Source organism: Kribbia dieselivorans NBRC 106261, from assembly GCF_001552435.1.
Classification (GTDB): Bacteria; Actinomycetota; Actinomycetes; order Actinomycetales; family Dermatophilaceae; genus Kribbia; species Kribbia dieselivorans.
Map to the genome: position 1 here is coordinate 1 of NZ_BCRE01000071.1, position 42,675 is coordinate 42,675.

Consider the following 42,675-nt stretch of genomic DNA (forward strand, 5'->3'; position numbering starts at 1 on the left):
GGTAATACCTCGAACCAGGGGAGACCAACGCTCCCCCGGCCGGGACGTCAAGGGAGGAACGTCCGGCCGAGGGAGCGTCAGCAGCCCGGGGGTGGGGGCTGCCCTGCACCGCGGTCAGGTCAGCGAGCGGCGAGGGTGGCTGTGATGTCCTGCGTCTTGCCGTTGCGCACGACGGTCAGGGTGACCTTTGAGCCGACGGCCTGCTCACGCACGTGCGCGATCAGGGACGTGGAGTCCTCGACGGACTGGCCGTCGAAGGCGATGACCAGGTCCCCGGTCTTGATGCCGGCATCGGCGGCCGGCGTGTTGTCGACGACCTTGGCGACCTTGGCGCCGGTGCGGTACGCGCCGTCGACCTGCTCGGTGCCGTCGGTGAGGTTGATCCCGAGGTAGGAGTGCTTGGCCGATCCGTTGGCGATGAGCTGGTCGGCGATCATCTTCGCGGAGTTCGCCGGGATGGCGAAGCCGATGCCGATGTTGCCGGACTGGCTGCCGCCGCTTGAACCGAGGGAGGCGATCGAGGAGTTGATGCCGATGAGGCGACCCTGGCTGTCGACGAGCGCACCGCCGGAGTTGCCGGGGTTGATCGCCGCGCTGGTCTGGATCGCGTTGGTGACGACCGCGTCGGACTGCACCTGCGGCCCGAACGGGTTCTGGTTGTTGGACTCCTGCGTGGTCACCGGCCGGTCGAGCGCACTGACGATGCCGGTGGTCACGGTGCCGGCCAGTCCGAGCGGGTTGCCGACGGCCATGGTCGGATCGCCGACGGCGATCTTGTCGGAGTCGCCGATGGTGATGGGCGTCAGGTCCTTGGGCGGGTTCTTCAGGGTCAGCACCGCGAGGTCGGTCGCCGGGTCGGTGCCCTCGATGCTGGCCTCATACCCACGACCATCGGACAGCGTCACGATGATCCGGCCATTCTGACCTCCGTCGACGACGTGGTTGTTCGTCAGCACGTGGCCGTCCTTGTCGATGATGACGCCCGAGCCCTGACCGCCACCCTGGTTGGTGTTGACGGTGATGGCCACGACGCTGGGCGTGACCTTCTTCGCGGTCGCGTTCCAGTTGACCGTGGAGTCGGAGGAGCCGGTGGAGATGGCCTGGTCGGTGGCCGCTGACGTCGTCGTCGCGGTGACCGACGTGTTCGTACTGGTGTCGTTGGAGTCGGTGGCCGAGACCACGGCCAGTGTGCCGCCGGTGCCGATGAGGCCGGCGATGACCCCGACCGTCACGAGCTCGGCCAGGCTGCGGCGCCCGGTCTTCTTCTCCTTGGCGGGCTCCTGGGTGGCGTTGTACAGCGGGGGCTGCGGCGGCGGGGTCTGCCCCGTGCCGGCGGTCGGGGCTCCGGCGGCCGGCGTGGTGGGCATCGACTGGGTCTCGTGCGGGTGGGATTGCGGCAGTGGCCGGGTCTCGTCGCTCATCGTGGGCTCCTTTGGTGGCGTGACATTGAGTTGACCACGTCAGCCTCGGTGGGGGCTGTGGGGATTCTGTGAATCTGCTGTAGGCAGCGCCACCCGGAAGGTCGCGCCACCGCCTGGCGTCTGGTCGACGCGCACCGTGCCGCCGTGTTGGGCGACGATCGTCGCGACGATGGCGAGCCCGAGTCCGCTGCCGCCCTTCTGCCGGGAGCGGGCCTTGTCCTCGCGGTAGAAGCGTTCGAAGACCCGCGCGGCCTGCTCGGGCGGAATACCGTGGCCGTGGTCGCGGACCTCGACGATCGCGTGCCGGGGGGTCGACCCGCGGTGGGCCGCGTTCAGGGGCGCGTGCGACGCTCCGTCGAGGTCGTGCGACAGCCCGACGGCCACCTCGACCGGCGTGCCCGCGGGCGTGTGCATCAGGGCGTTGTTGACGAGGTTGACGACGACTTGGCGGAGCCGCGAATCGTCACCCGTGACGGGTGTGGTCACCAGATCTTCATCCAGGGGCACGAGACTGATGTGCCGATCCCGGTCGCGGGCGCGGGCGTCCTGGACGGCGTCGCCGGCGATGACAACGAGATCGACCTCGGACTTCTCCATGGGGCGTTGACTGTCGAGGCGCGCGAGGAGCAGCAGGTCGTCAACGAGGCTGGTCATGCGGGCCGACTCGCTCTCGATGCGTGACATCGCGCTGTCCAGGTCGGCCTTCGTCGACACCGCGCCCTGCCGGTACAGCTCGGAGTAGCCGCGCACCGTGGCCAGCGGGGTGCGCAGTTCGTGGCTGGCGTCGGCGACGAACTGGCGCATGTGCATCTCGCTGGCCTCGCTGCGCGCGAACGATCCCTCGATCTGGCTGAGCATGACGTTGAGGGATTCGGCCAACGAGGCGACCTCATCGCCGGAGTCCCGATGGGGGATTCGGCGGGACAGGTCACCTCCGGCGATCGCGGCGGCGGTGTCCTCGATCTGCCGCAGCGGCCGGAACGCGCGCTGGATGGCGAAGACGCCGATGATGACCGAGGCCAGGGCGATGACCATGCCGATCAGGCCGGTGACGATGAAGAGGCGTTTGACTGTGTCCTCGGTGGGCTCCAGGGGCACCCCGACGATGAAGATGCCCGGCCCGCCGGAGATAGTGCCGGCGATCATGCGCCACTCGCCGTGACCGTCCTCCGCGGGGACGGTGAACGGTTGTGACCCCTGCAACCGCACGTCGTTGGCCGTGATGCTCGGCAGGGCCGGTTTGGAGGCCATGCCCTCGGGCCACCAGGCGCGGGTGGTGCCGTCGCCGGGCTGGAAGATCACCGCGTACGCCGACGGGACGCGTTGCCCGGCGTCGGGCTGGAGATCCTCGAGGCCCTGGCGCGCGACGGGAGCGGCGGCCGCACGAAGCTCCGCGTCGACGCGGTTGTGCAGGTCGCGGCTGAGCAGCCCCGCCGAGATGGTCGAGGTGAGCAGCATCGCGATCGTCAGCAGGACGAAGATGATCGCCAGCAGCCGCGAGCGCAGCGGCATGCGTTCGAGCGCACCGATGATGCGCCGCAACGGGGCCGGTGCGGTTTCGGAGGTCACCGTGGGGTGATCAGTTGTTGAAGTCGGGTGGCAGGCGCAGCACGTACCCGATGCCGCGCTTGGTGTGGATCAGCGGCGGGCGGCCCTCGGTGTCGATCTTGCGGCGCAGGTAGGAGATGTAGGACTCGACGATGCCCGGTTCGCCGCGGAAGTCGTAGTCCCACACGTGGTCGAGGATCTGCGCCTTGGACAGCACCCGGTTGGGGTTGAGCAGCAGGTAGCGCAGCAGCTTGAACTCGGTGGGGGAGACGTCGACGACGCGGCCGCCGACGCGCACCTCGTGGGCCTCCTCGTCGAGTTCGACATCGTGGAAGCGCAGCTTGGCGGAGTCGTCGACGTCGCCGCGGGTGCGGCGCAGGACGGCGCGGATGCGCGCGACGACCTCTTCGAGGGAGAACGGTTTGGTGATGTAGTCGTCGCCGCCGACCGTGAGACCCTTGACCTTGTCATCGAGGGAGTCTCGTGCGGTCAGGAAGACGATCGGCGCGGTGACGCCTTCGTTGCGAAGGGTCGAGGTAACGGAGAACCCGTCGGTGTCGGGGAGCATGATGTCGAGCACGACCAGGTCGACGGGTTCGTGCCGGGCTACGTCCAAGGCCTTTTCGCCATCTTCGGCGGTGCTGACCTCGAACCCGGCAAAGCGCAGGGACGTGGCCAGTAGGTCACGGATGCTCGGCTCGTCCTCGACGATCAGGAGCTTGGCTTCGGGAGTGGTTGTGACGCCCATTGCTCAAGTGTGCGCGTGTTGGCTGGGGATTGGCTGGATGCGTCCGGAGGAGTGTGGCCAGATTTGCCCGATGGGGCGTGGTGGTGCGGTGGATGTGCGTGGCGGTGCTCCTCACGGTCCTTGCGAACGCGCGGATATCGCCGCGTTCGCCAGGACGCGGGCGAGCGGTCACTGAGGCGACCCGCCTGATTCACGGCGAACATCCAGCTATCGGGCGCACGATGTTCAGGTGAACGCCGCCATCAACTCGGTTCTCGGCGCTCCGGCCTGGATGGTTCTGCTCGTGGTCGGGCTCATCGTCTTCGCCGAGGACGCCCTTTTCGTCGGTTTCGTCATCCCCGGTGAGACCGCGGCGATCCTCGGTGGTGTCGCCGCGCACCTCGGCCACGTGCCCCTGCCGGCGGTCATCGTGGTCGTTATCCTTGCGGCGATCCTCGGCGACAGCGTCGGGTATGAGGTGGGGCGGCACTTCGGGCCCCGGTTGTTGCAGTCGCGGCGGTTGGATCGCCATCGCGCGCGACTGGAGGATGCCCAGGACTTCCTCGCCCGACGCGGGGGGAGCGCGGTGCTGCTGGGTCGGTGGGTGGCGTTCTTCCGGGCGGTCATGCCGGCCCTGGCCGGGATCGCGCGCATGCCCTACCCGAAGTTCCTCGCGTACAACGCCGTCGGTGGGGCGATCTGGGGCAGCGTCGTCGTGGTCGCGGGCTACCTGGCCGGAGCGTCGTACGCGCACGTGGAGAAGATCATCGGCCGCGACGCCGCGATCGCCGTGCTGGTCATCGTGCTGCTCGCGCTGGTGGCTTGGGGCATCCGGCGCGCCGTACGTTCGCGTGCTGCCTGAACACCCGCCGAGTGATGGTTTCGCGTGCCCTATAACCCCTCATAGGGCACGCGAAACCATCACTCGGCGGGGCATCGCACACCCCCACGCCATACAAAGGAGTTCCCTTGACGCCCCATGACGTCGAATCCCCCGCCGCGGCGGATGCCCATCAGGTCTCCCGCCGTCACCTCCTCGCCGGAACCGCCGCGGGCGCCGCCCTCGCCCTGCTGCCGGGTGAGATCGCGCACGCCGACGCCCCCGGAACGTTCGGCGGCCACCCGTTCACCCTCGGTATCGCCTCCGGCGACCCGGACGCCACCTCCGTCGTGCTCTGGACACGGTTGGCCGTGCGACCGCTGGAGATCGGCGGCGGTCTGGCCCCGCGGAAGTTTCCGGTCCACTGGCAGGTCGCCCACGATGAGCAGTTCGCCCAGATCGTGCGTGAGGGCACGACCTTCGCCCTCCCCGAGCAGAACCACTCCGTGCATGTGACCGTGGACGGGCTGGAGCCGGACCGCTGGTATTTCTATCGATTCCGGGCAGGGTCGGAGCTCAGCGGAGTGGGTCGTACGCGGACCCTCCCGGCTCCGGGCGCGCCGACCGCCTCGTTCGCCGTGGCCCAGGTGTCCTGCCAGAACTGGGTCACCGGCTGGTTCACGCCGTATCGCGATCTCGCTCGTGAGGACCTCGACGTGGCGATCCACCTCGGGGACTACATCTACGAGGGCGCCATCACTGCCGTAGCCCCGCGTCAAGGCACCATCGACCTGCCCGCGGAGATCCGCCAGCCGGCGAACACCTTGGAGCGGTACCGCCTGCGCTACGCCCTGTACAAGACCGACCCCGATCTGCAGGCCGCCCACGCTGCGGTGCCCTTCATCAGCGTCTGGGACGATCACGAGGTCGTCAACGACTACCGCGGCGCCGTCGACCTCGGCACGGCACAACTGGCCCGCCGGGCTGCCGGCTACCGGGCCTGGTGGGAGAACATGCCCACCCGAATGCCCGCGCCGACCGGTCCGGACATGCGGATCTACCAGCGCTTCGTCGTCGGTGACCTGCTTCAACTGGACATGCTCGACGGGCGTCAGTACCGGATCGCCGACAACCACCCGACCGTCTCGCGCTTGGGCGACGAGCAGGAGGCCTGGCTCGTCGACGGGATTCGCGGCCACGACACACGCTGGAACGTCGTCGCGCTCGGACAGCAGTTGGGCGGGGTGCCGACCAACAGTCCGACACGCAATCGGATTCACCGGGCGTACCAAGACCGCGGTATCCAGCCGGTGTTCCTCGTCGGCGATATGCACTGGACGATCGTGCAGGACCTGCTCCTGGAGGTGCCCAACGCGGACAGCCCGGTGATCGGCTCGCAGTTCATGGTCACCTCCATCACCTCCACCGGTGACGGCCCGGGCAACCCGGCCACGAAGGCGGGCTGGCTCAAGAACCCGTGGATCAAGTACGTCGACGGCTACCGGGGATACATCTCGCTGCGCTACACCCACGCAGGCGTCGACGCGGCTCAGCACAACGTCGACTTCATCACCCGCCCCGATGCGCCGGGCTGGGTGGCCCAGCGGTTCCACATCGAGGCCGGCCGGCCCGGAGTGCAGTTGGTGTGAGCCACCCCGCACCCCTGCGCGAGTGATGGTTTCGGGCCGCCTCCGGAGTCCGGAAGCGGCCCGAAACCATCACTCGGCGGGTGGGTCAGCCCGCGTTCACGGGCGTCGCCGCCGTGATGAGTTCACGCACATCGCTCGCTCGAGTCACCGAGCTCCGCGCACTCGAGCCGGACGAGGTCGCGCCCGCCGATGCGCCGGCGACCGGCGTCGCGTCCGGCGGCGGCACGGGCTCGCACTGCACGTCGGAGGTGTTGCCGCTCAGGCGAGCGGGCAGCGCTCCGGTCAGCAGGTAGGCCGCGATCCGGTCGTCCGTGCACGAGACTCCGGACAGCGACCCGGAGTGCGTGGTGCCCCCGACACCCTCGATGAGCACCGACTTCGGGTACCGGCTACGCACCTCGAGCGCACCCGAGTACGGCGTCGCAGCGTCGTTGGTCTCGGCGATGAGCAGCAGACCGGGGACCTCGGCTCCGTCGACGTTGACCGGCGTGCTCGCCGGGGCCGGCCAGTAGCGACACGGCGCGTTGAACCACACGTTGTTCCAGGTCAGGAACGGGTACTGCGCGTGCAGGGCCCAGTTGTCCTTCTTCCAGGTACCCCAGCCCTGCGGCCACTGCACGTCGGTGCATTGGACGGCGAGGTACATTGCGTACCCGTTGTCCGCACCCGGGCCGGTCGGATCGCCGTACCACTCCTTGGCCGGGGTGAAGTCGCCTCCCACGGCGGCCGCGAAGACGTGGGCGAGCGCATCCCAGTCGTAGACGTAGTAGCCCGCGCCGACGAAGACGTCATTCCATTCCGCCGCGCCGAAGTTGCCCTCCGGCCGGTCGGTCAACTGCGCCAGGATCGCGTAGTACTTGGCCGTGAGCGCGGCTCCGTTCGTGCCGAGCCCGTAGGCCGCATCGTTGTCGGCGATCCAGTTGAAGTACGTGCGGATGTTTCTGTCGAACTGCACGTCCTGGTCGAGGTTGGCGTCGTACCAGACGCGTTCGGGGTTGACGACCCCGTCCCAGACCATGCGCCGCACCCGGTTCGGGAACATCGTCGAGTAGACCTGCCCGAGATAGGTGCCGTACGAGAATCCGTAGTAGTTGATCTTCTCGGCGCCCAAGGCGGTGCGGATCATGTCCATGTCCATCGCCGCGTCACGCGTGGTCGTGTGCGTCAGGAGCGCCGAAGCCTGGGCCGAGCGGCAGTCCTGCGCGTAGGTGCGGGTCTTGGCGAACCAGGCCCGCTCGATCGCCGGAGTGTCGGGCACGTAGGGCGGGCGGCCGGCAGCGGAGTAGTCACCGTCGCAGGTCAGGCTGGGCACGCTGCGGCCGACACCGCGAGGGTCGAAGCCGATCCAGTCGTACGGTGCCGCGGCCCCGTGGGGCACGATCGAGCCCAGGCGGGACAGACCCAGACCGGAGCCACCCGGTCCGCCGGGGTTGACGAGCATGATGCCCTGGGCGTCGCTGTCGGGGGTCGTGTGCCGGATGCGCGAGACGGCGAGTTGGATCGTCGTGCCGTTCGGTTTCGCATAGTCCAGCGGCACCGTGACCATGCCGCACTGCGCTCCGGCCCGGCGCAACGATGCCGTCGGACACTCGCCCCATTGGATGTCTGGTGGAGTGAACGTGCTGGTCGTGGCGGCCGTGCTGGTGGCCGCCGCCACGGTGGGGACGGCTGCGGCGATACCGGGTGTCAGCATGCCTGCACCCAGTAATGCCGCCGAGGCCACCGCGGTGATGAGTCGCTTCATTGGGATCTCCCTTGTGGTGGGGCGCAGATGCGCGCCACTACCCCTTGTACTCCTCTTCTGCCGCCGGCGGGCAGTTCTGGGCCCAGAGCCACTTGTACTCGGCGGTAACAAATTGCCTCAGAACTCTGGTGCACGTGACCGTCTCGTTACACAATGCTGCCTGCCGCCGTTACGGCCGGCCGCGCACGGACCCCCCACCGTGCGCGACATCGAGGGAGCAACGACGCTCCCGACCTGGAGGTGACATGTCGACCCTTTCGATGATGCGTGGTCGTGTTCGTATGACCACCGTCGCCCTCGCAGCCGCGGCGACCGCGCTGCTTCCCATTGCCATCAATGCCCCGGCCGCCCATGCCGACGGCCCCGATGTCGGAACGCCCACGGTGGTCACGCTCGGAGATTCGTACATCTCCGGCGAGGCGGGACGGTGGGCCGGTTCGTCCAACGCCAGCACGAAGTACGCCGACGCGCTGGGGTCAACTGCCTATTACGACAACGCCACTCGCACGGGCGAGGTCATCAAGAACTGCCACCGCAGCGCCGCGTCCGAGGCGTACATCGGTGGTGGCGTCAACGGGTACAACCTCGCGTGCTCGGGCGCGGAGACCAGCACGTACACGGACCCGCTCGGCAACTTCAAGCCGGGAATCGACTTCTACGACAACGGATTCGGCAAGCAGGGCCAGGCGAAGATGCTCCAGCAGTTCGCCGCCACCCGCAATGTCGACATGGTCGTGCTCTCCATCGGCGGCAATGACTTCAACTTCGCCAGCATCGTTTCGACGTGTGTGACGAACTTCCTGTCGAGTTCGTCGCTGTGGCCGAACTACTGCAACGACGACGCCAGCGTGAAGGCGAACTTCACCTCGTCGAACGTCGCGGCGGTGCGGGCGCGCATTTCGGCCTCGCTGGCGAACATCCGCACGGCGATGCGCAATGCCGGGTACGCCGATTCGCAATGGACGCTGCTCGTGCAGAATTACCCCTCGCCGGTTCCGAGCTCGACCGGATTCCGGTACAGCCAGTCCGGCTACACCCGCCAGAGCGTCGGTGGGTGTGGCCTGTGGAATGCCGATGCGAACTGGGCCAACTCGACGGCACTGGCGACCATCAATGCGACGGTGGCCGGGGCGGTGACCGATTCGGGGCTGAGCAACGTCAAGACGCTCAACCTGACGAACGCCTTCAATGGTCGGCGCCTGTGCGAGAAGACCGTCGGGCTGTACGAGGAGGTCGGCTTGACGTCGTGGACCCAGCCGGGCGCGGTCGACGCAACCGAGTGGGTCAACCAGATCCGCACGGTGAGCACGGCGGGTACCCCGTACTACATCCAAGAGTCGCTGCACCCGAACTACTGGGCGCAGATGGCGACGCGGAGCTGCGTGCGGCAGGCCTATGCCGGCGGCACGCCCCGTAGCGGCACCTGCACGATCGCCGGCAACGGCCTGGTCAACGGCGAGCCGCGGATGCAGTTGCAGTAGTCGTGCGCTGTGGTGCGGTCCGGCGGAAGGTGCGGTATTCCGCGCACCTCGCCGGACCGCGCTCCGGCAATTCGGCCTTAGATACCCCAGGGGGTATAGTTCGGGCCATGCGAACCATCATCATCGGCGGCGTCGCAGGCGGGATGAGCGCGGCAACGCGTCTTCGGCGCCTGGACGAGTCCGCAGAAATCATCGTCCTCGAGCGCAGCGGCTACGTGTCGTTCGCCAACTGCGGCCTGCCGTACCACGTGGGTGGTGTCATCGAACAGCGCGACGCCCTGCTGCTGCAGACCCCCGAATCGCTCGGAGCGCGGTTCCGGATCGACGTGCGCGTGTCGACCGAGGTCACCGGGATCGACCGCGATCGGCGCGTCGTCACGGTGCGCACCGCCACCGGCGAGACCGAGGAACTCCAGTACGACCACGTCGTGCTCTCGCCCGGCGCGCGCCCGGTGCGCCCGCCGATCCCGGGCATCGAGCGCACCCTGTCGCTGCGCGATGTCGAGGACACCGACGCCCTCGTCGCGGCCACGGCAGGGTCGACAACCGCGGTCGTCATCGGCGGTGGCTTCATCGGCGTCGAGATGACCGAGAACCTGCTGCACCGCGGGCTGTCGGTGGCACTCGTCGAGGCGACGCCGCAGATCATGGCGCCGATCGACCCGGAGATGATCGAGCCGGTGCATGACGCCCTGCGGGAGGCGGGTGTCGACCTGCGACTGGGCACGTCGGTGACGGCGATCGGTGCGCACGACGTGACGCTGTCGACCGGTGAGACGCTGCCGGCGGACGTCGTCGTCGCGGCCATCGGCGTGCGGCCCGACGTCACGTTGGCGGCGGCTGCCGGTCTGAAGATCGGGGAGCGCGGCGGGATTGCGGTCGATCAGCACAACCGCACGAGCGACCCGGCGATCTACGCCATCGGAGACGTGGCCGAGAAGGTCGACGCGCTCGACGGCAGCGACGTGCTCGTGCCGCTGGCGAACACCGCGAACCTGCAGGGGCGCCGCGTCGCCGACCACATCGGTGGGCAGGCGGGGAAGGCGCGCCCGGTGCTCGGGACTGCGATCGTCGGCGTGCTCGGTATCCAGGTGGCCTCGACCGGGTGGAACGAGAAGCGGCTCATCGCGGCTGGGCGGCCATACCGTGCCATCCACACTCACCCGGCCTCGCACGCGACGTACTACCCGGGCGCGGAGGGCATGTCGCTCAAGCTGCTCGTCGACCCCGAGACCGACGCGATTCTGGGGGCCCAGGGCGTGGGGCGGTCGGGTGCCGACAAGCGGATCGACGTGATCGCGACCGCCATGACCGGTGGCCTGACCGCGTCCGACCTGGCCGAGCTCGAACTCGCCTACGCGCCGCAGTTCTCATCGGCCAAGGACCCGGTCAACATGCTCGGGCACGTCGCCGACAACCTGCGCACGGGGACGTCGCGGTCGATCCAGTGGCACGAGCTCGACGCGGCGTTGACTGACGGAGCGCAGTTGCTGGACGTGCGTACGCCGGGCGAGTTCGACGCCGGTGCGATCCCCGGAGCGGTGCTGATCCCGCTCGACGAGTTGCGGGAGCGTCTGGCCGAGGTGCCCGACGGGCCGCTCGTGGTGCACTGTGCGGTCGGGATCCGTGGGCACGCGGCGGCGCGCATCCTGGCGCAGGCCGGGCGCGACGTGCGCAACCTCGACGGCGGGTACCGGACCTGGCGCGCGGGGGTTGCGGCGCGCGAGCTGGTGTCGGCGTAGTTGGTTGATGAGCGGCCCGGCTTAAGGTCATGCAGAACGCGGCCTATTTCACGCGTTCTGCATGACCGGAGCGCCGTCCTGCCGAGCGTGCGCCATCTGGCGCGCTTTGCATGACGCGCGGTGGCGTCAGTTCAGATCAGCATGGCGATGGCAGCGCGCACGAGATCGGCGTTGCCGGTCGCGGTGGCACCGTCCGGCAGATGCAGGGTGTCCTCGAGTCCGATGCGGGCGTCCAGTCCCATCGCGGCGGCCAGGTCGACGCCAGGCCAGGCGCTGACGCCATGGCCGTGCATCAGGATCGGCATGGCCGGGTCGGTTCCACGGATGCCGTCGGCGAGGATCCTGGCCAGACGGTTGAGCTGTTCCAGGTCGTCGGTGTCGGGCAACTCCACGAGACCCCGAAGGCAGCGGTTGCGGAGCGCCGATCGGCGCCACGCGTGGAGTCCGTCGAGATGCCAGATGCCGGCTTCGACGCCGATGCCCAACGTCAGCAACGCTGCGGCCACCTCGTCCGCGCCGTCCTCGTGCCAGTTCACCGAGGCGAAGTCCGGGAGAACCCGCCACAAGGCGATCGCTGAGATCCGTGACTCCGGATCGGGCTCGGCCCACGCGCCGGTCGTGACGCCGATCGGGATCCCCGGGCAGAGTCTGCGGGCCGCCTCGACGAACCGGGCGACATCGGCTGGCGCCAGGCTGTCGCGTCCGTGGCGGTCCTTGGGGTGGAGGTGAATGGCTGCCGCGCCTGCCTCGACCGCAGCGGCGGCCTCCTCGGCGACACGCAGCGGATCTGCGGACAGGCGCGGGTGATCGGTGACGGGGCGAGCCCCGTTCACGCAGGCCTTCAGCAGCATGAGGTCACTGTGTCAGCCAGCTGACGTCTCGTGAACATCGGCCGCTCAAGGTCATGCAGAACGCGGCGTATTCCACGCGTTCCGCATGACCGAAGCTCCGTCCTGCGGAGCGCGGTATCTCATGCGCTCCGCAGGACTACGATGCGTTTACGCCGGTTCCAGGCGGCCTGTCAGGACCACCAGCAGACGAAGATGAAAGCCGGCTTCGTTGGGGTTCAATCGCTCGACCCGTAACTCGTGGGCGCCCGACATGATGCGGTGGATGTCCTCAACGAGGGGATCTGGCACCCAACCGAGCCGTACTCCGTCGTCACTGACCAAGAGGGCTCGGGAGTTGACGGGGTTCGTCGGTTCCGGCCGTAGCTGTAGGCGCTGGCCAGCCTCCAGCCCATCGACTCGGGCGCGCTCGGCCTCGGTCAGGTGGCGGATACCGTGCACAAGGAAAGGCAGCGTGACGTCACCCGGCACTGGCAGGGGTGTCACCTCGTAGGTGTCACCGGTGCGACGCCCACCCGACACGGCCAACACCTCGAAGGGGCTGGCATCCGGCGGCAACCCCAGTTGGTCCATCGCGACCGGGTAGTCGGAGCGCTGTGGTGACATGACCCGTTCGGCGAAGATCGGGAAGAGGTGTGAGCTGTGGTGCTGTTGACCCAGCCGAAGGCCGGGCAGCGCATGCTGCACCCCAACGTCGTAGGAGAAGCCGTAGCCCCCGTCCTCGCGCCACAGCTCGCCCACTCGCTGGTAGCGCCGAGTGATCGGGTCCTGCCTGCTGACGAGCAGGCGTTCAGTCTTGATCGCGGTCAACATGACGTAGCCTCCTCTGGTTCTCGATCAGAACGCTTTCCATGAATGTAGACGCAGCCTCTGACAACCTTCCACCTGGGACTTCGAGAGCCCCACGGATGACCGAGGTGGCGAGTGCGTCCACACGGTCAAGCCAGCGGGTGGCCCCGGACATCGAGACGGCCCGCGCTGCCAGTTGCACCAAACTCTCTGGTGGGGTGAAGGTCCGTGCTCTCCCTTTCCGACAGAAGGCGCTGACATCTCGAGTCGCTCTCCTGGAGTCATCCAGTCCCGATCCGAGTGCGGTGCCGTGATCGAAGGTAGGCGCAAGCAGTCGGCGTCCATCGCTTTCCCGTGACAACAGCGCCCAGTTTCTCGGGTGGCGATCGGTGTTGGCGATCAGCGCGTCCAGAACCAAGTAGCCAGCGAACACGGCGAGTCCGGGGCTGTCCTCGTATCCAGGGGGCCCGTAGGTGCCGTCCAGCACCTGCTGAACGGCTTCTAGTGTGTAGCCCTCGTCGATGTTCTGACGACCGCGGACCCGACCTTCCTTATCCGGCGCCAGGGCGTGGCGCTTGTATCCGTCGACCTCTTCAAGGAATGTGCCGCCGTCGTGAAGGGCGTAGCCCGCTGGCGTGACGTTCTTGGAGATCACGCCGACTTCGGCCCCGCGGATGGCGTATCGACACTCCGCTGCAGGCAGACCCAGAGTTGCTGCCAGCCGAGACGCGACGACCTCGGCTACGTCGTTCAGATGCGGGTGGCGCCCATGGACCTTGCGAGGCTTCCACAGCCACTGTTCGTGGCGCGGGGTCTGCAGGTCTGGACCCAGCCAGTACTTGTTCTCGTCGGCGCCGCCCACTTCTCGATCGATGGCGGCCCAGCCAGTCACATCCTCTTGCACCAGCCCTCCGTCCTGCTTCGCCGAGACTGCCGTGGAGGTCATTCTGCCCAGCACCACACTGGCTCCTACCCGTGCTCCGCCGCAAACCGCGGCGCCATCGCCTCCATCTGATCCATCACGAGCTTGATCGCCCCCGGCTGTTGGTCCGGCGGATACCCGTGCTTGACGAGCAGTCGCCGTATCGACGTCCGCGGCTTCGCCCGCACATCCTCCCGCACCGTCCAGTCCGTGCGGATGTCCCGCCGCATGATCGCCACGAGCTCACGCGCGATGTTCGCCAACACACCCTCGCCCATGACGTCCACAGCCGATTGATTCGTCGTCACCGCATCGAAGTACGCCAACTCATCCTGATCGAGCGGTGGCTCGAAACGCTCACCACGCCCGGCCTCGGCCACCACGTCCTTGGCGAGCTCGATCAGCTCCGCGATCACCTCGGCCGACGTCAGTTGCTGGTTCGTGTACTTGCGCATCAACTCGGCGATCCGATCAGAGAACGCCTGTTGCCGCAGCGTGTTCGTCCCCGTCGCCTTGACCGACTCCTTCGCGACCAGGTCACGCAACGCTTCGATTGCCAGGTGCGGGTTCGTCGCCGCCTGCGCCTGCTTCACGAAGTCCGGGCCGAGGTCCATCAGACTCGGCTTCGGCATCCCCGCGGCCTCGTAGATGTCGAGCACATCGCCGGTCTCGGTGCTCTCGGCGATCAACGCCCCGAGCAGCCGTTGGATGTCCTCTGGGATTGGTTCACCCCGCGATTCACGGTCGGCGGCGTCGAGCTTGGCCATCCACACGCGCACCTCCTCGTAGAACCGAGCGGTCGGGCGTAGATCGTGCAGCTCCGCCGACGTGGCATACAGCGCCCATGCCCGCGAGAGCTGACTCGACAGTCGGCAGAACGAGGCTCCGAGCGTCTCTGCCGTTTCGCCATCGGAGCCCGGTGACGGCGAATTCCCCGGCGTGCGCGGGTCGCGTAGGTGATTGACCGCATGACGCACCACGAACGCGTACGCCGCCGCATCACCACGGGAGCGTCGATCGCTGTAGTCCCGCCGCCAGTCATACCCGGCGAGCAGCTCATCCAGGCGAGCGGTCAGCTCCTTCGTCAGCACGACGGCATCGGCGACATTGCGGCCCAGCGGCTTGCCCGTCTGATCGTCCGACGAGTACTCCGCCAACGCCTTCTGCGGTGATCGGGCTGATCGGCTCGATTGCTCTGGCAATTGGCGCGGTCGCAGTCATGTTCGGCATGACTCCGGTGAGCACCGTGAGCGGCCAGACCGTCACCTCCGTCATGGCTGACGACCTGATGAACCAATCAAGTGCAGACAGCGCACTCAAGCAGACGGTGGTCAACGGCTGGGTCGCACGAGACCTGCTGGAGATCCTCGCGACGGACGCCGTGGAAGGGCGAGACGAGCGCCCCGCGCTGCTCCTCATGTTGGGGGTCTTGGGCCTCTGCCTGCACATCTCGACCAGTTCGCAGTCGCAGTTGCTCGTCGCAGTCAGCAGCCGGGGTGGCGCACCTGAAGCCTCGGACATTTCATCGAAGGAGAACCAATGAGCACCATCCTGAAGGTGGCCGCGGGCATCATCGTGGCCTTCGTCGCCCTGGCCGTCGGGGCAGTCTTGGTGATCGGCGGCGCCGCGAACGAGGTCAGCAAGGAGATGGAGAAGCAGCAGTCGAGCAACTCGATCACCCAGGCGGAGTTCCGTTCGCTCAAGGACGGTGCCTCCCTCACGGCCGTCCGGAAGAAGTTCGGCAAGCCCGACAACGAGCAGACGCAGCAGATCGACGGACTGGGTCGGCAGACGCACCTCTACTACAACGTCGAGGGCGGGGAGATCGGAGACAGTTACCAGTTGGTCTTCGACGACGGCAAGCTGACGAGCAAGAACAAGTACTGACTCAGTGTTGGGTGGGGCGAGTTGCGCCGGTCCTCACGAACGTGCAGAAATCGCCACATTCGCGAGGACCTGCGCTGTGCGTCAGGCCCGCGTCAGCCCTTGGCTCAGCCGAGCACCTCGTGCAGCACGCGGCCCCGGGCTCCGGACGGTCGCGGAACACCGAGGAGAGCCGCGATCGTCGGTGCGACATCGACATGGCGAACGTGCTGCGACACCCGGCCCGGCACGACTCCGCAGCCACCCATCATGAAGAACGCCTCCTGCTCGGTGGTGGCACCGTGTCGACCGGACGGACCGGACTGCGTGCCCACGGAGATCGACCAGCCGGGCTCGGGCTCGACGATGAGCTCGCCGTGCAGCGGGCTCATGCGCCGCTGCCGCTGCCACACCTTGTCGTACACGCCGATGATGTGGTCCACCTCGGACAGCGCGGCCTGGATGCGACGCTCGTCGTTCACCGCCCCGCCGAGCAGGTGAACGCTCGCGACGCCGCCGACGACCATCACGACGTCGGTGTCGGCGGCCGGGGTCTGGCCGCTACCGACGAACTGACCCTTGTGGCCGGTGGCCGCAATGGCGTCCAGCACCTCTTGGCCGTTGCGCTGGGTGAAGGTGGTCATGCCGTGGTCGCCCTGCAGGATCCACGCGGTGCGCTCGAAGATCCCCGCCTTCTTCGTGGCTTCGATCAGGCGCCCGAGGTTGGCATCCAGCATCGCCAGTGCGGCGGGAATGTTCGGGTTGATGTCACCTCCGGCGTGCCCGAGGGCGTCCAGGTCGTCGCAGTACACCGCCATGAAATCGGGAATGCGCGGGGCGGTGACGTACGGCCCGCCGGAGCGAACGGGACGGCCTTCGATGACGTCGATCATGTCGCTGAACCGGCGGGCAGCCCCACCGTTCTGCATGTACAGGCCCTCGGCGTCGCCGTAGGCGGTGCCGTAGTTCTGCAGGATGAACCACTGCGCGGAAGCGACGGTACCGCCCGCCTCGCGGACCGACTGCGCGATCGTCGGCACGGCAAGGTCACGCATCTGACCGCGGCCGGTGCCCACGCGGGGGTCGTAGAACCACGCGGTGTTGAGCGTGCGCTCCGGCCATGCGCCGGTGGCGACCGACGCCCACGACGGGTTGGTGATCGAGGTCATGACGCCCTGCGTCGTCGACCGGAAGCCGGTGGCAGCCAGCGCGTCGAGGTTCGGCGTCGGGCGGCGCCGTAATAAGCCGGATCGAAGCCGTCCCAGCCCACGAAGATGACGTGGTCAGCCCGTGCGCGCAGGTCGCGTCCAGTGGTGCGAACGGCGGCGTTCGGGTGAACATCGGCTGCACAAGGTCATGCAGAACGCGGCCTATTCGACGCGTTCTGCATGACCGGAGCGCGGTCCGGCGACGCGCCTGGTGTCGTGGGCCCACATCGCAATCTCGACGCGATTGCGGGCCCCGAGCTTGGTCATCAATGCCGCGACGTGCGTCTTGACCGTGCTCAGGCCGACGAAGAGTTCGGTGGCGATCTCGGCGTTGGTCCGGCCGCGCGCCACCAGCGCGAGCACCTCCTCCTCGCGCGGCGTGAGCGGGTCAAGTGGCTGGACCGGTACCGCTGGTGCCTGGTCGGCGAAGGTCGTCAACAGTCGGCGGGTGACGTTGGGGGCGATCAGTGCGTCCCCGTTGGCCGCCGCGTGAACGGCCTGCGCGAGGAGCTCTGGCCCGGCGTCCTTGAGGAGAAAACCACGGGCACCGGCGCGCAGGGCGCCAAGGATGTACTCGTCCAGGTCGAACGTGGTGATGACGACGACCGCCATCGGGTCGGACACGTCCGGCCCGGCCAGACGCCTCGTCACCTCGACACCGTCCAGCCCGGGCATGCGGATGTCGACGAGCAGAACATCGGGCCGAAGCCGGGCCGCCAGATCGAGGGCCGCGATCCCGTCTGCGGCTTCGCCCACGACCTCGATACCGGGTTGCGCGCCGAGAATCATCACCAGCCCGGTTCGGACGAGGTCCTGGTCGTCGGCGACGATCACGCGGATGCTCATGCCGGCGTCTCCACCGGTAGCACGGCCTCGACCACCCATCCGCCCCCGGAGCGCGGCCCAGCGGTGAGTGACCCGCCGAGGAGATGGGCGCGTTCGGTCATGCCCAGCAGGCCGAACCCGGGCTCCGGCACCAGTCCCGGGGCGGTCCGTCCGTCGTCGCTGACCCGTAACCGGACCGCGTCACCGTCGCGGCGAACGTCGATGCCGACCCTGGTTGCGCTGCGGGCGTGCCGCACGGCGTTGGTCAGCGACTCCTGCGCGAGCCGGTAGAGCGCAGCGTCGACCGGTCGGGCGAGTCGGGGCAACGACGCCTCCAGCGAGACCTCGACGCGGGGCGTCGTGTCGGCGCGGGCCAGGGCCGGCAGATCCGCCAGACCCAGCGGCGGTGAGTAGGCATCGGCGGCATCCTCTGCACGCAGCACCCGCACCATGGTTCTCATCTCCGCCAGGGTGCGGGATGCCTCGGACTCGATGGCCGCCAGGACTCCGGCTGCCCTCTCGGGCTCGATGCCGACAACCGCGCGACCGGCCTGCGCCTGCACGGCAATGGCGGAGACGTGATGGGCCACGGTGTCGTGCAACTCACGGGCCAGCCCGACGCGCTCGTCGTTGCGGATCTCACGCTGTCGGCGATGCCAGAGATCGGCGCGGGATCGGAACACCACCGCGAGGGCGATGATCAGCAGCACCAGGACGGTGCCACCGAAGAGGTCAGTCCAGCCCGCGGCGGAGGCGTACATCCCCAGCGCGACGACGACAGTCACGTATGCCGTACCCGCGATGATCTCCCGGCCCGAGCCCCAGCGCACCAAGGAGTAGAGTAGGATCAGGACGGCCATCATGGAGTAGAGCCCAAGGTCCCCGGCATGCGTCGTCAACTGGAGGATCGAGAGCAGCCCGGCGATGCCCCACCCGATCAGGGCAGCCACGAGTGGGTGCGCACGTCGCTGGAGCAGGGCAGGAACCAGCGCCAGGGCCAGCACGGTCACCACGGGCCGCCACGCTAGGCCCGGCCGCGCGATGCCCTCGACCACGACGGTGCCCGCGAACACGCCGGCCAGCAGCCAGTCGAGACGACCGACGGCTGGGGCGTCAGCGGGCCGCGGCTCGTGCCAGATCGAGGGCCGGAGGGTCACGGATCAAGCCTAGGGATCGGCGCTCCGTCGCGCACCAGCCGAAAGTACGAGCGCGGGACCATGCCATCGGCCGGCGAACCCGAGCCTGCGGACCGAGGTGACCGATGCCGGGCCCAGCAATCGTGGAGGTACCGATCCTCACTACATCACCGGAGGCCCATGATGAGTACACGTCACCACACCACCATGCTGGACGACCAGCCGCTCTCGGTGCGAGCGAAGCTCGCCGCCGGGTGGACCAGTTTCATGCTGCTGTACATCTACGTCGACATTCTCGCGTTCTACAAGCCCGGTGTCGTCGATGACATCCTGGCCGGCAAGGTCTGGGAGTTCGACATCACCCAAACGTGGGCGATCACGGCGCTGAGCCTCCTGGCGATCCCGATCCTCATGGTCGTCCTGTCGACGACACTGCCTGCGCGAGCCAGTCGCATCACGAACCTCATCGTGGCCTCGATCCAGGTGCCCTTCGCAGCGTTCAACGCGGTGGGCGAGTTGGGTGAGCCTTGGATGTACTTCTACCTTCTGGGCGTCGCCCTTGAACTGATCGTTCTCGCGATCATCGTGCGGAACGCCTGGGCGTGGCCCCGCACGGTGCGCTGAAACGCGCACTTCGCCGGACCGCGCTCCGTCAGGCGGTCATCGCGGCGCGCGACAGGTGCAGGTACGCGTCAACCTTGAGCGTCAGTACCTGCTTGCCCTCGGCGTTGGAGAGCTGGCCAGCAGTGACCACGAGCGCGCGGTTGCGCTCGGGCTCGGGCGTGATTTGCTCGACGAGCAAGGAGCCGGTGAGCTGGTCGCCGGGCCGCACCGGGCGGAGGAAGTGGATGTCACGAATCGAGCGACCCGCGATGGCCGCCCACTTGACCGCCAGGATGTTGAGGCGCTGGTAGATGGCGAGGGTCTGCAGACCGCTGGCGATGAGCCCGCCGTAGGGCCCGGCAGCCGCGGCCTCGACGTCGACGTGGAACCACTGCGGGTCCCACTGTTCGGCGAAGGCGAGTACCTCCGCCTCGGTCACGTCGTACGTGCCGAACTCGACCACTTGGTCGACGTGGAAGTCCTCTGCGAAGCGCAAGTCATCAAGGTTCACGCGGCTCACATTAGCGATCGTTCAGGCGACAGGTCGGTGGCGGGACTGCGATGGTCCGCGATGCGGATTCGTGACCTCATGGTCGGGTGGGCGTCATCTGGCGGCCATACGGTGCACGGAACCCTCCCCGCCACAAAGGAACCCCATGAGCCACCACCCGCACGCTCATCCTCACCACGACCACGCGCACCCCCACGCCGCTGATGCCGGCCGCAACCTGACCCGACGCTCGATCCTGGCCGGCGGTGCCGCGGCCGCCGCGATCGCCGCGCTCCCAAGCCGCGCGCTCGCCCGCCCGTTGGATCAGGACGTGCGCACCAGCCGCGTCTCCCGACTGGAGAAGGGCATCTGGGCGGCACATTCCGATCTGCACAACCACAGCCAACTCTCCGACGCCGTCGGCGACCCAGGCGCGGCGCACCGCTCCATGCGCGCCGCCGGCCTGGACATCGCCGCGCTCACCGATCACACCGTGGCCGCCGCGCACAATCCCGCGTTCAACGTGTGCCGCTTCGTGCCGGCGCCGCCGTTCGGCGACGAGAACGCCTGCACCTCCGCACTCGGCATGTCGGAGCACGGTTTTGAGGTCACCGGGCAGCACGCCGACGCCGTGGACGCGCCGGGCAGCTTCACCGCCCTGCGTGGCTTCGAGTGGTCCAGTCCCTACCTCGGCCACATCAACGTCTGGTTCACCAGTCAGGTCACCGACCCGTTGGCCACCGGCGGCCTGACCGCCGCCGGGCTGGCCCGCAACGGCGTCTCCATGGACGCGCTGCGCGCCCTGCTGCGGCCGTTGCTGCCGCTCCCCGGAGCCGAGCAACTCCTGACGGCCATTCAAGATGCGGGCCCCGACGGCATGGCCGGTTTCTACACGTGGCTGAGCACGTCTCCGGAGGCGCAGCTGGCCGGGGGCTCCGACGGCATCGCCGGGTTCAATCACCCCAACCGTGAGCCGGAGACCTTCGACGCCTTCGCCTTCGACCCCCGGGTCCGTCAGCGGATGGTGTCGATGGAGATCCTCAACCGCCGCGAGGACTACCTCTTCAAGAACCATTCACGCGGCATGCACTCGCCGCTGACCGCCTGCCTCGACGCCGGGTGGCACGTCGGCCTCACCGGGGTGACCGACGAGCACGGCGAGGACTGGGGTGAGCCGGAGGGCAAGGGCCGTACCGGGCTCTTCCTGAAGAACCTCGATCGCGACGCGGTGAAGTCGGCGATGCTGACCCGCCGCATGTTCGCCACTCGGGAGCGCGGGTTGCGCCTGGACGTGGGCGCCAACGGCAGTACCCGGATGGGTGGGTTCGTACCCGGACGGTCGCCGTGGCTCAACCTCGACATCGACCTCGACTGGGGCACGGAGCGTGCCGGGATGCCGGTGGAGATCCAGATCCTCACCTCCGGCGGCGGCTCCGACGTGCCGGAGGTCTCGCACGTCGAGTCGGTCCGTCTACCTGACCCCCGTGATCGCAAGCCGTTGACCGTTCGGGCGCCCATCGACCGCACCAAGACGTCCTGGGCCGTCGTGCGGATCGCCGATCCGGCGCAGCTCAACGACTCGCCCGGGCCGGCCGGTCACCCCTGCAACAACCGCGCCCTCGCGTACGCGAGCCCGTTCTACCTGGCTGACGCCCGGCCACAGCGTTCCGCCGGCCCGCGCCGCGCGGCCCCGGCACTGCCGATCAGCCTGGGCGGCGGTCACTGACCAGGGGCCCCAGCTTTGGGTCATGCAGAACGCGGCGTATTCCACGCGTTCTGCATGACCGTGGCCGAAGCCTGCTCGTCGTCTGGGGTTCACCCCCGCGACACCGGCAGTTCGCCCACCGCGAACCGACGGTGCGTACGTTGCGACGAATGGAACGTCGTCGCTTTCTCACCCTGACCGCCGGCGTGGTTGCCGGCGCCGCGCTGCTCCCCGCCGTCCCGGCCCACGCCGCCCGCCCATTGCGCGTGCTCGTGGTCACCAACGAACCGTGGGGCACCTACCACATCAAGTCCATCCTCGACGAGGCCGCCGCCGCACGCCCCGCACCTCGCTGGGAGGTCGCGCTCGTCGTGCCGGATCGCAGTGGGGTCACCCCGACCGATCCGGTTCCGGTGGTCACGTTGGCCGAGGCAGCGCACTGGGGCGCCGACCTGCTCGTCGTCAACGGCGCGACCGCGTGGCCGACGCAGGTCGTGCAGACGCTGACGGGGCTGCCGGTCGTGGCCTCGTCCTTCGCCTACCTGACGCCCGTCGAGGCTGCCGGCGCCGCGTCGATCCGCCCGCGGATCGTGGCCATGACCGCAGCCTCGACCTCGGAGGCCGCCGTCTTCGCCGCGCACTTCGGCGTCTCAGCGTCGCGCGTGCGCGTCATCGGCAACATCAACCTCGATGACCTGCCGCCGTACCGGCCCACCCCGCGCACCGCGCTGATCGCCACGTCGGTGACCTACCCGTCGTCCACGGGCGGAGCCGCGCCCGGCACCCAGTTGCTCCTCGACTCCGCCGCCGCGCTCGCCGCCGCGGGCTGGCACATTCGCGTCGGCCTGCACCCGCGCGAGAACCCGGCCCTGTGGAGCCAGTACGAGCGCGCCACCGAGGGGACCCTGATGGCGTCGACCACCGCGGAGGTCACCGTCGGCATTCCCGGATCGGTGTTCCCGCAGATCGCCGCGGTCGGGTGCCCGCTGGTCGGGATCGTCGTTCCCGGGCTCACCGTCCCGGCGTACATCCTCGCCCTGTGTGCCCAGGCCGGATCCGTGTCCGAGGTGCTGACCGCGGTCGAGGCGCGGGCCCTGCCGACGTCTGAGGTCATGACCTCGTCCGTCGGCCCGGTCGGTGGCTCGGGGGACCGGCTGTGGAAGATCTGGCGCCAGTCGGCCGCCCCGTACGGCCAACGACGCTCCGCCTAACCGCACATCCTCACCTCCTCACCGCCCACCCCGGTTCGAGGTATTACGCGGCGGTTTCCCGCCGCGTAATACCTCGAACCGGGGTGGGCGGCTCGAACCGGGGGAGGGGCGGCTCGAACCCGGGGGACTCGCCTACTCGTCGTGCTCGCTGCGCTCGCGACCGAGGGTGGCGAGGAGGTCCTCGTGCAGTTCCATCCACACGTCGTGGTAGGACCCCGTGAGCGGCTTCGCCAGCGCATCTGTGTCACCGCTGCGGAACGCCGCCAACTTCGACTCGAAACGCGTGCGGTAGCTCGCGAAGCGTGGCGCGACGGGGGAGACCGCGTCGATGATGCCGAGCACCTGCGCGTGGATCTGCTCGAGACGGCCGGTGAAGTCCTGCTGCGCGCCGTCCTTGGCCAACTGCCAATCGGTGGTCAACTGCTTGAACGCGCGGTTGGGAGCCAGGAAGTCATCGTAGGCGGCCGTGATCGCGGCGACGTCGGCGCTGTCGACATTGGCGCTGCGCAGGAGGACGTGCCGGGCTCGACCTGCCGGCGTCAGGCTGTAGCCCTTGATCCGCCCGTCCCGCTTCCGGGTGTGGCCGCGCTCCGTCGTCTGCTCAAGGATGGCCTCGGCGCGTGTTCGGTCGAGGCCGGAGCTCTCGGCCACCGCGTCGGGGTCGGCGAAGCCCCGGACCCGCACGGCATGGAGAACCGCGAACTCGTCCGTGTCCGAACCGGAGTCGGTGAGGTCATCGGGCACAGGGTTGCCCCACGAGCCGGTCAGGAACAGCCGCGGAATCATCTCGGTCGCGACGCCGCTGATGATCGTGTCGTAGCAGGCCGAGACCGCCGGATGGATCGTGAGCAGGTCGTGTGACTCCACCATTTCGTCGTAGAGACCGGCGGCTCGCGCGATGGGTAGCGCGAATCCGGCGGTGTAGACCATCGCGCCGGCCTCGATCTTCTCCCGCTGGGACATGGCGGCGATCCGGGAGTACAGGGCCGCCGCCTTGTCGTCGATCGTGCTCCGCAACTCGACGAGTTCGTCGATGGAGAGCGTGCGCAACTCGGAGATCGGGCTGTCCCACGTGTCGCGCGCATAGACGGCCACACCGTTGATGAAGGGCAGGTAGTTGGCCGGGGTGGTGAAGACGGTGGACAGGTCCGTCATCTGTGTCGTCAACTCAGTGCCGCCGTCGAAGAACATGGCGATCGTGAACGAGTACGGCAGGCCCTGCGTCGCGTCCGACCACGGGAAGGCCGGCTCGTTGACGAAGAGGTCACGGACCAGGACGAAGCCGCCGTCCGGGAGGGGATAGGGGCCGGTGTCACCCAGACCGAGCCGGTTGTCGAAGTGGAGCAGGAAGCCCAGCAGTTCGGCCGACCCGTTGAACCGCTGGAACGCCGAGCGGCTGGCCTCGTCGGCCAGCGGGATCCGGTCGGCGACGAAGCGGTCGATCCACGACGACTCCAGGATGGGTGCCTTGAACTCGCGCATGGAGGACAGGAACGGGCCGTCGCCCCAGAGCCCGGCGTAGAGGCGGCGGACGATGCCGAAGGCGTCGCGGACGGTGTCGGCGCGGTAGTTTTTGTCGTGCAGGTTGAGTTCCAGTGCGATCCCACGACCGAAGCTGGTGGCCGTGGCGAGGGCCCAGAGGTGCAACATGTTGACCTTGGTGCCGACCTCACGACGCCCGATTCCGCCGATCTCGATCATGCGGTCCATGCCGACGCGGTCCTCGATGAATCGAAGCCATGTGGGGTGCATGAACCAACAGTTCATGATGCCCATCGCCTCGTACTCCTGGCGGGGGATGAGGCCGGACTCGCCCTCGGTGGCGCGGGCGGCGAGGGCGTCCCACTCGTTCCACGTGTAGTACTTGATGGCCTCGTTGACCTCCTTGACGGAGAGGTCGCGGTGCAGGTCGTCCGGGTCGGCGTACAGGACCCGTGTGGTCATGTCGGCCCGCATCACCGCGTCACCCTCGACGCCGTGGGGCACGACGCCGCCGAACTTCTCGAGCAGCAGCTGGATCTGGGCCATCTGCTCCGGGGACATGGCCGGTGCGGCGTCCTCCGGCGCTGGGGAGTCGTCGACCGGGGCCCCGACCTCGACGCTGACGGTGCCCTTCGGGCGGGCGGAGGCGTCGAGGCGCACCCGCACACCGTCGGCCGGGATGATCTCGCCGCGGCTTGAGCGAACCCCCTTGTCGAAGGTCACCGACATGATGCACGGGATGCCGTACTCGCGGCAGACGATGCCCAGGTGACTCTCGGGCGCCCCCTGTAGGGTCACGACTCCGGCCACGCCCGCGTTGAGCGCCATGGCGAGGAACGTCGTCGTTCCACCCCTGGCGACGACCACGACGTTGCTGACGTCGGCATCGCCCTCGACGAACGCGATGACGTCTTCGGGCGTCTCGAGCCACTTGACGACGCCCTCGACGATCTCGGGGGACTCGTAGACGTTCAGGCCGGTTCCGACCTGCTCGAACGGAGTCGACACATCGACGCTGGACTCACTGACGGTGGACATGAGACCTCCAGGTTGGTTCCGCAACGCGCCCGGTGCGCGGCGGGTGGGGTGGTGGTTAGGCGAATCGAGCGGCAGCGGCGCGGGCGGCGCTGACGCTCTGGTCGACGACGCCGTAGCCGACGGCGCCGTCTTCGCGAGTCATCCGGACGAACTGGATCGCCCGGTGATTGATGCGCTCCAGCAGGTCCTCGTCATTGAGGGACCAACTGTCGCGGACGACATGAGGCAAATGGGGATGGACGACGCCCGAAACCCAGGTGGGATGGCCGTACGTGATCGAACGAGGCAGGACGGCGTGCAACGACTCCAACGCCAGCCGCTCGGAGCGCTCCCCGCCGGAGCCGATCGACACGGCGGCGGAGGTGAAGTGCCAGGAGCCTGACGGGAACTCGGGCTCCACGCCCCGCACGGGGCGAGCCTGCTGCAGCGCTCCGGGGCCCGCGAGTTCGGCCCCGGCCGCGAGGGTGGGTACGACCGCGGCGTAGGCACCGTACTGCTGGCCCTCGGCGTCATGGTGGGTGACCGCCTGCACGGCCCAGTCGTCGAACGCGCCGATCAACCAGAAGAAGGAGGGGGAGGCGTCCTTGACCTCCCACGCGTGCGACTTCGGGGCGTCCCACACGCCCCAGGAGTGGTCCCGATGGCCGCGCCACCCCTCCTCGGTCACGGTCAGATCCCCGAGTGGGCCGCTGACCGTCCCCGTCACCGATCCCATCTGGGCGTACCGGGTCCGATCCTGGACGACGCGGTTGGATCTGATGCGGGTCACCCGGTCCTCCTCGATCGCCGGGGTCACCGCCTCGAAGCGGAGGTCCGCGCGGATGTCCTCGCCGTCGACTTGGATGCGCAGGACGCGCATCGGCTCGATGAAGGAGAGCATGATCGGTCCGCAGGTCAGGTGGGCGCGATCATGCCCGAGCCGGTCGCTCGCGAAGAGCGACTCGTGCCGCCCGCCGCGAGAGACGCTGAAGCCCGCGTCGATCAGCCCCTTGTTGGGGTGCAGGTTGACCACGAGCCCCACGGCGGCGTCCCCGGAGACGTCGGCGAATCCGAAGTAGTACCGCTCGTAGGCGGCGGGGTCGCTCGTGGCCGGTTGATCGAGTGTCGCGGGGGTCTGGTGCAGCGCGAGGTCGTCCCAGACGCTGATCATCGGACCGGCACCTCGAGGAACTCGTCGGCCCCCAGGTCGAGGGCCATGCGTGCACCCCGGCGGATCAGGCGCCGGAACATGGCGTCACCGCGCTCCGTGCGCTTGACGCTCCCGGTGGGCGGGACCAGCATCAGCAGCACGGCGAAGGCCGCCCGGCGATAGGCCTCCCACGCCTCATCGAACGACCAGTCGACACCGCGCGACGCCAGTTCCTCGACGTGGAGCGCGATCTCGGTGCGCTCGACCTCGCGGCGGCGTTCGGGGTCGAGCGAGGTGCCCAGGAGGTACGCGACGTCGAACATCGGGGCTCCCCATCCGACCGTCTGCCAGTCCAGCACGACCGCCCGGTGCTCGTCGAACAGCATGTTGTCGATACGGAAGTCATGGTGGGTCAGGGAGAAGGGGCCGTCGAGAGACTCCGCCCAGCGACCTGCGCCGGCCACGAACCGATCGACGAGCTCGCGCTCCTCCCGGTCGAAGTCCTCCGTGAGGTACTCGCGGGTCGTTGCCCAGGAACGCTCCATCCGCTCGAGGATGCCGGGGATGGGCACGCCGAGGCGTCGATGCAACCACGCCAGTTCGGCCGTCTTCGCGTCGTTCCAGAACGGTGCCTGGAGGGACACGAGTTCCTGACGCAGTCGCCGAACGACCTCGACGGGGGTGTTCGCGAGCTGGTCGAGGGTGGTGAGGTCGGAGAGGTCCTCGAGGAGGACTCCGGTCGGCTCGCCGTCGAAGCGCATCACCCCGAGGAACCGGGGCAGGCTGAGGCTGCTGTTCGGGGCCAACTCGGCGTAGAAACGAGCCTCGCGCTCGTAGGCGCCCAAGGACGCGGCCGTGCCGGCGGATTGCGCATCCAAGGACGGAATCTTGGCGACGAGCGTGGCCGGGCCCGATCCGGGCTCCGCCCACGTCGGGGTGAGGTGCAGCGTGTCTGCGGTGTGTCCGATGCCGATCGGACGCAGACTCAAGCCCACGAGGCGAGCCTGCGGCTGCGCCGCTCCCGAGGCCTGCAGTGCCCGGGTGAGTTCATCTCGGTCGATTCGCTCGTGACCCACTGATGACAAAGCCATGTGTTGCCCCTCCGTCGCGGCATGAGGTGCGGCTCTGCACCTCATATGGTCTACCTTAAAGACATTGGACCAAAAGATCAATGGATCTTTTCATGGTCATTCCCGAGGCGGAGCGCCGCCGGGGCGCGTTTCACTTGCCCGCGGGCTCCCAGGGGTGCGTGCGCGGGTGCGCAAGGGTGGCTCGAGGTGTCGAGTTGCGGGACTCGCCCGCACCGACCTACTCGGAGTCGGGCGAGACCGTGGCGACCTCATCGTCCAGTCGGTCCAACAGAGGCCGGTTCTGCTGCCCTGCACAGTGTCCGGCCATCAGCTCGAAGGCGGTGGTCGGTCGTTGGGCCCGGATTGCCTCGAGGATCGCCTCGTGCTCCTCGATCGAGCGCTTCCGGGCGGCCAGCGTGGAGTAGCGGCGCAGGTCCGCCACCCGCAACTGGGTGTCCCGGCCGATGTGCATCAGGGCCGCCACCAGTGAGTTGCCGCTGGCCGAGTTGACCGCGAGGTGCCACGCCTGGCTGGCACGCAGATACTCGCCCTGGTCGCGCAGCACGTCGATGGTCCGCTGGTGCCACCTCTCCATCTCGGCGAGGTCAGCCTCGGAGCGTCGTCGCGCGGCCAGGGCGGCGCACCACGGCTCGATGATCTCCCGGGTCTCGACGAAGGCGGGATCCTCCGGCCCGAAGCCGTTGCTGTGGGCGTACACGTCCAGGGCCGAGATGAGGTCCTCGGACGAGGGGCGGGAAACGATCGATCCGCCGCCGCGACCCACCCGAGTGGTGATCAGGCCCTGCTGCTTGAGCATCTGCAGGGATTCGCGGACGGTGGCGCGGCCCAGGCGGCTCTGCTCGACCAGCACGCGTTCGGGTGGTAGCGAACTGCCCGGAGGGAGCTCACCGCTGAAGATCTTGGCGCGCAGGACGTCGGCGAACACCTCGGCCGGGGACTGGACCTCGACGGGCTGGAGGTCGAAGGGCCGCGCGGCCGGGGCTCCCTCGGCGGTCGGCGCAGGTCCGGCGTTCACAACGTCCCCTTCTGGTCTGACAATTAGTCAATGGTCGATATTTGTAGACATCATACTCCAGGGACGACTACGCGGCCGCCCCCCCGGAGTGATCTGAGGTGCGGCCGCGCCCGAATCGGACCGGTCAGCGGGTGATGAGCGCGTCGAGCGCCTCGATCTCGTCGCCGGAGACCCGCAGGGGGTTGACCTCGACCGACTCGATCTCGTCGCCCAGCGCCTGGGCCAGCTCGGCCACAGCGAGGATGACCTCCACGAGCCGGTCCTCGTCCACCGGAGCGCTGCCCCGGAAACCGCCCAACAGGCGGTGGCCGCGCAGCTCCGTGAGCATCTCGCGCACGTCATCGGCGCCGACCGGCAGCACCCGCAGCGCACTGTCCTGAAGCACTTCCACGAGCGCGCCGCCGAACGCCACGGCAAGCACCTGACCCCACTCCGCATCCCGGGTGACCCCCACGAGCAACTCCAGGCCACCGCGACGCATCGGGCTGACGAGCACCCCGTCGAGGCGCACCCCGGCGGATGTCGCACGCGCAACGATCCGGTCGTAGGCCGCGCTCACCGCTTCGGGGCCCTCGAGGTCGAGCTCGACGCCGCCGAGCTCCGTCTTGTGGGCGACCTCGCCGGAGCACATCTTCAGCACCACCGACCCGCCCAGGGCCGCCGCCGCCGACACCGCCTCCGCACGACTGCCCACCAGTTCGGCGGGCACCATGGGCACTCCCGCGGCGGTCATCACCGCGCGGGCGTCCTGCTCACTCAGCGGCCCGCCCTGCCCGGGCAACCGCACGCGAGCCGGTGAGCCCAGCGCCTCGGCGCCCGCCACGCCTGCCACACCGGTCCGACCCGAACGGGCGCGCAGCCAGCCCGACCATTGGGTCAGCCCGGCCGCGGCGAGAACGAACCGCTCCACGCTCGGCATGACGTGCTGGACTCCGGAGGCCACCTTGACCTCGTTGACGTAATCGGACTGCACCTGGTCGATCTGGGGGAAGATCACGCCCGGCACCCCGGTGGCGGCGCACGTCTCACCCACCGCGCGGAACGTGTCGTCGCGCTGCGGCTCACCCGCGGTCGGGAGCGACGTGACCACCCCGATCAATCCGATCTCCGGCTCGTCGGCGAACGCCTCGATGCCCTTGCGCCACACGTCCGGGTTGGCCAAGGCGCCCCCGGTGACATCGAGCGGATTCTGCGGGTGAGCATAGGCAGGCAGGATCTCCTCTAGCCGCGCGGAGGTCCGCGCGCTCAGGGATGGGAAGGTGATGCCCAGGTCCTGACCGCGGTCGGCGAGCAGATCGCACGCTCCGCCGGAGACGGACAGGACGCCGACGCCCTCTGCCCGGAGCGGACCGATCTCGGCACACAACGCACCCGTGCAGATGAGGTCCTCCACCGACTTCACCCGGATCACCCCGTCCTGGCGCAGAACCGCATCGATGACCTTGTCGTCACCGACGAGCGCCCCGGTGTGCGCAGCGGCGGTCTGCGCGGCGAGCTCGCTGGAACCGGCCTTGAGGATGACGATGGCCTTGCCCAGTTCGGCCGCGCGACGCGCCGCCTCGCGGAACACCGCCGGCTTGCGGATGGTCTCGGCGAACACGGCGATGGCCTTGGTGTTCTCGTCCTCAGCCAGGTAACCCACGGCGTCGGCGACCGTCACCATCGCCTCGTTGCCCGTCGTGATGACGTAACTGAAGCGCACCCCTTGTCGGCTGGCATAACCGACCAGCGACGAGGCCACTGCGCCGCTCTGCGACACCAGCGCCAGGTGACCGGGTTCGACCGGAAGGTCCAGGCCCAGCCCGCAGGCCGCGATCCTCTCCCAGAGGTTGACGAAGCCGAGGTGGTTCGGGCCCAGGAGCAGCACGTCGGCTGCCCGGGCCTGATCGACCAACTCCTGTTGCCGTTTCACACCCTCGCCACCCTGCTCCGCCCAACCTTGGCTGAGCACGATCGCCGCTCGCGCACCGGCCTCGATCGCGTCGGTCAAGGCAGCGGAGGTCGCGTGTTGCGGGGTCAGCAGGTACGCGCAGTCGATGCCGCCCGTGATCGCCGTGCACGTGGGGACCGTGTCAACGCCGTGGACCTGCGCGCTGCGGTTGTTCACGAGGAACAATTCACGACCGGCCCCCACCCGCTGATACTGCTGGAAGGCGCGTCGGGAAAAGAGGTTCTTCTCACTGGCCCCGACCAGTGCCATCCGGGACGGACTGAAGAGCCGCCGCATCGATTCCGCCCGCACCGGCGTCATGGTCGGATCGTCGATCGTGCTGGTCATGCGAGAACCTCCTGGGTGGTGTGCAAACGCTGCAGCGCGTCGAGGTCGGCGCGACTGAGCCCGACGTGTTCGATGAGGTACTGCTCGGTCCCGCCGAGATCGTTCTCGAGGTGGTCGAGCACCATGTGCATGGCCAGTTCCGGAGTCTCGAACATGACCCGAACCGCCTCGGGCTCGGCTCCTGCGGCCCGAATCCGGTCGGCGAAGCGGTCGATGAGACCAGCAGCGTTGACCCCGGAGAGCACGTAATCGTCGACGATGAGCTCCCGTGGTACTCCGAGGAGGGACAGCAGAACCGCCACGCAGATGCCGGTCCGGTCCTTGCCGTTGGCGCAATGCACGAGGTTCGGCAGCGCGTCCTCCTGCGCCCAGGTGTGCAGCACATCGCCGATCGCCGCAGCCTGCCGGTGGAGCACTTCGATGTAGAAGGTGCCCAGATCCTCCGCGGAGTATTCGGTGATCCGACCGGCCTCGATGTCGCCCATGAGGTACGTTGCGCTCCCCTCGCCGCCCTCGGCGATCGGGACTCGGAGCACCGTCGCACCACTGACCGCCGACCACAGCGAGTGTCGGTTGTCGTACTCGAGGTCGCTGCGCAGGTCGACGATGGTGCGCAGACCGAGCTGTTCGAAGGCGGCCGCTTCGGTGGGGTTGAGCGACCCCGGGTCATCGCCGAGGCCGGTCAGCGCCTCGCCGCGATAGACCCGACCGGGGCGGACCCAACCGCCGTCGTGGGTGGGCAGTGGTCCCAGATCGCGGACGTTGGCAGTGCCGGCGAGGGGAATCGAGCGGGCGGCCGCGCCGGGTTGGAGCAATGGCGACGTCATGGCAGCACCACCGCTCGGACGATCTCGCCACGGGCCTGCCGTGCGGCCACATCGGCGATCTCATCGAGCCCGACCCGAGCCTCGATCATCCCTTCGATCTCGATCCGGCCGGTGCGCCACAGATCGCTCATTCGGGGCACCTCACGGCGCTGGTCGCCCGAGCCGAAATAGCTGCCGCGCATCGTCTTCTGGTCGTGAAAGAGTTCCTGGGCGCTGAACTCCACCGGTTCGTCCCGGCCGGCCCCCACGACGACCACCCGGCCGCCGCGACGGACGAGGTCCCAGGTGGCGCGGATGGTCTGGGCCCTGGCCACCGCATCGATACCGACGTCGAAACCACCGGCGTCCACACCCTCGGGCAGGCTCCCGCGGGAGAGTTCGTCCGGCGCAACGGCGCTGGTCGCACCGAGTCGGAGCGCAGCCTCACGCCGAGCCGGCGTCGGGTCCAGACCCACGATCACCGACGCTCCGGCCACCCGTGCACCCTGAATGGCACTGAGCCCGATCGTGCCGCACCCGACAACGACGACCGTGTCACCGGCCGCGACCTCGCCCGTGCGCAGTGCGGCCCCCATCCCGGTGGGAAGGGCACATCCCATGAGCGCTGCCACCTCGAAGGGGACGTCGTCCGGAAGGGCCACCAATGCCTGCGGCGTGAGGATCGTCTCCTCGGCGAAGGTGGCCGTTCCCATGCCCACGCCGAGGGGCTTCCCGTCGAGGAACAGGGTCTCTCCCGCCGAGCGCTCACCGGCGCGAACGCGGTTGCGACAGATGTACGTCTCGCCCCTCACGCAGGCATAGCAGCGGTCGCACGGCGGAACCCAGTTCACCAGCACCCGGTCGCCGACGGACCAGCCGGCCACGGCTCGCCCGACCTCGGCGATCTCTCCGGCCCCCTCATGACCGAGCACCACCGGGAAGGCCTGACCGAAGGCCCCCTGTGACAAGGAGATGTCGGACTGGCACAGGCCGGCCGCGCGGATCCGTACGACCACCTCTTGGTCGGAGGGATCACGTCGTTCGATGTCGTGGACCTCGAACGACGAGCCGGCTTCGAAGACAACTGCTGCGCGCATCTGGTGTGCTCCCTCTAGCGTGCTTGGGTCGGATGGGTGCGTGGGTCGGATGGTGAGGCGGGATCACCCAGGATGGAGCGAGCCTCGAGGTACTCGTCGAGTCCGTGGCGGCCGAGTTCTCGCCCCAGACCGGAGCGTCGAAAGCCCCCGAAGGGGGAGACCGGCGGCATGGGGGTGCGTTGCCCGTTGACCCGCACCTGGCCGGCCCGCAGGCGGCGGGCCACGGCCGCGGCTTCCGCCTCGTTTCCGGCCCATACCTCGGCGGAGAGGCCGTACTGGGAATCGTTGGCCCGTTCCAGGGCCTCGTCGACGTCTGTGTACCCGAGCACCGTCAGGACCGGTCCGAAGACCTCCTCGCGGGCGATCTCGGCGTCGTCCGAAACGTCCGTGACGATCGTCGGAGTCTGGAAGAAGCCTTCCGTAGGCAGGTCAACCGTGGCGGGGTGCAGGGTCGCGCCATCTGCTGCGGCCCGCTCCAGGAAGCCCCGGACCCGTTCGCGCTGAGCGGCGCTGACCATCGGACCGAGGGTGGTCTCCGCGTCGAGTGGGTCGCCGGCCACGTATGCCGACGCAGCGGACACGGCGACCTTGACGAGCCGCTCACGCTCGGGCTCGGGCACGTACAACCGGGTCGGCGCATTGCACTTCTGCCCGGCGTTGACGAAGCAGTTGCGGACCGTGGCGGCCACCGCCTCCTCGAGGGGGGCATCCGGCAGCACCACGGCTGGGGACTTGCCCCCCAATTCGAGGGTGGCCCGGGCAATCCGCTCGCCGGCGACGGCGCCGATGTGACGGCCCACCCCGAGCGAGCCGGTGAACGAGACCACCTCCCAACCGTCGGCCTGCAGCAGCGCCTCGCCGGTGACCGGGCCGGTGCCTGTGACGACGTTGACCACCCCAGCGGGGAACCCGATCGTGTGGGTGAGGTGCGCGATCGCCAGCGCGTTGAAGGGCGTCAGTTCCGAGGGCTTCAGGACCACCGTGCACCCCGCCACCAGGGCGGGCGCCAACTTCGCCATGATCTGGTGGACCGGGAAGTTCCACGGCGTGATCGCCAGCACCGGCCCGGCCGCCTCCAACGTCACCGTCGTCCCCGACTCATCGCGGTGCTCCCACTCAAGGGTGCGAGCCAGCGACGCGTAGGTCCGAGTGACCGCGGCAGGCAGGGCCACCTGCCCGCCACGGGAGTCCCGCACCGGCATGCCGATCTCGCACGAGGCGAGCACGGCGAGCGCGTCGGTCACGGACTCGAGGGCCTCGGCCAGGCGCTCGACGAGGTCCGCCCGAGCGGCGGGCGCGAGTGAACTCCACTCCGGGAAGGCGTGGACCGCCGCCGCCACCGCGGAGGCGGCGATCTGGGCACCGGACTCCGGGACGAGCCCGATGACCGCCTCGTCGAAGGGATCGACGACCTCGATCTGGGGGACATCGGGGCGCAGCCAGGTCCCGTCGACATAGACGCTCGACTCCGGCACGCCCAGCTCGGTCAGGGCCTGACGGGCTTGTCGCACACCCATGTCAGGTCGGGATCTGGGAGACCGTGACCGGCACGTCGATCCAGCCACGGAAGAGGTTGTGGCGCAGACGTGTCGGCTCGCCGGTCACCTCGAGCCGGATCCCGCGACGCACCAGCTCTCCGAGGAGGGTCCGGACCTCGGCACGAGCCAGGTGGGCTCCGAGACAGAAGTGGACGCCCCAGCCGAACGCCAGATGGTCAGTCGGGTTGCGATCGATCCGGAACGAATCCGGGTCGTCGAAGACCTGCTCGTCACGGTTGGCCGAGGAGAACCAGAGCACGACCTTGTCGCCCTGGGCGATGTCGGTCCCGTGCAGGGTCATGTCCTCGGTGGCCGTGCGCCGCATGCATGACACGGGGGTGATGAAACGGAACATCTCCTCGGCCGTCGAGTTGATCAGGGTCGGGTCCTGCTGGAGCCGGGTCCAGTTGGTCGGGTCCGAGTCGAGCGCGACGATGCCACCGGACACGAGGTGTCGGACGGTCTCGTTGCCGGCCGCGACGAGCAGGATGAAGTAGGCGGAGAGTTCGTCCGCGGTCAGCGGTCGCCCGTCCTTGAGGCTCGTGGCGAGCACGGTGGTCAGGTCGCCGGTCGGCTCGGCGCGACGGCGCTCCACCAGTCCCTGGAAGTAGGCGAGGGCTTCATCGCGGGCGGCCTGCATCGCGGCCTCGTCGACGGCATGGTCCGGGTCGGCGCTCTGCATCCGGTTGGCCCAGTCGACCATCTTCGGTGCGTCCTCGCGGGGAACGCCGAGGACCTGGGCCGCGATGAGCATCGGCAGTCTCGCCGCCACGAGATCGACGAGGTTGAAGGAGCCCGCCGCCTGGGCGTCGTCGAGGAGTTCGCCGACGACCTCGTCGATGACGCTCTGCCAACCGCGCGCCTTCGCCGGACGCAACTCTGGAGCGCTGATTCGCCGCAGTTTGCTGTGCTCCGGATCGTCCATGTTGTGCAGACTGTTCAGTTTGCCCTCAACTCGTCGGCTGACGATCTGCGTGCCGTCGGCCGATGAGAAGCGGGCCGCGTCATCCGCCGCCGCCTTGACGTCGGCGTACCGCGTCAGACTCCAAAAACCCGGCCCATCACCGGGCTCGTCGTTCCAATGGACCGGGTCGTCGGCTCGCAGCGCGGCGAAGAGCTGCGGCTCCTCCCCCCGAACGAACTGGCTGAGATCCATGAGGTCGATGTGTGTGGCCAGCGTGCCCATTTCCGCCTCCTGCTCGTGCGCACCGTTGCGCCAAACCCACGCCCTGCGGGCTCATCCATATCAGGCCAGAGCGCACCACATTTGTCAACCATTGGACCTAGCAATTGGTCGATATTTGTTCTAGTATTTCGTCATCGATCAACAGCGAGCTCAACGAGGAGCGGTATGGACCACACGGACGTGGGCACGACTTCGGCCCTACGGAGCGCCGAGAACATCTACTTCTTTGACCACCCCCACGCGGAGGCGGGCATGGCAGGCAGTGGACTCGAGCAGGTCCTCGGCGGCAAGGGCGCCGGCCTCGCCGAGATGACCCGGGCCCTGAACCTGCCCGTCCCGCCCGGATTCACCGTGGCCCTGCCGATCTGCCGCGCCTACCGCAGCAACGGGTGGCCGGCGGATCTGGACACCGCGCTGAAGGCAGCCATGATCGAGTTGGAAACCCGGATGGGCCGCCGCTTTGGTGACGCGAACGACCCGCTGCTGGTCTCGGTGCGCTCCGGCGCCCCGGTCTCCATGCCGGGGATGCTCGACACCGTGCTGAACCTCGGCCTCAATGACGAGACCGTCCTCGGGTTGGCGAAGTCCTCCGGCGACGACCACTTTGCGTGGGACACGTACCGCCGATTCCTCGAGATGTACTCGTCGATCGTGCTGGACGTACCGGGTGAGGCCTTCCCCGGTTTCGACAGTGGCGACGACGAGGTCGCCAGCCCGGCGGGAGTCGAGCGTCTCAAGGCGCACATCGAGCAGGTGTGTGGACGACCCGTTCCACAGGACCCCCACGAGCAACTCCGCCAGGCCGTCGAAGCGGTCTTCCGCTCCTGGGACTGTGACCGGGCTCGGGCCTACCGGAGCGCCGAGGGGCTGGATGAGGAGATGGGAACGGCCGTCAACATCCAGGCGATGGTCTTCGGGAACCGCGGTGAGTTGTCCGGCACGGGGGTCGTCTTCACCCGCGATCCCTCGACGGGCCAGCGCCAGTTGTACGGTGACTATCTGCCCCGGGCGCAGGGTGAGGACGTCGTGGCCGGATCCGCCAAGACGATGCCCATCGGCCACCTCGCGGAACACTGTCCGCAGGCGCATCGTGACCTCATCCAGTCCCTGCGCCGGCTTGAACTCCACTTCCGCGACATGTGCGACGTCGAGTTCACCGTGGAGGACGGCCAACTCTGGTTGTTGCAGACCCGTGTCGGTAAGCGCGGCGCCGTCGCGGCCGTTCGGTGCGCCGTCAGCATGGTCAGTGAGGCGGGCATCGCGTTGACACCCGCGGAGGCCGTTGGACGGGTGTCGGCGGAGGTCCGCCACCGTGCCCGTCAGGAGATTCTGGCGAGCGCCGATGTCGGGGACAGCGAGCACCCGATCCTCGACGTCGGGCTGGGTGCCTCACCGGGGCGGGTGTCCGGCCGCGTGGTGCTGACCGCCGACGACGCCGCCGACGCGGACGACGATGTCATCCTCGTCCGGGCGGAGACATCTCCGCAGGACGTGCCGGGCATGGCCGCCGCCGTCGGGGTGCTGACAACCCGGGGCGGACTGGTCAGCCACGCCGCCGTGGTGGCCCGCGGCTGGGGCATTCCCGCCGTGGTCGGTGCCCACAACCTCGCGATGGTGCCCGGTGGCTTCCGCAACGCTGCGGGTACCGTCGTGCAGGCGGGTGAGCGGATCACCATCGACGGCGGCACCGGGCGTGTCTGGCTGGGCGACCTGCCGATGACAAAGTCCACCGAGGACCCCCGTCGATTGCTCGAGCACCTGCTCCCCGAACTGGCCCTCCTCGAGGACTGGGCCGAGAACCACCCCACCCCTGGAACGGAGTCGTGATGAAGATCCACCTTGACCGCGCGAAGTGCACCGCCCTCGGCGTGTGCGAGTCGATGGCCCCGGAGTGGTTCGAGGTCAACGAGGACGGCGACCTCGACGTCCTCGTGGACGAGGTCGACGAGGGCCAGCGCGAGCGGCTCGAGGAGATCGTGCGGGCCTGCCCCACGGCGGCCCTGAGCCTGGGGGACTGACCCGCCCATGTCCGCCCCCTTTGAGTTCGTCGTGGTGGGTGCCTCCCTGGCCGGCCTCAACGCGGCGCGAGCCGCGCTGCAGCACCCGTCCGCCCCTCGGGTCACCGTGATCGGCGCCGAGGAGCACCTGCCCTACGACCGGCCGCCGCTGTCCAAGGCGGTCCTCAAGTCCGATGAGCACGAGCGTCCGGCGCTCTTCGGCTCGGCCGAGTTGGCCGAGCACGAGGGCTGCACCGTGATCCTGGGGGCGACCGCCACCGGGGTGGACACCGCGGGGCACGTGGTCCGGCTCGGCGAGCGGGAGGTCCGGTATGACGTCTTGGTCATCGCCACCGGCGCCACGCCGCGGACCCTGCCCCTCGAGACTCCGCCTGGGGTACACACGCTGCGCACGTGGGACGACGCGGTGGCCATTCGGTCGCAGATGCGCGCCGGTGGTCGCATGGTCGTCATCGGAGCCGGGTTCATCGGCTCCGAGGTGGCCGCCTCGGCCAAGGAGCGCGGCATGGACGTCGTCATCGTCGAAGCTCTCGAGGTGCCGCTGGCCCGCGCAGTCGGTGAGACCGCCGGAGCCGCGTTGGGGTCGATCCATGGCCGACACGGTGTCGACCTGCGGCTCGGCTCCGGAGTCATCGGCTTCGAGGGCGAGGACCGGGTCACCGGCGTCACGCTCAGCGATGGCAGCACCGTCCCCGCGGACCTCGTCGTGGTCGGGATCGGCGCCCTTCCCCAGACCAGCTGGCTGGACGGTGGTGGGATCGAGATCGACAACGGGATCGTGTGTGACTCGCACCTGCGTACCAGCGCGCCCGACGTGTTCGCCGCCGGCGACGTCGCCCGGTGGGACAACCCGCTCTTCGCGCGTCACATGCGAATCGAGCACTGGACCAGCGCCCAGGAGCAAGGAAGCCACGCGGCGCAAAACGCCTTGGATCCGGGCGCGGCCACCGCGTACTCACACGTGCCCTACTTCTGGTCGGACTGGTACGACTCGCGGATCCAGTTCGTCGGGGTGCCCTCGGGTACTCCGGAGATCGTGGACGGTTCGTGGGACGCGGAGGCGTTCACCGCGATCTACCGCGAGGGGGACCGCGTGGTCGGCGCGCTCACCCTCAACCGTCGCGCCGACATCATGAAGTATCGCGTCCTCATCGCCGCGTCGAAGACGGTGGAGGACGCCCGGGCACTGGCCCGAGACCGGGCCGAGGCTCGCGCTCTCAAGGCGGCCCGAGCCTGACTCCGCTCCGCCTGACCCCACCCGGTTCGAGGTATTACACGTCGCTTTCCCGGCGCGTAATACCTCGAACCGGAGGAGGTCAGTCGAGAATCTCCCGCAACAACGTCGTCACCCGCGCCTGGAGGTCATCACGGATCTCCCGCACGACCTCGATCGACTGACCACTCGGATCGCGGACATCCCAGTCCTCGTATCGCTTCCCGGGAAACACCGGGCACGCGTCCCCGCAGCCCATCGTCACGATGACATCGGCGGCCCGCACCGCCGTGTCGGTCAGCGGCTTCGGGTACGCCACCTCGAGGGCGATCCCGCGCTCGCGCAGCGCCTCGACCACGACCGGATTGATCTCCCCGGTGGGCGCGGACCCGGCCGAGCGCACGTGCACCCGCCGCGCCGACAGGTGCTCCGCCAGCGCGGCCGCCATCTGCGAACGTCCGGCGTTGTGTACGCACACGAAGAGCAACTCGGGCACCTTCTTCGCGACCTTGCCCTCCGCCTGGGCCGTGGCCATGAGTTGCTCGCGCGCCTGACGCGCCACCAACACCGGCAGGAACGTCTGGATCGTCGAACGCGGCGCAAGCACCTCCCACGCGTCACGCACGGCGAGTTCGATCATCGGAGTCTCGAACACCCCGTCGAACGCGTAGCTCAGGTCCGCCACGACCTGCTGGCAGACGGCGTCTCGGTCGAGTTGATGGTCGGTGTTCAGCATGACGACTCCTCAGTGGTGGGCGGCGGTGATCACACGGGGTGGTCGGTCAGGACGCCGGTCAACGACCGCAGCCCCTCCGGCCCGGACGGTTCGCGGGCGAGCAACGGCAGGATCGCCGTTCGGGGCGCCAACTCGCGCACCTGAGCGAGATACGGGGCTTCGGTCCGCGCCCGCGCACTCAACAGCGGATCGGTCGTGTGAGCCGCCGTCAGCGACTGATTCACGACCCAGGCCCACGGCGTGATCCCGGCGCGCCCGAGGTCGGTCTGCAGATCGGCCGCCTCCTGCACCGGGGTCGCCTCGGGCAGCGTGACGATGATGACCTTGGTCAACTCCGGGTCCTGCAACCGCATCAGCGGAGTCACCGTGCTCCGCTCCTCACCCAACGTGCGCATGATGTCGCGGTGATACGACCCGGTGGCATCCATGAGCAGCAGCGTGTGCCCCGTCGGCGCGGTGTCGATGACGACGAACTGCCGACGCGCCTGACCGACGAGGTGCGAGAACTCACCGAACACGGCGACCTCCTCGGTGCACGGCGAACGCAGATCCTCGGCCAGCGACGCCCGCCCGGCCTCGTCGAGGCGTCTGCCCTTGGTCGCGAGCACGCGGTCCCGATAGGCCTGCGTGGCCGCCACCGGATCGATGCGCGACACCGTCAGGTGGTCACTCGCGGCCTCGCCGAGCACTTGATCGAGATGAGCGGCCGGATCCGTGGTCGAGAGGTGCACGACCTTGCCGCGCTCCGCCAACCCGAGCGCCAGCGCGGCCGCGGCCGAACTCTTGCCCACGCCACCCTTGCCCATGCACATGATGAGGCCGTGATCGGCGGAGGCGAGTTCGGCCACGAGCGTCTCGAGGCCGTCGGGGGCGTCGTCGGCCGGGCTGGCAAACCCCGACCCAACCGGCTCCGCAACCGCCGCCGCCACCGACTCCGGCGACGCACCGAGCAACTGCCGCACCGCGGCGACCTCGACCACGGCGGTGCCACGCAGCGGGATCCGCGTGCACGCCAAACCCGCGAGCGACGCCGGCAGATCACGCAGCGCCTCCTGCTCACGGGCATACACGGCCAACGCGAGTTCGTCGCCGCCGGTCGGCTGTGGCAGCACGGCATTGATGACGAGGTGCTGTTCGGCCATCCCGACGCGCGCCAACTCCTGCGCGGTGCGCGCGGCCTCGGCCAGGGCCGACCGCTGGGCCCGCGCGACCAACACCAGCCGCGTCAACGACGGATCCGCCAATCGCGCCAAGGCGGTGGCGTACGTCGCGCGGGTCCGGTCCAGCCCGGCCATCGGCCCCAGGCACGAGGCGTCGCCCTTGCCGGCGTCGAGATAGGCCGTCCATTCGCCTGGCAACTGCAGCAGCCGGATCGTGTGACCGGTCGGCGCGGTGTCGAAGATGACGTGCGCGTACGGGGCGATGACCCCGTCGTCGGCCAGCAGTTCGGTGAACTCGTTGAACGAGGCCACCTCGGTCGTGCACGAACCGGAGAGCTGTTCGGTGATCGACGCGATCTCGGCGGCGGGCAGCAGGTCGCGCACCGGGTCGATGATCTTCGCGCGAAAATCCTCCGCGGCCCCGTGCGGGTCGATCTCGATCGCGTCGAGCCCGGGCACCGCGGCGATGGGGGTGATCCGGTTGCCGATGGGCTGGTCGAGCACCTGCGCGACGTTGGAGGCCGGATCGGTCGAGACGAGCAGCACCCGCGCTCCGGTGTCGGCCAGGCGCACCGCGGTGGCACACGCCAGCGACGTCTTGCCGACCCCGCCCTTGCCGGTGAAGAAGTAGAACCGCGGGGGAGCGTCGAGGAAGGTGACGTGCTCAGACATCCTCAGCAGCACCCCGATCCGCCATCGCTTGACGGAGTGCAGCACGCGGAGGTGGTGGGGACGGCCTCGCTTCTCCCGGCCAGGCGCAGGAGCTCGGTGCGGTCCGGGTAGCGACCCGCCGCGACGGTCACGCCGTCGACGAGCACGAGCGGCAGCCCACCCGACCCGGCCACGCGGAGGAAACCGGTGACGGCGGGTTGCGCGGTGAACGAGCCGGGGTCGTTGGCGAGGTTGTGTCGCGCGATGTTGACGCCCAGGTCACGCAGGTGCGCGAGGTCGGCGGTGAAGGTGACGAGATTCTCGTCGAGGTCGGGGCCGCAGACCCCGGTGTTGCAGCACAGTGCGGGCTCGAAGACGCGGATGATCGGCCCGTCGGCCTCTGCCGGCATCGACGACTGACCGCTGACATCGGTCACGGAGAGCTCGATCATCGCGCTGCTCCCGCCAGTTCGCCGTAGAGGGCCTCGACGCGGGTGGCGATGTCGTCACGCACCAGCCGCATCCGCTCCATCCCCTCGATGCCGCGCTCCGACGGTTCGTCGGTCTCCCACGTCTCGATCGCGGCGCGCATCCCCGGCACCGGGTCGACCGTGGCCTCGGAGCCGAGCACGATCACCCGGTCGACGCGGGCCAGAACCTCGGGGTCGATCGGCTTCGGGTGTTCCCGGCCCATCGACGCTCCGACCTCGACCACCGACTCCTCGGACTGGGCGTTGAGTGCCGATCCGGGTTTCGTGCCGGCCGAGTGGACCTCGACGGTGTCACCGGCGCGCTGCCGCATCAGGGCTGCCGCCATTTGGGACTTGCCGCCGTTCTTGACGCACACGAACAGCACTGCGGGTCGCGCATTCTCGGACACCGGTTCTCCTGACATATCGAGAGTGATCTATGAGTCAGTCAACCGGCATACATGGATGATTGTCAATGCGTCTGGTGAGTTGGCGCCGCCACACACCCGCCCCTCCCCTGGTTCGAGGTGTTACGCGGCGGATTCCCGCCGCGTAACACCTCGAACCGCGGGAGGGGCGGGGCGCATGCTGGACCGGTGAACTGGCGACAAGCGAGACCCACACGACGGATCGGCGCGTCCGCGAGCGGCATGGAGTACACCGCGATCGGCGACGGACCCCGAGCGCTCCTGACGATCCCCGGCGGACCCGGCAGCGACGTGCCGACCGGCCTGCAGGCTCGGCTGAGCGAGCGGCAGTACGCCGGCTACCTCGATGCCGGCTACACGGTGTGGACCGCGACGCGCCCCCGCCACATGCCACCCGGGCACACCGTGATCGACATGGCCGCCGACTACGCCCGCTTCGCGCGCGAGGAGATCGGCGGCCCCGTCGACGTGCTGGGGGAGTCCTACGGCGGGATCATCGCCATCCACCTCGCCGCCGGGCACCCGGACGTCCTCCGGCGCGTCGTCGTCGCCGGCGCGGCCGCCACGGTCAGCGCGTGGGGCAGCGAGGTCGACGCGCGGTGGGCGC

General features: G+C 68.9%; 38 protein-coding genes. 13 read left to right on the top strand and 25 right to left on the bottom strand.

Annotation, left to right across the window (positions count from 1 at the left end; all coding sequences use genetic code 11):
* Positions 1-119 precede the first annotated feature (119 nt).
* Genes KD1_RS06975 through KD1_RS06985 form a run of 3 tightly spaced genes read right to left on the bottom strand, consistent with a single transcriptional unit; the run spans position 120 to position 3,717 of the window.
* Complete coding sequence (locus KD1_RS06975) at positions 120-1,421, bottom strand: S1C family serine protease (RefSeq protein ID WP_083542217.1); 1,302 nt, start codon at positions 1,419-1,421, stop codon at positions 120-122.
* Positions 1,422-1,460: 39 nt separating this feature from the next.
* Complete coding sequence (locus KD1_RS06980) at positions 1,461-2,990, bottom strand: sensor histidine kinase (protein ID WP_245627310.1); 1,530 nt, start codon at positions 2,988-2,990, stop codon at positions 1,461-1,463.
* A 10-nt stretch (positions 2,991-3,000) separates the two neighbouring features.
* Positions 3,001-3,717, bottom strand: coding sequence for a response regulator transcription factor (locus KD1_RS06985; protein ID WP_068399559.1), 717 nt, complete (start codon positions 3,715-3,717; stop codon positions 3,001-3,003).
* Between the two features lie 229 nt (positions 3,718-3,946).
* Here KD1_RS06985 and KD1_RS06990 point away from each other — a divergent pair, with 229 nt between their 5' ends.
* Both KD1_RS06990 and KD1_RS06995 read left to right on the top strand, forming a co-directional pair.
* Positions 3,947-4,558: a DedA family protein gene (locus KD1_RS06990; protein WP_245627311.1), complete on the top strand. Its 612-nt coding sequence runs from the start codon at positions 3,947-3,949 to the stop codon at positions 4,556-4,558.
* Positions 4,559-4,665: 107 nt separating this feature from the next.
* Positions 4,666-6,165 carry an alkaline phosphatase D family protein gene (locus tag KD1_RS06995; protein ID WP_068399562.1) on the top strand — a complete coding sequence of 500 codons (1,500 nt, stop codon included), beginning with the start codon at positions 4,666-4,668 and terminating at the stop codon, positions 6,163-6,165.
* Positions 6,166-6,250: 85 nt separating this feature from the next.
* Here KD1_RS06995 and KD1_RS07000 read toward each other — a convergent pair whose 3' ends face one another.
* Entirely contained in the window at positions 6,251-7,909 is a 1,659-nt protein-coding gene (locus KD1_RS07000; protein WP_068399566.1) for an alpha/beta fold hydrolase, read from the bottom strand.
* A 245-nt stretch (positions 7,910-8,154) separates the two neighbouring features.
* Between KD1_RS07000 and KD1_RS07005 the strand changes: the two genes are divergently transcribed.
* Both KD1_RS07005 and KD1_RS07010 read left to right on the top strand, forming a co-directional pair.
* Positions 8,155-9,390, top strand: coding sequence for an SGNH/GDSL hydrolase family protein (locus KD1_RS07005; RefSeq protein WP_217995819.1), 1,236 nt, complete (start codon positions 8,155-8,157; stop codon positions 9,388-9,390).
* 107 nt (positions 9,391-9,497) lie between these two features.
* Complete coding sequence (locus tag KD1_RS07010; RefSeq protein ID WP_068399572.1) at positions 9,498-11,132, top strand: FAD-dependent oxidoreductase; 1,635 nt, start codon at positions 9,498-9,500, stop codon at positions 11,130-11,132.
* A gap of 131 nt (positions 11,133-11,263) precedes the next feature.
* Here the strand turns inward: KD1_RS07010 and KD1_RS07015 are convergent, their stop codons facing one another.
* From KD1_RS07015 to KD1_RS07030, 4 genes are all read right to left on the bottom strand, one after another.
* Positions 11,264-11,983, bottom strand: a complete 720-nt coding sequence (locus KD1_RS07015; RefSeq protein WP_068399575.1) for a 3-keto-5-aminohexanoate cleavage protein — start codon at positions 11,981-11,983, stop codon at positions 11,264-11,266.
* Positions 11,984-12,130: 147 nt separating this feature from the next.
* The gene (locus tag KD1_RS07020; RefSeq protein WP_068399578.1) at positions 12,131-12,793 is read right to left on the bottom strand and encodes an HIRAN domain-containing protein; all 663 of its coding nucleotides are present in this window, start codon (positions 12,791-12,793) and stop codon (positions 12,131-12,133) included.
* The gene (locus KD1_RS07025) at positions 12,771-13,730 is read right to left on the bottom strand and encodes a HipA domain-containing protein (protein WP_068399580.1); all 960 of its coding nucleotides are present in this window, start codon (positions 13,728-13,730) and stop codon (positions 12,771-12,773) included. Before KD1_RS07025 ends, KD1_RS07020 begins: the two co-directional genes overlap by 23 nt.
* Before the next feature lie 8 nt (positions 13,731-13,738).
* Positions 13,739-14,848, bottom strand: coding sequence for a DUF3387 domain-containing protein (locus tag KD1_RS07030; protein ID WP_068399583.1), 1,110 nt, complete (start codon positions 14,846-14,848; stop codon positions 13,739-13,741).
* 11 nt (positions 14,849-14,859) lie between these two features.
* On the opposite strand from KD1_RS07030, the gene KD1_RS07035 reads away from it, so the two are divergent.
* A complete protein-coding gene (locus KD1_RS07035; protein WP_068399586.1) occupies positions 14,860-15,234 on the top strand; it encodes a hypothetical protein in 375 nt (124 codons plus the stop codon).
* Positions 15,231-15,578 carry a DUF3862 domain-containing protein gene (locus KD1_RS07040; RefSeq protein ID WP_068399589.1) on the top strand — a complete coding sequence of 116 codons (348 nt, stop codon included), beginning with the start codon at positions 15,231-15,233 and terminating at the stop codon, positions 15,576-15,578. Before KD1_RS07035 ends, KD1_RS07040 begins: the two co-directional genes overlap by 4 nt.
* Before the next feature lie 104 nt (positions 15,579-15,682).
* Here KD1_RS07040 and KD1_RS07045 read toward each other — a convergent pair whose 3' ends face one another.
* The 3 genes from KD1_RS07045 to KD1_RS07055 form a co-directional block, all read right to left on the bottom strand.
* The gene (locus tag KD1_RS07045) at positions 15,683-16,819 is read right to left on the bottom strand and encodes an alkaline phosphatase family protein (RefSeq protein WP_083542220.1); all 1,137 of its coding nucleotides are present in this window, start codon (positions 16,817-16,819) and stop codon (positions 15,683-15,685) included.
* Between the two features lie 105 nt (positions 16,820-16,924).
* Positions 16,925-17,608 (bottom strand): response regulator, encoded by a 684-nt coding sequence (locus KD1_RS07050; protein WP_068399595.1) that lies wholly within the window; start codon positions 17,606-17,608, stop codon positions 16,925-16,927.
* Positions 17,605-18,744, bottom strand: coding sequence for a sensor histidine kinase (locus tag KD1_RS07055; protein ID WP_068399599.1), 1,140 nt, complete (start codon positions 18,742-18,744; stop codon positions 17,605-17,607). Before KD1_RS07055 ends, KD1_RS07050 begins: the two co-directional genes overlap by 4 nt.
* 162 nt (positions 18,745-18,906) lie before the next feature.
* On the opposite strand from KD1_RS07055, the gene KD1_RS07060 reads away from it, so the two are divergent.
* Positions 18,907-19,347, top strand: coding sequence for a DUF6326 family protein (locus KD1_RS07060; RefSeq protein WP_083542223.1), 441 nt, complete (start codon positions 18,907-18,909; stop codon positions 19,345-19,347).
* Between the two features lie 28 nt (positions 19,348-19,375).
* Here the strand turns inward: KD1_RS07060 and KD1_RS07065 are convergent, their stop codons facing one another.
* Positions 19,376-19,837, bottom strand: coding sequence for a MaoC/PaaZ C-terminal domain-containing protein (locus KD1_RS07065; protein ID WP_068399606.1), 462 nt, complete (start codon positions 19,835-19,837; stop codon positions 19,376-19,378).
* A gap of 145 nt (positions 19,838-19,982) precedes the next feature.
* On the opposite strand from KD1_RS07065, the gene KD1_RS07070 reads away from it, so the two are divergent.
* Positions 19,983-21,542 (top strand): CehA/McbA family metallohydrolase domain-containing protein, encoded by a 1,560-nt coding sequence (locus KD1_RS07070; RefSeq protein WP_068399609.1) that lies wholly within the window; start codon positions 19,983-19,985, stop codon positions 21,540-21,542.
* A gap of 149 nt (positions 21,543-21,691) precedes the next feature.
* Entirely contained in the window at positions 21,692-22,732 is a 1,041-nt protein-coding gene (locus KD1_RS07075) for a hypothetical protein (protein ID WP_083542222.1), read from the top strand.
* A gap of 132 nt (positions 22,733-22,864) precedes the next feature.
* On the opposite strand, the gene KD1_RS07080 is transcribed toward KD1_RS07075, so the two are convergent.
* From KD1_RS07080 to KD1_RS07120, 9 genes are all read right to left on the bottom strand, one after another.
* The gene (locus tag KD1_RS07080; RefSeq protein WP_068399612.1) at positions 22,865-25,252 is read right to left on the bottom strand and encodes a PEP-utilizing enzyme; all 2,388 of its coding nucleotides are present in this window, start codon (positions 25,250-25,252) and stop codon (positions 22,865-22,867) included.
* A gap of 55 nt (positions 25,253-25,307) precedes the next feature.
* A complete protein-coding gene (locus KD1_RS07085) occupies positions 25,308-26,402 on the bottom strand; it encodes an Rv3169 family protein (RefSeq protein WP_068399615.1) in 1,095 nt (364 codons plus the stop codon).
* Positions 26,399-27,472, bottom strand: coding sequence for a phosphotransferase family protein (locus KD1_RS07090; RefSeq protein ID WP_068399618.1), 1,074 nt, complete (start codon positions 27,470-27,472; stop codon positions 26,399-26,401). The genes KD1_RS07085 and KD1_RS07090 overlap by 4 nt, the downstream gene beginning before the upstream one ends.
* Positions 27,473-27,689: 217 nt before the next feature.
* The gene (locus KD1_RS07095) at positions 27,690-28,487 is read right to left on the bottom strand and encodes a FadR/GntR family transcriptional regulator (RefSeq protein WP_068399621.1); all 798 of its coding nucleotides are present in this window, start codon (positions 28,485-28,487) and stop codon (positions 27,690-27,692) included.
* Between the two features lie 124 nt (positions 28,488-28,611).
* On the bottom strand, positions 28,612-30,765 hold the full coding sequence (locus tag KD1_RS07100) for an acetate--CoA ligase family protein (RefSeq protein ID WP_217995820.1): 2,154 nt from the start codon (positions 30,763-30,765) through the stop codon (positions 28,612-28,614).
* Positions 30,762-31,592, bottom strand: coding sequence for a tyrosine-protein phosphatase (locus tag KD1_RS07105; RefSeq protein WP_068399624.1), 831 nt, complete (start codon positions 31,590-31,592; stop codon positions 30,762-30,764). The genes KD1_RS07100 and KD1_RS07105 overlap by 4 nt, the downstream gene beginning before the upstream one ends.
* Positions 31,589-32,668: an alcohol dehydrogenase catalytic domain-containing protein gene (locus KD1_RS07110; RefSeq protein ID WP_068399627.1), complete on the bottom strand. Its 1,080-nt coding sequence runs from the start codon at positions 32,666-32,668 to the stop codon at positions 31,589-31,591. Before KD1_RS07110 ends, KD1_RS07105 begins: the two co-directional genes overlap by 4 nt.
* A 14-nt stretch (positions 32,669-32,682) precedes the next feature.
* Positions 32,683-34,185: an aldehyde dehydrogenase family protein gene (locus tag KD1_RS07115; RefSeq protein WP_068399630.1), complete on the bottom strand. Its 1,503-nt coding sequence runs from the start codon at positions 34,183-34,185 to the stop codon at positions 32,683-32,685.
* A 1-nt stretch (position 34,186) separates the two neighbouring features.
* The gene (locus KD1_RS07120; protein WP_217995821.1) at positions 34,187-35,392 is read right to left on the bottom strand and encodes a cytochrome P450; all 1,206 of its coding nucleotides are present in this window, start codon (positions 35,390-35,392) and stop codon (positions 34,187-34,189) included.
* A gap of 165 nt (positions 35,393-35,557) precedes the next feature.
* Between KD1_RS07120 and KD1_RS07125 the strand changes: the two genes are divergently transcribed.
* From KD1_RS07125 to KD1_RS07135, 3 genes are read left to right on the top strand one after another with little or no spacing between them, the layout of a single operon-like run.
* Positions 35,558-37,219 (top strand): pyruvate, phosphate dikinase, encoded by a 1,662-nt coding sequence (locus tag KD1_RS07125; protein ID WP_068399633.1) that lies wholly within the window; start codon positions 35,558-35,560, stop codon positions 37,217-37,219.
* Entirely contained in the window at positions 37,219-37,410 is a 192-nt protein-coding gene (locus KD1_RS07130; RefSeq protein WP_068399636.1) for a ferredoxin, read from the top strand. Before KD1_RS07125 ends, KD1_RS07130 begins: the two co-directional genes overlap by 1 nt.
* Positions 37,411-37,417: 7 nt before the next feature.
* Positions 37,418-38,647 (top strand): NAD(P)/FAD-dependent oxidoreductase, encoded by a 1,230-nt coding sequence (locus tag KD1_RS07135; protein WP_068399639.1) that lies wholly within the window; start codon positions 37,418-37,420, stop codon positions 38,645-38,647.
* A 79-nt stretch (positions 38,648-38,726) separates the two neighbouring features.
* On the opposite strand, the gene KD1_RS07140 is transcribed toward KD1_RS07135, so the two are convergent.
* Genes KD1_RS07140 through KD1_RS07155 form a run of 4 tightly spaced genes read right to left on the bottom strand, consistent with a single transcriptional unit; the run spans position 38,727 to position 42,065 of the window.
* Entirely contained in the window at positions 38,727-39,359 is a 633-nt protein-coding gene (locus tag KD1_RS07140) for an arsenate-mycothiol transferase ArsC (protein WP_068399642.1), read from the bottom strand.
* Between the two features lie 29 nt (positions 39,360-39,388).
* Positions 39,389-41,191, bottom strand: coding sequence for an arsenical pump-driving ATPase (arsA, locus tag KD1_RS07145; protein ID WP_068399645.1), 1,803 nt, complete (start codon positions 41,189-41,191; stop codon positions 39,389-39,391).
* Between the two features lie 2 nt (positions 41,192-41,193).
* Positions 41,194-41,622 (bottom strand): arsenite efflux transporter metallochaperone ArsD, encoded by a 429-nt coding sequence (arsD, locus tag KD1_RS07150; RefSeq protein WP_217995822.1) that lies wholly within the window; start codon positions 41,620-41,622, stop codon positions 41,194-41,196.
* Positions 41,619-42,065: an arsenate-mycothiol transferase ArsC gene (locus KD1_RS07155; protein ID WP_068399648.1), complete on the bottom strand. Its 447-nt coding sequence runs from the start codon at positions 42,063-42,065 to the stop codon at positions 41,619-41,621. Before KD1_RS07155 ends, arsD begins: the two co-directional genes overlap by 4 nt.
* Positions 42,066-42,290: 225 nt before the next feature.
* Here KD1_RS07155 and KD1_RS07160 point away from each other — a divergent pair.
* The coding region (locus KD1_RS07160) for an alpha/beta fold hydrolase (RefSeq protein ID WP_157073226.1) at positions 42,291-42,675 on the top strand (385 nt) is incomplete at its 3' end.

Bases quoted from the DNA above. Each gene is read 5' to 3' on its own strand.
- KD1_RS06975 (WP_083542217.1), bottom strand. From the start codon at position 1,421: ATGAGCGACGAGACCCGGCCACTGCCGCAATCCCACCCGCACGAGACC.
- KD1_RS06985 (WP_068399559.1), bottom strand. From the start codon at position 3,717: ATGGGCGTCACAACCACTCCCGAAGCCAAGCTCCTGATCGTCGAGGAC.
- KD1_RS07000 (WP_068399566.1), bottom strand. From the start codon at position 7,909: ATGAAGCGACTCATCACCGCGGTGGCCTCGGCGGCATTACTGGGTGCA.
- KD1_RS07005 (WP_217995819.1), top strand. From the start codon at position 8,155: ATGTCGACCCTTTCGATGATGCGTGGTCGTGTTCGTATGACCACCGTC.
- KD1_RS07010 (WP_068399572.1), top strand. From the start codon at position 9,498: ATGCGAACCATCATCATCGGCGGCGTCGCAGGCGGGATGAGCGCGGCA.
- KD1_RS07015 (WP_068399575.1), bottom strand. From the start codon at position 11,983: ATGCTGCTGAAGGCCTGCGTGAACGGGGCTCGCCCCGTCACCGATCAC.
- KD1_RS07020 (WP_068399578.1), bottom strand. From the start codon at position 12,793: ATGTTGACCGCGATCAAGACTGAACGCCTGCTCGTCAGCAGGCAGGAC.
- KD1_RS07040 (WP_068399589.1), top strand. From the start codon at position 15,231: ATGAGCACCATCCTGAAGGTGGCCGCGGGCATCATCGTGGCCTTCGTC.
- KD1_RS07050 (WP_068399595.1), bottom strand. From the start codon at position 17,608: ATGAGCATCCGCGTGATCGTCGCCGACGACCAGGACCTCGTCCGAACC.
- KD1_RS07060 (WP_083542223.1), top strand. From the start codon at position 18,907: ATGAGTACACGTCACCACACCACCATGCTGGACGACCAGCCGCTCTCG.
- KD1_RS07070 (WP_068399609.1), top strand. From the start codon at position 19,983: ATGAGCCACCACCCGCACGCTCATCCTCACCACGACCACGCGCACCCC.
- KD1_RS07075 (WP_083542222.1), top strand. From the start codon at position 21,692: ATGGAACGTCGTCGCTTTCTCACCCTGACCGCCGGCGTGGTTGCCGGC.
- KD1_RS07080 (WP_068399612.1), bottom strand. From the start codon at position 25,252: ATGTCCACCGTCAGTGAGTCCAGCGTCGATGTGTCGACTCCGTTCGAG.
- KD1_RS07085 (WP_068399615.1), bottom strand. From the start codon at position 26,402: ATGATCAGCGTCTGGGACGACCTCGCGCTGCACCAGACCCCCGCGACA.
- KD1_RS07090 (WP_068399618.1), bottom strand. From the start codon at position 27,472: ATGGCTTTGTCATCAGTGGGTCACGAGCGAATCGACCGAGATGAACTC.
- KD1_RS07100 (WP_217995820.1), bottom strand. From the start codon at position 30,765: ATGACCAGCACGATCGACGATCCGACCATGACGCCGGTGCGGGCGGAA.
- KD1_RS07105 (WP_068399624.1), bottom strand. From the start codon at position 31,592: ATGACGTCGCCATTGCTCCAACCCGGCGCGGCCGCCCGCTCGATTCCC.
- KD1_RS07110 (WP_068399627.1), bottom strand. From the start codon at position 32,668: ATGCGCGCAGCAGTTGTCTTCGAAGCCGGCTCGTCGTTCGAGGTCCAC.
- KD1_RS07115 (WP_068399630.1), bottom strand. From the start codon at position 34,185: ATGGGTGTGCGACAAGCCCGTCAGGCCCTGACCGAGCTGGGCGTGCCG.
- KD1_RS07120 (WP_217995821.1), bottom strand. From the start codon at position 35,392: ATGGGCACGCTGGCCACACACATCGACCTCATGGATCTCAGCCAGTTC.
- KD1_RS07125 (WP_068399633.1), top strand. From the start codon at position 35,558: ATGGACCACACGGACGTGGGCACGACTTCGGCCCTACGGAGCGCCGAG.
- KD1_RS07130 (WP_068399636.1), top strand. From the start codon at position 37,219: ATGAAGATCCACCTTGACCGCGCGAAGTGCACCGCCCTCGGCGTGTGC.
- KD1_RS07135 (WP_068399639.1), top strand. From the start codon at position 37,418: ATGTCCGCCCCCTTTGAGTTCGTCGTGGTGGGTGCCTCCCTGGCCGGC.
- KD1_RS07140 (WP_068399642.1), bottom strand. From the start codon at position 39,359: ATGCTGAACACCGACCATCAACTCGACCGAGACGCCGTCTGCCAGCAG.
- arsA (WP_068399645.1), bottom strand. From the start codon at position 41,191: ATGTCTGAGCACGTCACCTTCCTCGACGCTCCCCCGCGGTTCTACTTC.
- arsD (WP_217995822.1), bottom strand. From the start codon at position 41,622: ATGATCGAGCTCTCCGTGACCGATGTCAGCGGTCAGTCGTCGATGCCG.
- KD1_RS07155 (WP_068399648.1), bottom strand. From the start codon at position 42,065: ATGTCAGGAGAACCGGTGTCCGAGAATGCGCGACCCGCAGTGCTGTTC.